General features: G+C 39.2%; 40 protein-coding genes (1 of these 40 running past the window's edge). 20 read left to right on the top strand and 20 right to left on the bottom strand.

The window, feature by feature from the left end:
- The 3 genes from G9H60_RS10385 to G9H60_RS10375 form a co-directional block, all read right to left on the bottom strand.
- Positions 1–3461 (bottom strand): beta strand repeat-containing protein (locus G9H60_RS10385; protein WP_223143991.1); only part of this gene is annotated, 3461 nt, incomplete at its 3' end.
- A gap of 179 nt (positions 3462–3640) precedes the next feature.
- The gene (locus G9H60_RS10380; RefSeq protein ID WP_223143990.1) at positions 3641–4846 is read right to left on the bottom strand and encodes a helix-turn-helix domain-containing protein; all 1206 of its coding nucleotides are present in this window, start codon (positions 4844–4846) and stop codon (positions 3641–3643) included.
- Between the two features lie 586 nt (positions 4847–5432).
- Positions 5433–6806, bottom strand: coding sequence for a 3-oxoacid CoA-transferase (locus G9H60_RS10375; RefSeq protein WP_223143989.1), 1374 nt, complete (start codon positions 6804–6806; stop codon positions 5433–5435).
- Between the two features lie 318 nt (positions 6807–7124).
- Here G9H60_RS10375 and eat point away from each other — a divergent pair, with 318 nt between their 5' ends.
- From eat to G9H60_RS10325, 10 genes are all read left to right on the top strand, one after another.
- Entirely contained in the window at positions 7125–8450 is a 1326-nt protein-coding gene (gene eat, locus G9H60_RS10370) for an ethanolamine permease (RefSeq protein WP_223143988.1), read from the top strand.
- 15 nt (positions 8451–8465) lie between these two features.
- Positions 8466–9821, top strand: a complete 1356-nt coding sequence (locus G9H60_RS10365) for a glutamine synthetase family protein (protein WP_223143987.1) — start codon at positions 8466–8468, stop codon at positions 9819–9821.
- A 21-nt stretch (positions 9822–9842) separates the two neighbouring features.
- Positions 9843–10988, top strand: coding sequence for an iron-containing alcohol dehydrogenase (locus G9H60_RS10360; protein ID WP_223143986.1), 1146 nt, complete (start codon positions 9843–9845; stop codon positions 10986–10988).
- A gap of 3 nt (positions 10989–10991) precedes the next feature.
- Entirely contained in the window at positions 10992–11705 is a 714-nt protein-coding gene (locus G9H60_RS10355; protein ID WP_223143985.1) for a gamma-glutamyl-gamma-aminobutyrate hydrolase family protein, read from the top strand.
- 3 nt (positions 11706–11708) lie between these two features.
- Positions 11709–13076 (top strand): aldehyde dehydrogenase family protein, encoded by a 1368-nt coding sequence (locus G9H60_RS10350; RefSeq protein ID WP_223143984.1) that lies wholly within the window; start codon positions 11709–11711, stop codon positions 13074–13076.
- 30 nt (positions 13077–13106) lie between these two features.
- On the top strand, positions 13107–15119 hold the full coding sequence (locus tag G9H60_RS10345) for a beta-L-arabinofuranosidase domain-containing protein (RefSeq protein WP_223143983.1): 2013 nt from the start codon (positions 13107–13109) through the stop codon (positions 15117–15119).
- A 184-nt stretch (positions 15120–15303) separates the two neighbouring features.
- Positions 15304–16347, top strand: a complete 1044-nt coding sequence (locus tag G9H60_RS10340; RefSeq protein WP_223143982.1) for an NAD(P)-dependent alcohol dehydrogenase — start codon at positions 15304–15306, stop codon at positions 16345–16347.
- A 91-nt stretch (positions 16348–16438) separates the two neighbouring features.
- A complete protein-coding gene (locus tag G9H60_RS10335; RefSeq protein WP_223143981.1) occupies positions 16439–17518 on the top strand; it encodes an efflux RND transporter periplasmic adaptor subunit in 1080 nt (359 codons plus the stop codon).
- The gene (locus tag G9H60_RS10330) at positions 17515–18774 is read left to right on the top strand and encodes an ABC transporter permease (protein WP_223143980.1); all 1260 of its coding nucleotides are present in this window, start codon (positions 17515–17517) and stop codon (positions 18772–18774) included. The genes G9H60_RS10335 and G9H60_RS10330 overlap by 4 nt, the downstream gene beginning before the upstream one ends.
- A gap of 1 nt (position 18775) precedes the next feature.
- Positions 18776–19456 (top strand): ABC transporter ATP-binding protein, encoded by a 681-nt coding sequence (locus tag G9H60_RS10325; RefSeq protein WP_223143979.1) that lies wholly within the window; start codon positions 18776–18778, stop codon positions 19454–19456.
- Here G9H60_RS10325 and G9H60_RS10320 read toward each other — a convergent pair whose 3' ends face one another.
- The 13 genes from G9H60_RS10320 to G9H60_RS10260 form a co-directional block, all read right to left on the bottom strand.
- The gene (locus tag G9H60_RS10320) at positions 19457–20506 is read right to left on the bottom strand and encodes an acyltransferase (protein WP_223143978.1); all 1050 of its coding nucleotides are present in this window, start codon (positions 20504–20506) and stop codon (positions 19457–19459) included.
- A complete protein-coding gene (locus G9H60_RS10315; protein WP_223143977.1) occupies positions 20493–22622 on the bottom strand; it encodes a xanthine dehydrogenase family protein molybdopterin-binding subunit in 2130 nt (709 codons plus the stop codon). Before G9H60_RS10315 ends, G9H60_RS10320 begins: the two co-directional genes overlap by 14 nt.
- Before the next feature lie 2 nt (positions 22623–22624).
- Positions 22625–23110, bottom strand: a complete 486-nt coding sequence (locus tag G9H60_RS10310; protein WP_223143976.1) for a (2Fe-2S)-binding protein — start codon at positions 23108–23110, stop codon at positions 22625–22627.
- A gap of 30 nt (positions 23111–23140) precedes the next feature.
- Positions 23141–26224 carry a 3-keto-disaccharide hydrolase gene (locus G9H60_RS10305; RefSeq protein WP_223143975.1) on the bottom strand — a complete coding sequence of 1028 codons (3084 nt, stop codon included), beginning with the start codon at positions 26222–26224 and terminating at the stop codon, positions 23141–23143.
- Positions 26225–26229: 5 nt separating this feature from the next.
- Entirely contained in the window at positions 26230–27486 is a 1257-nt protein-coding gene (locus tag G9H60_RS10300) for a Gfo/Idh/MocA family oxidoreductase (protein ID WP_223143974.1), read from the bottom strand.
- A 293-nt stretch (positions 27487–27779) separates the two neighbouring features.
- Positions 27780–28331 carry a LutC/YkgG family protein gene (locus G9H60_RS10295; RefSeq protein ID WP_223143973.1) on the bottom strand — a complete coding sequence of 184 codons (552 nt, stop codon included), beginning with the start codon at positions 28329–28331 and terminating at the stop codon, positions 27780–27782.
- On the bottom strand, positions 28328–29695 hold the full coding sequence (locus G9H60_RS10290; protein ID WP_223143972.1) for a lactate utilization protein B: 1368 nt from the start codon (positions 29693–29695) through the stop codon (positions 28328–28330). The genes G9H60_RS10295 and G9H60_RS10290 overlap by 4 nt, the downstream gene beginning before the upstream one ends.
- Complete coding sequence (locus G9H60_RS10285) at positions 29682–30398, bottom strand: (Fe-S)-binding protein (RefSeq protein ID WP_223143971.1); 717 nt, start codon at positions 30396–30398, stop codon at positions 29682–29684. The genes G9H60_RS10290 and G9H60_RS10285 overlap by 14 nt, the downstream gene beginning before the upstream one ends.
- Positions 30389–31768 (bottom strand): FGGY-family carbohydrate kinase, encoded by a 1380-nt coding sequence (locus G9H60_RS10280; protein ID WP_276343313.1) that lies wholly within the window; start codon positions 31766–31768, stop codon positions 30389–30391. The genes G9H60_RS10285 and G9H60_RS10280 overlap by 10 nt, the downstream gene beginning before the upstream one ends.
- A gap of 10 nt (positions 31769–31778) precedes the next feature.
- Positions 31779–33050, bottom strand: coding sequence for a TIM barrel protein (locus G9H60_RS10275; RefSeq protein WP_223143969.1), 1272 nt, complete (start codon positions 33048–33050; stop codon positions 31779–31781).
- Between the two features lie 15 nt (positions 33051–33065).
- Complete coding sequence (locus tag G9H60_RS10270) at positions 33066–35189, bottom strand: bifunctional aldolase/short-chain dehydrogenase (protein ID WP_223143968.1); 2124 nt, start codon at positions 35187–35189, stop codon at positions 33066–33068.
- 75 nt (positions 35190–35264) lie between these two features.
- Positions 35265–36599, bottom strand: a complete 1335-nt coding sequence (locus G9H60_RS10265) for an amidohydrolase (protein ID WP_223143967.1) — start codon at positions 36597–36599, stop codon at positions 35265–35267.
- A 130-nt stretch (positions 36600–36729) separates the two neighbouring features.
- Positions 36730–37653 (bottom strand): sugar phosphate isomerase/epimerase family protein, encoded by a 924-nt coding sequence (locus G9H60_RS10260; RefSeq protein ID WP_223143966.1) that lies wholly within the window; start codon positions 37651–37653, stop codon positions 36730–36732.
- Between the two features lie 130 nt (positions 37654–37783).
- On the opposite strand from G9H60_RS10260, the gene G9H60_RS10255 reads away from it, so the two are divergent.
- The gene (locus G9H60_RS10255) at positions 37784–39040 is read left to right on the top strand and encodes a replication-associated recombination protein A (RefSeq protein WP_223143965.1); all 1257 of its coding nucleotides are present in this window, start codon (positions 37784–37786) and stop codon (positions 39038–39040) included.
- On the opposite strand, the gene G9H60_RS10250 is transcribed toward G9H60_RS10255, so the two are convergent.
- Together G9H60_RS10250 and moaC are read right to left on the bottom strand one after the other, a co-directional pair.
- Complete coding sequence (locus tag G9H60_RS10250; RefSeq protein WP_223143964.1) at positions 39037–39696, bottom strand: thiamine diphosphokinase; 660 nt, start codon at positions 39694–39696, stop codon at positions 39037–39039. The genes G9H60_RS10255 and G9H60_RS10250 overlap by 4 nt on opposite strands.
- 1 nt (position 39697) lies before the next feature.
- Complete coding sequence (gene moaC / locus G9H60_RS10245) at positions 39698–40171, bottom strand: cyclic pyranopterin monophosphate synthase MoaC (RefSeq protein WP_223143963.1); 474 nt, start codon at positions 40169–40171, stop codon at positions 39698–39700.
- Positions 40172–40259: 88 nt separating this feature from the next.
- Here moaC and G9H60_RS10240 point away from each other — a divergent pair, with 88 nt between their 5' ends.
- From G9H60_RS10240 to G9H60_RS10230, 3 genes are read left to right on the top strand one after another with little or no spacing between them, the layout of a single operon-like run.
- Entirely contained in the window at positions 40260–41417 is a 1158-nt protein-coding gene (locus G9H60_RS10240) for a molybdopterin molybdotransferase MoeA (RefSeq protein WP_223143962.1), read from the top strand.
- A 2-nt stretch (positions 41418–41419) separates the two neighbouring features.
- Positions 41420–42442 (top strand): dipeptide epimerase, encoded by a 1023-nt coding sequence (locus tag G9H60_RS10235; protein ID WP_223143961.1) that lies wholly within the window; start codon positions 41420–41422, stop codon positions 42440–42442.
- Positions 42435–43442, top strand: coding sequence for an aminotransferase class I/II-fold pyridoxal phosphate-dependent enzyme (locus G9H60_RS10230; protein WP_223143960.1), 1008 nt, complete (start codon positions 42435–42437; stop codon positions 43440–43442). The genes G9H60_RS10235 and G9H60_RS10230 overlap by 8 nt, the downstream gene beginning before the upstream one ends.
- 9 nt (positions 43443–43451) lie before the next feature.
- Here the strand turns inward: G9H60_RS10230 and lgt are convergent, their stop codons facing one another.
- Complete coding sequence (lgt, locus tag G9H60_RS10225; RefSeq protein WP_262900011.1) at positions 43452–44285, bottom strand: prolipoprotein diacylglyceryl transferase; 834 nt, start codon at positions 44283–44285, stop codon at positions 43452–43454.
- 78 nt (positions 44286–44363) lie between these two features.
- A complete protein-coding gene (locus G9H60_RS10220; protein ID WP_223143959.1) occupies positions 44364–44507 on the bottom strand; it encodes a hypothetical protein in 144 nt (47 codons plus the stop codon).
- A gap of 205 nt (positions 44508–44712) precedes the next feature.
- Between G9H60_RS10220 and G9H60_RS10215 the strand changes: the two genes are divergently transcribed.
- The 6 genes from G9H60_RS10215 to G9H60_RS10190 all read left to right on the top strand — a co-directional run.
- Positions 44713–45885 carry a PepSY-like domain-containing protein gene (locus G9H60_RS10215; protein ID WP_223143958.1) on the top strand — a complete coding sequence of 391 codons (1173 nt, stop codon included), beginning with the start codon at positions 44713–44715 and terminating at the stop codon, positions 45883–45885.
- A gap of 63 nt (positions 45886–45948) precedes the next feature.
- Positions 45949–46521 carry a hypothetical protein gene (locus G9H60_RS10210; RefSeq protein ID WP_223143957.1) on the top strand — a complete coding sequence of 191 codons (573 nt, stop codon included), beginning with the start codon at positions 45949–45951 and terminating at the stop codon, positions 46519–46521.
- Between the two features lie 348 nt (positions 46522–46869).
- The gene (locus tag G9H60_RS10205) at positions 46870–47616 is read left to right on the top strand and encodes an NIPSNAP family protein (protein WP_223143956.1); all 747 of its coding nucleotides are present in this window, start codon (positions 46870–46872) and stop codon (positions 47614–47616) included.
- 49 nt (positions 47617–47665) lie between these two features.
- Positions 47666–48610, top strand: coding sequence for a glycoside hydrolase family protein (locus tag G9H60_RS10200; protein ID WP_223143955.1), 945 nt, complete (start codon positions 47666–47668; stop codon positions 48608–48610).
- Complete coding sequence (locus G9H60_RS10195; RefSeq protein ID WP_223143954.1) at positions 48610–49647, top strand: glycosyltransferase family 2 protein; 1038 nt, start codon at positions 48610–48612, stop codon at positions 49645–49647. Before G9H60_RS10200 ends, G9H60_RS10195 begins: the two co-directional genes overlap by 1 nt.
- 75 nt (positions 49648–49722) lie before the next feature.
- Positions 49723–49786, top strand: the beginning of a protein-coding gene (locus G9H60_RS10190; protein WP_223143953.1) for a PVC-type heme-binding CxxCH protein. Its footprint extends 2990 nt past the window's final position; 64 of the gene's 3054 nt are visible here — the first part of the coding sequence; it begins with the start codon at positions 49723–49725; its stop codon lies off the right edge, out of view.

Here is a 49786-nt window from a genome sequence, read left to right as displayed (position 1 = left end):
GTAATACCATCCGTGGTTAAATTAGCCACTCCACTCGTAAAATCACCAGCTTGATTCAATATATTACTTGCTCCCGATCCTAAACCTGTCACCGTTCCTCCCAAGGAATTCGTCACCGTTACATTGTTCGTTGAGGCATCAAATCCTGTTACTGTATTTCCATAGGCATCCTGTGCCGTCAGGGTATTTGTTCCTGTGAAGGCGGTCCCGTTTATCTGTGGACTGGTTAAACTTACTGCCAATTTACTGAACGCTGCTTCTGTGACTGTGGCATTCAATGTTCCACCGGTATTCGAGTTGATAGTTCCATCACTGGCATTGATAGCGGCAACTTCTGCTTTATATAAAACCATAGTAGCAGCAGCGGAACCCGAAATAAATGTGATATTATGAGGTGAGCCAAAATTGGTTCCTCCAAAAGTTGGACTAGTAGAAGGACTAGATGAGTTAGCTGCCCCCGATAAAGTAATATTTTTTGCCCCAGTATATGATGAAGCTATATTTCCACTGGCATCTTGTGCAATAATGGCAACCGTTTGACCAGCACCTGCGGTAAAACTAGTAGAACCATCGATAGACAATTTGGTGGCAGCACCCGGATTGACCGTAATACTGGAACTAACAGCTGCTGTACCAGAAGTTGGAGTAAAAGTAAAAGTCCCTGCTCCTGATGTCCCCGTAAATTTCATACCCAAACTTGTCAAATTCGCTACACCACTAGTAAAATCACCAGCTTGGTTTAAAATATGATTAAGTCCTGATCCTAAGCCTGATACCGTTCCTGTCAAACTACTCGTTACGGTAACATTATTTGAATTAGCCGCAAAAGTGGTCACCGTATTACCATAAGCATCTTGAGCTGTCAAAGTATTGGTTCCCGTGAATGCTGTGCCATTGGTTTGTGGACTCGCCAAGCTAACCACCAATTTATTGAAAGCCGCGGTACTCACCGTAACACTCAAATTATCTCCGCCAGTAGAACTTATAGAACCATCTGTTACCGATATGGTAGCTGATTCTGTTTTATATAAGGACATTGGCACTGAAGAGGCAACCCCATTCGTAAAAGTAATTACAGTTCCTGTTCCAAAATTGATGGCAGCGGCATTTTTATCCGTTACTGTAGGATTCGTGGCGGGATTGCTCGAAATATTTGCCCCAGAAAATGTTAATGTTTTGTCGCCTGTGTAGGAAGTAGCCACATTACCACTTACATCATAGGCAGTTAGAGTAATATTTTGACTATTACCCGCAGTTTGAGTTCCGGTTCCTGTAATCACCAATTTAATAGCCGCACCTGGATTCACAACAACAGACCCACTGGTTATAGCCGTTCCAGAAGCAGGAGTAAACGTAAATGTTCCAGTTCCACTAGTTCCAGTATAAATCATCCCTAGAGCCGTTAAATCAGCAACTCCACTTGTAAAATCTCCCGCTTGATTCAGCACGTTATTGGCACCTGAACCTAAACCACTTACTGTACCCCCTAAAGAATTGCTTACCGTAATATTATTGGTGGAAGCATTGAAACTGGTGGCCGTATTTCCATAGGCATCCAAAGCTGTTAACGTATTCGTACCTGTAAAAGCTATTCCATTCGTTTGAGGTGTCGCAATACTGGTGGACAACTTAGTCATGGTTGAAGGACTAACCACAATGGATAGATTATCTGCACCCGTTGAAGATAGAGTACCATCTGTTACGGCAATATCAGCCGTTTCTGCATTATATAATTTTAAGAGTGAAGTAGCAACACCAGATGTAAAAGTCTCAGCGGTAGTTGAGCCAAAATCAATATCAACCGCCGAACTATTTTGTGCCGTCGGTCCAGTAACTGGACCTGGAGAACTATTGGCTCCTGAAAAGGTTAAACTTTTAGCACCCGTATAGGTCGTTGCCGTATTGCCATAGGTATCATGAGCAGTAATCGTAATTGTTTGACTTGTTCCTGCAGTTTGGGTCCCAGTACCTGTAATATTTAACTTAGATGCTGTTCCTGGAGTTACTGTTAATGAAGCCGTTTCAACCACATACCAACCCACTGCATTTTTCAATTCACAATTAAACACAGTTGTTCCAGATTTGGTATCAGAAACAGTCACAGCAGCTTTACCAGTGTTACCACCAGATCCTGCAGTAGTACCTGGATTTGTTCCAGTTATAGAAGCTGTTCCTGATGTTGAACTGAATGTCGCGGTAATTCCGTTGACATTCGTTCCTCCTGTATTTTTAGATTGCGCTGTTAAAGTTGTTGTTACTCCTGCCCCTCTAGAGGTATTTGATAAGATTAAAGTAGAACCAGTACCAATGGCAGCTGAAAATGTTTGAACTGTTGTACCTTCGGAACCATTTGCGAAGGTATAGCCTGTACTTGCGGCTAAAGTGGTAGTAGAATTGGGCAATTCCAACAAATAACCTGCGGTACCTGATCCACCCGTTAAAAAACCCAAAACTGAGTTGGCAGGAGTAGCTCCAGTCATTTGATAATTAACTGTACCTGATATGGAAGTACCTCCATTCCAAAATATGGCAGAAATAGACCCTGTAGCTACATTCCATGCACTAGAGATTGTTGAGGTTTCTAATCGTAAAGGTGTATTGGTAGATTTAGCCGACCCAGTGGTCCAAGTAGTTCCTCCTCCAGAAGCCGTAGTAGCAGGCCAAGCCTCTAATAAATATACCCCAGCATCTTCTACAAAGATATCTTTCCCTTCAACCTTGATTTTATTATGGTCATTACGTACCAAAACAGTTTCGACGTACCTTTCGGTTACGTCTAATTTCAATACCCGCACAGCAAACAAATCCCCTTCATCACCAGGTGAGTCATCTAAACCATTTAAATAATCATCTATTGCGTGCCCATATTCTTGAAATAACAAGGAAATCAACTGCGTATCCGTGGCATCAGGGTATAAAAAATTACCTTGACCTTCCGAATATTCTTTATTCATGTAAATACGTGGCCGACCATCTGGACCAATGGAACTATAACTTGCCATAGCACCATGCATGTTTTCCCATTTCACAAATTGAATGGGTACATACAAACCATTACCTAAAACCAAATTTTTCAAAGCAATGGCCTTCTCGTCAAAAGAAGCGTCCATTTGCTTCCGCTTTCCAGGAAAGAATTTAAATAATTGCTCGCGGTAATTAGCTTGATTAAAAAATGATCTTAAATGAAAATCAACACCATTTTTGGCTTTCAACACCCTTTTTCTGGCAAAAGAGTAATCTAAACTGTCCGCCTGCTCAACAAACACCTGTTGAGAAAATGGTAAAATGGCAGCAGAAGATGAATAAGATGCCGCAACAGGAGAAAAGCTACGCTGGGCAATTAAGTCAAATGAACTTGAAAATAAAAATAGGCCCAAAAAGGCCACTAAGGTAGATTTACCTTTTAATGAAGTTTTTTCAGAACAAAGTAGAAAAAGAATTTTAATAATTCTTTGAAGCATAAGTTTAATAATAGAACACAAACACACTAGATGAAGACTTTCCTATATTCTTAATCTAATGTAATTCGGTATAGGCTTGATGAATAAAACACTTTATTAATAACCGCAATAATACTTTTTAAAGTTACTGATAATTTTTGAGCAGAATGTAAAAAACAGCACTGAAGATGTTCTCAATTTTAAATTCCGCTCTTCATATCTTTCAAATACTCTGATGGGGTTTTACCTGTATTGTACTTGAATGCTTTCACGAAATTTGATCTTGACAAAAAACCAGAAGAATGCGCTAGGGCCTCCAATGTATTCTGTTGCGCCTTACCCGATTGAATCAGGGTAATAATATGCTTCACGCGTAACTCATTTTTCCAATCATTGAAACTAACTCCCAAATGATTATTAAAGTAATAAGACAATTGATAATAAGGGATTTTTGTATCCTCAGCAATCATAGATAAAGAAAATCTACTTCTCAAATAAGGCTCATCCACACAATATTTAGCTATTTGATGACCAATTTCCTCTAAACGAAAAAATGGAACTTCATAGGCTGTTGAAACAACTGCTCGTTTCACTGGCGGAGCAAAAGTAGACATCACTAATTCACCCTGTGAGCGTCCTGTGCTGTGTTTTTTCTTTTTGTATTGTGGACTAAACAATACATAAGGAATGAATAAAATAGACAAATTCTGCAAGGAATAAACCCAATATTTAATATCATAGCAAACTTGCAACATCATAGGGCTCATCCAATTATGCTGCGATTTTTGAAGCTCTATATTATTCATGAATACCAAAAAGGAGGCAGTATTCAATAAGATGTACAAAATAATGATCAGGGCAATCCAAAGAATACTGACTTTGTGAGTTACAAAGTAATTTTTGATGCGACAGCGACGATATAAATAATATCCTGTGTAAAGAAAATACCCAATAGTAAACAGTGGGCGAATCATGGACTGTATAAAAGTAGGTATAAACAGATATTTGGCATCATACAGAGCCTCAGAATGTTCAGCAATTTTATGTGCTAAAATCAGCTTCTCATCAAATGAAGAGAATAAATGCGGCAAAATGTTCACAAAAAACAGAGCAGCTACAACTACATGCAACCAGTCCTTTTGAACCAAACGCTCTCGACCAATAATTACTTTGACAAATAAAAAGAACACAGGACCCATTAAGAAATACAATGGGCTAAAATTGACAGCAAACAGGGAAATCATGAACTCAGAACGTGGTGTGCTGGTCACATCATGAACAATACCAAAAACACTCGTTAAGAAATAGAAAATAGCTAAAAGAATTTTAGCATAAGCTCTTCCCTCTCGATAAATGTAGAGAAGAAGAGCAACGACCAATCCTAAAAAAGAGAGATTTAGTATCATGAAAAATTATAGAACACGGAACGGATTAAATATTTTTTTTAGAACACGGAACAGTCTGTCAATAAGACCTATGACAAAAGTAGAGCGAAAAATTTTAAATACAAGAACTTTTAAACTAATTTTTGTTCTCAATTTCAAATTAACTACTTTTAATTATAACTATTTCACTAAAAAATATAATTATAATTGATTATTTAATTGTTCTTAAAAAATTGTAGCTAAAATAATTTGAACTTTATTTTACATAATTTAAAATAAACTACTTCTCTTCTAAGACGATAAAATCAAAAATAAGAAGAATTAAGCTTAGGTAAAAAAACGATGATGTCTGTATGGACCAACATACGATCATCCTTTAAAATTCCATGAATGAGTATCCCTATCTGATACGAAATTCCAAAGCCGCGAGAATCGAGTATTTGAATTTAACCTGAACCATCCATCAGAATATTGAAATCTCAGGCGCATCATTTTGAAGAGGAAATATTCGACATTCTCATATATCAGAAAAGAATTATATTATAGTATTTATTTAATTAAATAATTATTTAAATAAATAATCGACTAAATTAAGGCATGGTGTTTACTAAATATCCATCTCTTTTACTTCCCCACGAATGACTAAGTCGGCTTCAGTAGCTGATATAATTTGCTCTACGCTAACTCCTGGCGCTCGTTCAACCAACAAGAAACCGCCCTCAGGTAAAATATCAACAACAGCTAAATCGGTTACAATACGCTTCACACAAGACTTACCTGTCAAAGGCAAATCGCAGGCTTTCAAAAGTTTAGATCGCCCATTCTTGTTTTGATGTAGCATAGCAACAATGATATTAGGGGCAGAAGCTACTAGATCCATAGCGCCACCCATTCCTTTAACCTGTTTACCAGGGATCTTCCAATTGGCCAGATCACCCTTTTCAGAAACTTCCATCCCTCCCAAAATGGTTACATCAATATGTGCTCCTCGAATCATGGCAAAACTATCTACCGAACTAAAGAAAGATGCCCCTGGAATCATGGATATGGTTTGTTTACCAGCATTTATAATTTCTGGGTCCACATGGTTCTCTTCAGGAAATGGGCCAATACCTAAGAGTCCATTTTCAGATTGTAAAATTACGCGCATACCATGAGGGATATAATTAGCCACCATAGTAGGAATTCCAATACCTAAATTGACATAATCTCCATCTTTGATTTCTAATGCCAATCGTTTGGCTATAATTTCTTTTTGAGTGTCTAAAGCTGATAAATGAGCTAAATCCTTCGTTGTTGTACGATGCTCAATTCTCTTTTGATAAGCAAGTCCTTGAAAAATTCGTTGTACATAAATACCCGACACATGTATCTCATCTGGATTCAATGCTCCCATTGGCACTAATTCTTCGACCTCTGCAATGGTGATTTTTCCAGCTTGTGCCATCATGGGATTAAAGTTTCTAGCTGTGCCATGAAAAATTAAATTCCCCTCTGTATCCCCTCTCCAAGCTTTCACCAAAGCAAAATCTGCTGATAAGGCCTCTTCCATCAAATATTCTTTCCCATGAAAAGTTCGTACCTCTTTACCCCGAGCTACTTCTGTCCCAACTCCCGCAGGAGTAAAAAATGCCGGAATACCCGCCCCTGCTGCACGAATGCGTTCCGCTAAGGTTCCTTGCGGGACTAATTTTACTTCTAATTCCCCCGATAAATGTTGCTCTTCAAACAGCTCATTTTCCCCAATAAAAGAGGAAATCATGCATTTTATTTGTTTGTTCTTCAACAAAATCCCCAAACCAAAATCATCTACACCTGCCTCATTCGAAATGCAAGTCAAGCCCTTCACTCCCTTTCTACTTAATTCTGAAATGGCGTTTTCTGGAATTCCGGCAAGTCCAAATCCTCCAAACATCAATGTTGCACCATTCGAAACATCAAACAATGCAGCTTGCGCATCGGTAAAAACTTTATTCTTCATACGGACTGAGTTCAAGCTACAATACTAAAGAATTAAGCTTATGATAAAAATGAAAAACCGAGGATTTGACCCCCATTTTCTAAGACATTGATCAGGTTTTCAGGAAATAAATGGCTTCACGCTGCCAACGCTGTCAAGGTTTGGAACCTTGCCAGCGTTAAACGTTTCTGCGTGAAACGATTTTCCTTCCAGATAAATTGTCCAAGAAATTGATAATGAATAAATCGACATCCCCACAAGTAGTAAATTGCATTTTGAGCTTTAGACATATTTTTCTAACTTAAAGTCTGATTACCTATTGCCTCTAAAACCTATCAAATGAACCCAGAAAAGGAACCTGGATTAAAAAGAACCTTAAGCCCGCTAATGCTGTGGGGACTTGGTGTCGGATACGTCATTTCCGGCATGTATTTTGGATGGAATCTTGGGCTAGAAAAAGGTGGCACCCTAGGTCTTGGCTTGGCGACTCTACTCATTATCCTATTATATACCACATTTACCTTTTCTTATACCGAACTAGCTTGTGCGATACCCAAAGCAGGTGGAGGGTTTGACTACGCAGGAAGAGCATTAGGACCTACCTGGGGATTTGTTGCTGGAATGGCTCAAACCATTGAATTCATCTTCGCTCCTCCAGCCATCGCCTTTGCTATTGGGGCCTATTTTAATCTATTTTTCCCTCAAATACCCATCTTAAGTATAGCCATTGCCTCCTATTTATTATTTACTGCACTCAATGCCTACGGTGTCAAAGCGGCAGCCATTTTTGAATTAACCATCACCATTCTTGCCGTAGGAGAATTATTGCTTTTTGCTGGGATTACTTTACCTGAATTTGAATTAAAACATCTTCAAAATAACCCCTTGCCACATGGTTGGTCAGGATTTTTTGCGGCCATTCCCTTTGCCATTTGGTTTTTCCTGGGCATTGAAGGGGTTGCCAATGTGGCTGAAGAGGCTATCAATCCTCAAAAAACCATATTAATCGGATTTGGTTCTGCTATTTTGACCCTGGTGATTCTTTGTATGTTAACCTTTTTTAGTTCCATAGGAGTCAACGGTTGGGAATCCATCGTCTATCAAGCAGATGGCTCTCTTTCAGACTCGCCCCTTCCTTTGGCATTAAAACATGTGGTGGGTGACAGCAACCTCTTGTATCACCTATTGATTTCTGTGGGCTTATTCGGCCTCATAGCTTCTTTTAATGGCATCATATTAGCCGCAGGGCGCTCCACCTATGAATTGGGCAAAGTTAAAGCAGCCCCTCCTTTTCTAGGTCGAGTTCATTCCAAATTCCAAACGCCTGCCAATGCTTTACTCGTTAATATGTCGCTAGGAATCCTTGCTCTAATAACGGGTAAAACTGCTGAAATCATCACGATTTCCGTGTTTGGCGCCTTGACACTTTACCTCATTTCCATGGTATCCATTTTAGCGCTAAGACGGAATGAACCGGGACTTGAAAGGCCATTCAAAACACCCTTTTTCCCTTACTTCCCCTGGATTGCGCTGATCATTGCAGCCATATCCATGATCTCTATGATGTATTACAATCCCATTCAAGCGGGCATATATTTCCTGATTTTACTAGGCACTAGTATCATATATCGATTTTTTGGCCCTAAATTGACCCATAAACCCTAATTTTCAATTTAGAAAATGACCTCTACCGAATTAAAAAACTTTTTATCTGCCCATCCAACCTCAAAAGTTAAAATTGCTTTCACGGATATCGATGGGATTTTGCGAGGAAAATACATTTCCACTGAAAAATTCTTATCCATACTCGATAAAGGAACTACTTTCTGTGATGTGGTTTTTGGCTGGGATGCGGCCGATGTATTGTACAGCGAAGGTAAAAAAACCGGCTGGCATACGGGTTTTCCAGATACTCCAGCTCAACTAGATTTAAGTACTTTCCGACAAATACCTTGGGAAAATAACCTGCCCTTTGTTTTAGGAGATTTTCTTGAACAAGATGGAACTCCTTCTTCAGTTTGTCCTCGACAATTACTTAAAAAAATCATTTCTGAGGCCCAGGAATTAAATTTCACTCCCATTTTTGCTCAAGAATTTGAGTGGTTTAATTTCGCAGAAACACCTGATTCTGCCCAAGAAAAACAATATAAAAACCTAAAACCATTAAGTCCGGGAATGTTTGGTTATTCGGTGTTGAGAACAACGCTGAACAATCCTTTTTTCGATGATTTATTTGAACATCTGAAAGCTTTCCATGTTCCTATTGAGGGTTTACACACGGAAACTGGTCCAGGTACCTATGAAGCAGCCATTGCCCATTCGGGTGCATTAGAAGCTGCTGACAGAGCTGTTTTATTTAAAACTGCCGTTAAGGAAATTGCTTATAAACATCAAATTATGGCCACTTTCATGGCTAAAATTGATGAAAATTTACCAGGATGTGGTGGTCACGTTCATCAAAGTCTTTGGGACAAAGATGGCAAGACCAATTTATTTTACGATGCCAACGATCCATATCATTTAAGTAAAACGGCCAAACACTATTTGGCAGGTATCCTACATTGTTTACCACATATTTTACCCATGTTTGCCCCAACCATCAATAGCTATAAAAGGCTTGTAGAAGGCGCTTGGGCACCAACCACGCTAACGTGGGGACTTGATAACAGAACTGTAGCTTTACGTGTATTAAGTGCTGGAGCCAGCTCGGCCCGCATAGAAACGCGTGTCATTGGAGCTGATGTCAATCCTTATTTAGCGATTGCGGCATGTTTAGGTGCTGGACTTTATGGCATTAAACATGAATTAAATCTACAAGAACCCACTAAAGGAAATGGTTATTTAGATTATACTCATGGCAGTATTCCTCATACATTAATTGATGCCACTAAAAATATGCAACAATCCGATGTGGCTAAAGAGATTTTTGGACAGGAATTTGTGGAGCACTTTACCATGACAAGAACCTGGGAATGGCAACAGCACTTAAAATCTGTGACCGACTGGGAATACAAACGATATTTTGAAATCATTTAATCAAGCCTATATTTTAAACACATGTCTTCATCCATTTTACAATACAATTTCCCAACGACCATCCGTTTTGGAGCGGGTGCTATCAACGAAGTAGCCGATTATTTACTAAAAAATGATCTCAAAAAGCCATTAGTGGTTACTGACCCCGTAGTGGCTAATTTGGATTTCTTCAAATCCTTCATTCAATCGCTTGAAAAGAAAAATATCTCGGTCGAGGTCTTTTCTCAAATTCATAAAAATCCAGTAAAATCCGACGTTTACTTAGGTGTAGATTCCTATGATGCTAACCAAAGAGATTCCATCATAGGTATCGGCGGTGGAGCGGCCATGGACGTGGCTAGAGCGATGGTATTGCGGGTCAATCACCGAGAAGATTTATTCAAATACGATGATTTAATTGGTGGAGATATCTATGTTACCAACGAAGTCCCTCATTTCATTACGATTCCTACCACAGCTGGTACTGGTTCTGAGGTTGGTCGTAGTGCCATCATTGCAGATGATGTAACCCATCAAAAAAAGATATTATTTTCACCCAAATTGTTAGCCAAAACCATCTTTGCAGACCCCATGTTGACCATGGATTTGCCACCTGCAGTAACTGCTGCCACAGGCATGGATGCTTTAACGCATAATTTGGAAGCTTATGTGGCAAAAATGTCGCACCCACTTTGTGAGGGAATTGCCCTAGAAGGTATTTCCTTGATTGCTAAATCCATGGAAAAAGCAGTCAAAAATCCAGATATCGAGTCCAAAAGCAATATGCTCATTGCCTCTCTAATGGGGGCTGTAGCCTTCCAAAAAGGTCTAGGTGTGGTTCACTCCTTGGCACATCCCATGTCTTCTTTATTGGATACTCACCATGGTTTGGCCAATGCTGTCAACCTGCCGTATGGCATGAAATTTAATGTAGCAGGATTTGAAGAAAAATTCCGTCGCATTGCTCGTACCTTGGAAATCAAAGATGAAAATGGCGAAGGTGTTGTGAATTACTTATTTGATCTTAATAATCGCATCGGTATCCCACATAAATTGCGGGAAGTAGGCGTTAAAGAAGAACATGTAGAGACTTTAGCTGATTTGGCTATTGCTGACTTCGCTCATCCCAATAACCCAAAACCAGTCAGTCGAGAAGATTTCAAAAACCTGTATTTAGAAGCTTTATAAGCCATGAAAATCCGCTTGGGCATCAGTTTTAGTGCAACCAATTTCCAAAATTACCTTAGGTGGTTTGACCCAGAGGTTCATGCAGGAAAGGTGGAACTAGTAGAACTGAAAGCTAACTTTAGTACCCTTTCTGATTTTGAATCTTGTGATGGATTTGTCCTTAGTGGTGGTTGTGATATCGATACCGCACTATACCATGGTACTCCCGAGTATCCACATAAACCAGAAGAATTCGAAACGGAAAGAGATCATTTTGAAGCTTCCATCTATTTACATGCCAAAAACCATCAAAAACCTTTGTTGGGGATTTGTCGGGGTATGCAATTAGTACAAGTAGTTGAAGGAGGAAAACTCATTCAAGACTTAGGAGAAACTGCCAATTTGATTCATAAAAAAGCAGGTAATACCGACAGAAAACACCAAATTCAAGTAAGCGAAGGAAGTCTTTTAGCTGCTATTAGTCAGAAAAGCACTGGTGAAGTTAATTCCGCCCATCATCAGGCTATAGATCCTAAACAACTAGGCGAGAATCTATTTATTTCAGCTTGGTCAACAGATAGCCAAAGCCCCGAGGCCTTGGAATACCAAAATAAAGAAAATCAAGCTTTTATGCTCTGTGTGCAATGGCATCCCGAGCGTATGGAAGAAAAAGAACAAAATCCTTTTTCCGAAAACATCAAACAATCATTTTTAGCCTCGAATATACATTCAAGATAAATTATGCAAGTTATTAACCCCGCCACCGAGCAAGTAATTCAAGAATTAACAGAAGATAATGCAACTACTTTAGGGCAAAAGTTATCCCTTTTGCAACAAGGTCAAATTGGCTGGTCAGCTAAACCATTAGCTGAACGAATTGAAATTCTTATGAAATTTGCTGCCCTTTTAGAGGAAAATCGAGAAGAATTAGCCGCTATTTTAAGTTCTGAAGTGGGCAAACCTTTGCAACAGTCGCGAAATGAAATTAATGGTGCCAGAGGAAGAATACAATGGCTTTGTGACCATGCTTCTACTTATTTAAAAGAAGAGATTATGTCTGATGGCTCAGGCATGCAAGAAAAAATAGTTTATGAACCATTAGGTGTTATTTGCAATATATCGGCTTGGAATTACCCTTATTTGGTAGGCACCAATGTTTTTGTTCCAGCTCTATTAGCTGGTAATGCCGTGATGTATAAACCTTCTGAATATGCAAGTTTAACTGGTTTATCGATTGAGAAATATTTCCATCAAGCTGGTGTTCCTAAAAATGTATTCCAAATCGCCCTTGGAGCCGCTTCGGTAGGTGCTCATTTATTAGATATGCCATTTAACGGTTACTATTTCACTGGTTCGTATCAAACTGGCCAAAAAATATATACGCAGGTGGCCCCTAAAATGGTCCCTGTACAATGCGAATTAGGTGGTAAAGATCCATTGTATGTTACCGATGACGTTCAAGACATCGCTGGAATTGCTGCAGGAACCGCCGATGGTGCTTTTTATAATAATGGACAAAGTTGCTGTTCGGTAGAACGGATTTATGTACATGAAAAAGTCTATGATGCTTACGTGGCGGAATTTGTCAAAGAAGTGAAATCTTGGAAAATGGGTGCACCTACGGAAGATGGCGTATATCTGGGGCCTCTTTCTAGAAAAGCACAAATATCCGTACTGGAACAACAAGTAAAGCAGGCTGTCGATTTAGGAGCAAGCATTTTAACAGGAGGGAAAGCCGTGGCAGGCACAGGTTATTATTTTGAACCAACCGTGTTAGTGAATGTCAATCACCAGATGGATGTGATGAAAGAGGAATCATTTGGCCCTATAATTGGTATACAAAAAGTAAAAGATGATGCAGAAGCGATAGCTCTGATGAAAGATACAGCCTATGGACTTACCTCGTCGGTCTACAGTGCCAATGAAAGTAGAGCTAATCAGATTTTAGCTCAAATGGATTCCGGAACGGCATATTGGAATTGCTGCGACCGAGTAAGTGCAGCTTTACCTTGGAGTGGCCGCAAACATTCGGGCTTTGGTGCAACCCTTTCACACCAAGGTATTCGTGCATTTACCAAGACTAAAAGTTATCATTTGCGACAGCCCTAATATGGCATTGACCTACAAAACCTTTGAACGATGAAAACCTTCCTGTTATTCGCTAGTCTACTGGCATTAAGTGGATTTCCAAATTCCATAATGGCTCAGAAATCACGTCTTAGTCCTTTGGCCTATGAAGAGGTTCCTTTGGGACAAATTCAACCGACGGGATGGCTGAAACAACAAGTGGATGTCATGGTTAAAAATTCCACAGGTCATTTGGATGAAAATCACAAGAAGATTAAAACAGATAATGGCTGGTTAGGAGGCAAAGGCGATGATTGGGAAGAAACACCTTATTGGTTGGATGGTGCCTTACCAGCAGCCTATTTGAGTGGTGATTCGGTTTTGATTAAAAAAGTATTGAACTATGTCAATTGGACCTTGTCTCAGCAGCGTCCGTCTGGCTTCTTTGGTCCTTACAGTAAATACGAGAAAGAAACCGGCAAAATGGCCGAAACTGGTGAGCAAGCCGCGGATTGGTGGCCGCGTATGATCATGCTGAAAATATTGCAACAGTATTATCAAGTCAGTCAGGACCCACGTGTTATTCCATTCATGACGAAGTATTTTCAATTCCAATGGAAGAATTTAAAAAATACTCCCCTTGTCAAATACACCGAATGGGCACAGTCCAGAGGTGGAGATAATCTCATGGTGGTTTATTGGCTATACCGACAAACCAAAGATCCATTTTTATTGGAATTAGGTGATTTAATCTATTCTCAAACCACCAATTGGACTGATTTATTGGGGAAAAGAGATTGGGCTATTCAAGCTGCATACCAACAAAATGATCAGCGCTGGATGGACCGCCATGCTGTTAATGTAGGTATGGGAATCAAACTGCCAGCCATTTATTCTCAGTCGAAAAAAGATCCTTACTATTTACAATCCTTAAAAACGGGCTTTCGAGATTTAATGACCTTGCATGGCTTGCCACATGGTATGTTTTCAGGAGATGAAGATTTGCATGGAAACGACCCCATACAAGGAACTGAATTATGTGCGACTACGGAAACAATGTTTTCTCTGGAACAAATCATTTCTATTACGGGTGATACAGAATACATGGATGCCCTAGAACGTATGACATTCAATGCCTTACCAGCCCAAATTACAGAAGATTTCAATGGTAAACAGTACTTTGGAATGGCCAATCAAGTAGAAGTAAAAAAAGGAGTTTATAGTTTTTCTTTACCTTTCTGGAGGGGCATGAACAATGTCTACGGCCCATATAGTGGATATACCTGTTGTACAGCTAACATGCACCAAGCATGGCCAAAATACATGTCGCACCTCTGGTACAAAACTCCCGAAGGTGGTTTTGCGGCATTGGTATATGGACCCAATAAACTGATAACAACCTTGTCTTCAGGAATCAAAGTTCAGATTGAAGAAAAGACCAATTATCCCTTTGAGAATCAAATCCAGTTCAATATTAATCCCGAAAAAAAGCAATCATTCCCATTGGAATTTAGAATTCCAACTTGGTGTGAAGAAGCAGTAATTTGGCTTAATGGACAGGAATTGCAAAGAGAAAAAGGAGGGAAAATAGCTAAAATCAATCGTGTATGGAATCCTGGAGATCAAATCACCTTGCAATTTCCTGCTAAAATACGAACTCAAAACTGGGGTAAAAATTCCAGATCAGTAGAATACGGAGCACTCATCTTTGCCCTTAAAATTCAAGAAGACTTCCAAAAAAATGTTCATCCGCAAGAAGGAGAGTATTTTGAAATTTTACCCAAAAGCGATTGGAATTATGCGGTTTTGAAAAAGTTTGTGGAAAAGCCCACGGAACATGCATCCCTAATCACGAAGTCATTCCCGAAGGATTTCCTTTGGAATCAAGCAAGCGCCCCAATGGAAATCGTGTTGGAAGGCAAAAAACTACCTGATTGGAAAAGCAATGCCGGGGTAGCACACCAACCCGTAACCACACGAAATGGGGATTACCTTGGACCAGCAGAAGAAAAATCAGAAAAAATCACTTTAATACCTTTTGGATTTACAAGATTAAGAATTGTGGCTTTTCCTGTAGTAAAATAGAAGGATACTATCCTAAAATGATGTAAAAAATCAGGATAAACATGCTATTTTTTTCATCTAGTTTTGTGGACCTTTAAGTTGTCGTGATTATCAAAAGCTTTCATTTATTTTCTGAATGAAAACATTTATTCTCGAAGCAGGTTAAACAAACACACCTAAATTCCCCTTTAAAACATACATTCCCATGAATCCAGTAAAAAGTTACGGAGCAATCAATAAAGATTCAGCCATTGCTCCTATGCAAATTGAACGTAGAGATTTAGGCGCACACGACGTTTCTATTGACATTTTATATTGTGGTGTTTGTCACTCCGATATACATATGGCACGCTCAGAATGGGGGCCTTCCGTTTATCCGATTGTCCCTGGCCACGAAATTGTTGGTATCGTTAAAGCCGTAGGTTCGGCTGTGACTCAATTTAAAGTGGGCCAAACAGCTGGTGTGGGCGTATTTGTGGACTCTTGCCGCACTTGCCCATCTTGTCAAGGTGGTCAAGAACAATATTGTGATAACAATTTCACTCCTACCTACAATGGATTTGAAAGAGATGGAAAAACACCGACTTTCGGGGGTTATTCTTCCAACATTGTAGTCGATGAAAAATACACTTTACATATTCCATTTACTGATCATTTAGATCAAGTGGCTCCTTTACTTTGTGCGGGAATCACGACCTATTCTCCGCTTAAATTTGCAGGGGTTGGTAAGGGTCATAAAGTAGCCGTTTTAGGATTAGGAGGACTTGGTCACATGGGCGTAAAATTTGCCGTTGCCATGGGTGCCGAGGTAACCATGCTAAGCACCTCCCCTTCCAAAGAGGCCGATGCCAAAAGACTAGGAGCTCATCATTTTGTTTTATCTACCGATAAAGAACAAATGAAAAAACTTAGTAATCATTTTGACTTTATACTTAACACAGTAGCTGCGCATCATGACATGAACGCATTTCTTCATTTATTAAAATTGGAGGGTAAAATGCTGATTGTTGGAATTCCTCCTGAAGACCACCGTATTGCAGCGGCTAGCTTAATTTCCAAAAGAAGAAGTATCATTGGTTCTAACATCGGAGGAATAGCCGAGACACAAGAAATGTTGAATTACTGCGCCGAGCATAATATATTGTCCGACATAGAATTGATTCCCATGAATCAAATCAATGAAGCTTATGAACGAATTATCAAATCCGACGTCAAGTACCGATTTGTGATTGATATGAGGACGATTTAATCTTCCAAAAACGAAAAGAGCTTAGTCATCTAAGCTCTTTTTTTATGATGAATCTCATGTATTTGCCCCAAACTATTTTGTAAATTGTAGTATGAAATGGATATATCTATCAGTTTTCATTCTTAGCCTTATTGCTTGTAAGGATAAAAGCGAAACTACACATCCGAGTGAAGGGCCAATTTCCGAATCGGTATATGCCTCTGGATTATTAAAAAGCCAAGATCAATATCAGGCCTTTGCGCCAGTGAGTGGTATTGTTGAGCGCATATTTGTACAGGAAGGTGACAGCGTCAAAATTGGAGATCCCATCTTATCCATTTCCCATGTAGCTCAGCAATTAAATCAAGAAAATGCCGCTTTAGCAGCGAATTTTGCTGATGCATCAAAGAACCAAAGCAAAATCAATGATGCCCAGTTATTTGTTGATTTAGCGAAGAATAAATGGAGAACCGACTCTACCTTATTGCTTCGTCAAAGAAACTTGTGGAAACAGCAAATTGGAACTCAAGTAGAATTGGAGCAAAGGGAATTAGCTTACGAAAATTCTAAAACAGCTTATTTGTCCTCTATTTTAAAGCTGAAAGACCTGAAGCGTCAAATTCAATTCTCTGCCGACCAATCCAAAAAAAATCTATCTATTTCTAAGCAATTAAGTGCTGATTATACCTTGAGAAGTCAAGTCAATGGTATCGTATATGATTTATTAAAACTGAAGGGCGAGATTGTCAGTCCTCAAACCCCCTTAGCCATCCTAGGTAATCCATCCCAATTCATCTTGGAGATGCAAGTGGATGAAGATGATATTTTCAAAGTAAAAAAAGGTTTACCGGTATTATTAACGCTGGATGCCTATAAAGGACAAGTTTTTGAAGCTACAGTTAGCAAGATTTACCCCATTATGAATGAAAGGAGCAAGACTTTTTTAGTCGAAGCTAACTTCACTCAAAAGCCAACAAATTTGTTTCCTAATGTCACTTTTGAAGCTAATATCATCCTGTTCAAAAAAGAAAAAGCCTTATTAATTCCGAGAAATTACCTGATTAAAGACAGCATGGTTATTAAAGCCACAGGTGATACCCTAGTGGTAAAAACAGGTTTAAAAGATTTCAAAAAAGTGGAAATCATTCAGGGTTTAAGTACTCAGGATGAGATCAAAATGCCTGGCAAATGAATTTTAAACTGATTCAAAATATTGCCGTTTCTCTTCTTTTAGCCCGTTGGAGACAAACTTTGGTGGCCGCCATTGGCGTAACTTTCAGTATCACCATGTTCATTACACTTTTAAGCTTTATGTCAGGCTTAAATGACTTATTGGATGGACTTATACTGAACCGAACACCTCATGTGAGACTGTACAAGGAAATTAAAGCCTCTGATTTTCAACCCATTGACATACAATCAAAAAAGACCAAACAGTACAATTTCATTCGGTCTATCAAACCTAAATCAGAAAGGCTTGAGATTCAAAACAGTGCCGCTATCATTAAAAATTTAAAGTCGGACTCACGGGTTCTTGGAGTGGCACCCAAAGTAACTGCTCAAGTATTTTACAATGTGGGGGTAATTGAAATTACGGGAGTTATCAATGGCATCGATCCAGAAGCAGAAAATAAATTATTTTTCTTCAATGATTACGTGACTGAAGGTAATTTCATGGACCTTAAAAACATTCCCAATAGCATTATTTTAGGCAAAGGGGCAGCCGAAAAAATGTTAGCCCAAGTGGGAGATGTAGTTCAAATCACCTCCAGCAAAGGGGAACGTCTATCTTTAAAAGTGGTTGGTTTTTTTCAATCGGGTTTGCAAGATATTGATAATGTACAAAGTTATGCTTCGATTTCCACTACCCAAAAACTATTGGGAGAATCCAATAATTACATTACTGACTTACAAGTCAAATTAAATGATATCCTCATGGCTCCTGATGTGGCCAAAGAATATCAAAGGATATATGAAATTCAGGCTATTGATATACAAACGGCCAACTCCCAATTTGAAACAGGTAGTTCTGTCAGAAGTTTGATTTCCTATGCTGTAGGAGTTACTTTACTGATTGTAGCTGGCTTTGGAATTTACAACATTCTGAACATGATGATATATGAAAAAATGGATTCCATTGCTATCCTAAAAGCCATTGGATTTTCAGGAAAAGATGTGAATCGTATTTTCATTTTAATAGCCTTAAGCATTGGCGTTTTTGGTGGATTTTTAGGCCTACTAGGCGGATTTGGTTTATCTGCTATCATTGATCAAATTCCATTTAATACCAATTCCCTGCCTACCGTTAAAACCTATCCCATCAATTACAATCCCAAATACTATATGATTGGGACTGTTTTTGCTATCATTACGACTTACCTAGCTGGCTATTTCCCTTCGAGGAAAGCTAGTAAAATAGACCCTGTTATCATCATTAGAGGAAAGTAGCATGAGCCAAATCATTTTAGAAGCGCAGGGTATTAGTAAAAGCTTTCATGATCCGGTGACTATACCGGTGCTAAAGAATATTTCATTTAGTCTGAACAAAGGGGAATTCGTCTCGGTGATAGGTAAATCAGGATGTGGTAAATCTACTTTATTGTACATTCTTTCCACCATGGATACCGATTACGAGGGTAATCTCATCATAGATGACGTATCTATGCAAGGAAAAGATGAAGGGGAATTAGCCATTGTTCGAAATGAAAAGATTGGCTTTGTATTTCAATTTCATTATTTGCTCAATGAATTTTCTGTACTTGAAAATGTCATGCTGCCTGGTCAAAAATTAGGCAAATATTCTCCCAAAGAAATCCAAGAAAGAGCCTATCAAAAATTGAAAATTTTAGGGATTGAGAAGGAGGCCCTAAAAAAGCCTAATCAATTATCTGGAGGACAAAAACAACGCGTGGCAATTGCTAGAGCGCTGATCAATGACCCATTAATCATTATGGGTGATGAGCCTACAGGGAATTTGGACAAAAAAAACAGTGAAATCGTATTTGATATTTTCAAAGAATTGGCAGAAAACTATGGTCAATCTTTGTTAATTGTTACACACGACAATGAATTTGCATCCCGCACCCAACGCATCATTGAAATGCAAGACGGATCCATCATTCGTATGTAATTAACCCGAAACCTTGGCACCACCTGGGATTTTTCTTAATAGCCAGACTATCGCTCCTGATATAAATAAGCAGCTGAAGGCTGTCACGGGAATACCTAAACTTGGATGAACCAATTTATAGTGTATTCCAATTTTAGCGATATAAAATAAAACCAAAATATGGACTAAATAAATGCCATAACTATGGGAGCTAATCCATTCTCTCAAAGGAATTAAGACACGAATCTCAAATGGATAATACTTACAAAGCAAGAATAATCCAGCTGTAGAAAGCATCACAGAAGGAGAAAAATTGGCATACAGCAATCCATAAAACTTACCATCCCGCAGTGATAATTGATATGTTCCTATCAATGTCCATGCTGTTCCGATAAGGAATAAAGCAATGGCCCAAAATCGTATTTGCTTGAGATTTTTGAATTCTTGGTGCCTCAAATAATAACCCAAAACTAAATAGCCCAAATATCCCGTAAAATATGGCAATGGAACAGGAGAATCAAGCACTGGAAAATGGGAATTATTAAACAGTATAGTCAACAACCAAATTCCCAAAAAATACTGTATCTGCCTTTCAGAAGCCTGTCGAATCCAAGTACTGATGATGGGAATGAATAAATAAAGTCCAATAACCATGTACACATACCAAAAATGGTAAGAGCCACCTGTAAAATATTGCTGTCCTATCCAGCGAATCAATTCTTCTACCGATTGGAAAGCTTTTCCCCTTAATCTTACGGCCCAATTGAAATACACAAAAAAGATATTCCAAAATAAGAAGGGCACAACGATTCGTTGAAAAGACTTGGAAACAAATGCGCCATAAGGCTCTTCTTTCCCAAGAACCAAAGCACCCGTTAGCATCACAAAAATGGGCACAGCAAAACGCATGCAGCCATTATAGACATTGGCATTCCACCATAAAATATCAGGAACACGATGAAAACTCAGCAGCAAATTAGCTGCTGAGTGTATCAAAATCACTGCGAGAGTCGCAATGACACGTAAATTAGTTAACCAAATAATCGGGCCATTGGCCTTAGAGATTTGCATTATCAGGTCCTGCAAAAGGTTGACGATACAATCGTTTCTTGTTTGCCGCAAAAAGCGCATTAGCAACGGCTCCTCCGGTTGGCGGTAAAGCAGGTTCACCTAAACCAGTGGGAGCTATGCCGTTATTTACAAAATGAGCCTCTACCGTAGGAATTTCATTTCCTCGAATCAATTTATATGTATCAAAATTCTTTTGCTGAGGAACTCCTTTATCAAAACTCAACTTACTGAACATAGCGTGACCATATCCATCAATAATACCTCCAATCACTTGATTTTCAGCACCCGAACGGTTAATTACTTCTCCACAATCAGTAACTGCAGTGACATGCGTGACCTTGGCCTCCCCATCCACTATTTTGGCTTCCGCTACTTGAGCTACATAAGATAAATGAGAGAAATAAACACTAAATCCTTGATGAACATTAGCACCCTTCTTACCCCATTTAGCCTTCTCAGCCACTTGCTTAATCACTTCAATGAAACGATCTGGTTCGTAAGTAATCTTTCCAACTGGGTTTGTTTTTACTTTTTGTAACCAGTCTAAACGCATTTGAATTGGGTCTTTTCCTGCAGCCACAGCCACTTCATCTAAGAACGACTGTTCAGCTGATGCCAAGAAGTTGGTAATTGGCGCACGCCAAGGTCCCGTGGTAATTGCTGAATTATAATTGAATGATTCAATCAACACATGATCAATGGCACCCACTGGGAAGTTATCCTGACGAGTACTATTACCCGCATTCAAACCTACCCCACGTAAGTAGTAGGCAATCATCTCCCCTTTCTCATTTAAACCCGCTTTAAAGTGATATCTAACTGCCGGACGATAAATACCTCCAGTCATATCATCTTCGCGCGTCCACATCACTTTAACAGGCATTTTAATGATACTGGAAAGTTCTGCGGCTTCTAAAGCATAATCATTGTTTAATCGACGGCCAAAACCACCGCCCATTTTGGTCAATTCCACTTGAACCGTATTTTCAGGAACGCCCAATAAAGTCGCCACAGCTTTTTGAGCAGATTGTGGAACTTGTGTTGGACCAGCTAGTAATACAGAACCTGGTTTAACATCCGCAAAGAAGTTCATCGGCTCCATTGGGGTATGCGACAAGAATGGACATTCGTAAGTGGCTTCAATCACCTTAGCCGCTTTGGCTATGGCGGCATGAAAATCACCATCTTTACGCTCGACCTTAGCTTTGTCGGTCTTCATCCCCTCATCAAACCATTTCTGGTGTGTGCTATCACTTTCTAAATTACTGGTGTCTGAATATGAGCAAACAAGCTTTTTTCTAGCTTGCATGACCTCCCAGGTAGATTTTCCTACGACAGCCACTTTATTTTTGAAAGAAACCACATCAATGATTCCTGGCATCTTTTTTACCTCAGCAGCATCAAAAGACACTAAGGTTGAACCAAATGCCGGTGGGCGAACAATTTGAGCTACCACCATGCCCGACTTCTGGGTATCTAAACCATATTGTGGTTTTCCAGTCAGGACTTTATAATTATCTACTCCTTTAACAAAACTACCTATCAATTGATAATCAGCCCGACTTTTATAGGTCACCTCGGTTGGAACTGCCAGCTTAGAAGCTGCATCTACCAAAGCACCATAAGCTAATTTTTGACCTTTATTAGGACCAATAACAAAACCTTTAGAAGTTTTACAGCTACTAGCATCAACACCCCATTGCTGGGCTGCCGCTTGAAGTAGCATTTGTCTAGCCGTAGCTCCTGCCTTACGCAAACGCTCCCATGAATGTTTCAGAGCCCCACTACCTCCTGTCAATTGACGTTCGAATAATTGGGTATCTAAATTCGCTTGACGCACTTCTACTTGTTTCCAATCGACATCGAGCTCTTCGGCTACGACAATCGGAAAAGCCGTTTTAATACCTTGTCCAATTTCTGGGTTGGGTGAATACAAAATAACTTTACCTGTATTTTCAATGGATAAAAAAGCATTGAATCGATTGGCATCCAAAACAGGATTCATCTGTTCGATGATGCCCGAATTAGCTTTAGAATCAAACCAATCAAATCCTAATGAAAATACTCCACTAAGTAGGGCTGTTTTCTGAATAAATGATCTTCTCGTCGTTTTCATCTTTATTTCTTTTTAGAAGAGTTGGATGCAGAAGCTATTTCAGAGGCACGTTTCACGGCATTGTGAATACGGTGGTAGGTACCACATCGACAAATATTTTCCGACATACCTGCCACGATATCATCATGGCTAGGTTTCGGGTTTTTCTTCAATAAAGCGGCGGCTGTCATAATTTGACCAGCTTGGCAATAGCCGCATTGAGGTACATCTAATTCATCCCAAGCTACTTGAACTGGGTGCTCCGCTTTTTCATTTAAACCTTCAATGGTGGTTACTGCTGATTTACCTACCGCAGAAACAGGTAAAACACAAGAACGCATCGGTTCTCCATCAATCCATACAGTACAAGCACCACATTGGGCAATACCGCAACCATACTTGGTTCCTACTAGAGATAAATGATCCCTCAGAACCCATAGCAAAGGTGTATTGGAATCTACTTCCACTTTCACCTTTTTTCGATTAATCAGTAATTCGATCGACTCCATTGTTGATTGGTTTAAAATATAAACGAATTTCTATTTACGTTTTTTTGATTTTGTTTCTACAGGAACAAGCTCTTTTACTCGAATGTTTCGGAATTTTAATTCATTACCGTGACCTAAAAATCCAATATGTCCTTTTGGATTAAACAAGCCTGGATGTTCTTTATGGTCGGGAGTTCCACCTTTAGTAGCCTCCGCAATATCCCCATCCAAAATCACTTCTCCATTCAAAATCACTTTGATGTGATTTCCTTCAGCAATAACTTCCTGCTGATTCCACTCGCCCACAGGCTTTAAGAATCCTTTCTTGGCAGGAATGATTCCATACACAGAACCATGGTATTGGTAAGGTTGTAAGTTGGCATAAACAGGCGCCGTATTATCCAAAATTTGCAATTCCATGCCTACATAAGCAGCATCTCCTGTCAATGGAGCACGAATACCCAAGCCATTGTTGGCACCAGGAGTTAATTGGAAATCAAACTTAAAGTGGAAGTTGGCATATTCATTCTTTGTGAACAAATTACCTTTTCCTCCACGCTTTGGATAAATCACCAAATTGCCGTTTTCAGGCACATAATCCGTGGTATTTCCAGTCCATTTGAACAAAGATGAACCATCAAATAATAAGTCAAAACCTTGCGCTTTCTCTTCTTCTGAAAGTGTTTGCAATGGCTGAGGTTCCAATTCTTTGACATAGATATTACGGTAAACAATGTGATTACCATGAGCTTGCAATTCAATAGCATCTTTTACAAAGATTGGAATTTTACGATCCCAATAGTTTTCTAAAATAGTATTGTCTACCACTAATTCTCCATTCAAATACACGGTTACACGCTCTCCCACCATTTTGATGTAAAATGTATTCCATTCTTCTACCGGATTATCCGCTAATTTCAATGGATTTTTTGCATTGATTTGGTTGTTATACAATCCTCCTGAACCTACATTAGCTCCTACATTGACACGAGCAATATCCCAGATTTGAACTTGAGGAGCACCACGTAAATAAATACCCGCATCACCATCTTTTTCGATTTTCCAATCTACATACATTTCAAAATCTTGGTAATCCTTTACTGAGCATAAATTATCGCCATGGCCTGTAAAATGCAATTCATCATCTTTGGCATACCATCCCTTACGCATGTTCTCATCTGCTTTCACTTGCTTAATGGCTAAGCTGTCCGCCGACATAGCACGACGTTTCACAGGATTATCAACAAGTCCTTTCCAACCAGAAAGATCTTTACCATTGAACATGGAATAAAATCCTACTTTATTTCCTAAAGCATCAATAGCTTTCTGAGCGGAAGCACGTAAATCAGCTGAAGAGACAAAAGGCATCGCTTCCAAGACCCAAGCCTTCGTCATCTGACTTTGTAATTCTGGATTTCCTACAAATAAATTGGCTAAACCATCAGCGGCTACTGAACGAGCATTGGCTTCTTGTAATCCGATTTGCAAAGTTCTCATTGCTGATAAACTTGGGCAACGACCTAAACCTCGAAACACCAAAGCACGGGTATCCATATCTTGGGTTAAATCCAAGGCATTACGGTAACGTAAGATTTGTTGAGTAACATTTTGTGTAGCCTTACCATTACTTTTTACATAGGCTTTAATGGCTTCCAAATTCTTGGATTTTTTCACTAAATCGCCCAACCATACCAAGGATTCTGCCTCTGAAACGAATGGAATCCAGTTTAATTGATTTTTCGCTTTCACGGCATAGCCATTCACTTTACTAGCTACACTTGGATCCATTTTTTGGATCTGGGTAACACAGCTTTGTAAGTGCTTAACTTCACTCTCTGAACTTGCATTAGAAAGCTTTTGAGCTATAATATCAAAATCAGCAGGACTAACCCATCTGAATAATACTTGATAAGCTGCAGCACGAGTAGCGTCATTGGACTGTACCGCATTCCAAACATGTGATTTGATCGCTGGCCATTGACGGTAAGAAGCATAAATCAACAAAATGGTTTGTTGAGATGCGCTCAACTGCGAATACGAAGCCAAGTTTTTCTCAAAAAAGCTATTTGCCGCTAAATTGCTGGCAACTTCCCCTATGGCAATACCATCTACATCGCCATTAGCAGCTGTAGCCCAAACTTTGGCTAAGCCTGCATTAGCTTGAATTTTCAAACGAGCTATAGAAGCAGCTGTTCTTAAACCTACATTTTTAGAAGTTTCAGCGGCAGTCACTTGAGGTAATGCCCAAGCTACTTTGGCATTTCCTGATGCCTGAACAAAAGAAGTTTTCTTTGCATCAGACCACTTGGAGAATGCTGCTGCTATTTGAGCAGCATCACTAGCTTTGGCATACTTTATTAAATTTTTAACCAAATATGCTTCCACTTCAAAATTGGCAGTTTTCACAAATGCCCCTAATAAATAAGCAACAGGGGTTTTTGACTTGGATAAAAGTACATCACTGACCTTAATTTGAGATCCTGCAGGCCAAGATGCAACATTCAAGACACTAAGTCCATTGGCATCTTTAGCTGCTTTAACAAAAGCTAAATAGGATTCCAAAGCTTGGGTAGGTTCATAAGCACCATTGGCCTTAGCCGCTTGTTCTTTTAAAATTTTACTCGCATTGGGAGAACCTAATGCAGCAATCGATTTTAAAATCAATTGATTGGTACGTTGATCCGCTGAAGGATATAAAGATTCGATAGCAGCACCTGCAGCTTTATACTGAATGTCGGTCAAAGCTTGAATCATATCTTTTTGATAGGCCGCATTCCCATTTTGCAAAGCGCCTAACAAAGCTTTTCCCACTTGATCTTGACCATATGGAGCCAATTTGACCAATAAACGAGCTGCAGGACCAGCCAAATGGTTTTTTTGCAAGAATGGGATAATCACCGAAATGGATTCACCACGAGCAATGGGCTGTAATGCCAACATGGCGATGGCCTGAGTATTTACATCATTGGACTCTTGGATGATTTTCAAATTCGCTTGTACACGAGCCGCACGATCCGCTTCATTGGTTCCCGTCTTCACGGAAATAGGTGACGACTGCTTTTGTGCCAGGACTGTCCCTTGCGAAAGGGCAGCCAACAGCAATAAATTAAGTATTGAAGTAGTATATTTTTTCATTGTTATTACATAGTAAATGGTGCACGCATTGGTTGATCAATCAAACGATTGGCCTCTTCATCTCCGACAAACTCTTGTTTAACTGGATCAAATTTTAGGTTTCTATTCAAACGCATAGCGATTAAACCCATATTGACAATGGTACAAGAACGGTGACCATTTTGATCATTTAAAGCAAATGTTTTTCTTCCTTTTACGGCATCCACAAAATCTGTTTGCTGTGCAGGAGGTTCAGGAAATTCAGCCAATTTGCGCTCTAAATCTGGAATGTCTGTTTTAAATCCACGGAAAACTTTCCCTTTTGGACCTTCAATGTAGGCGACATTTTCATCTCTTCCTTCTCCATCCAAAACGATTTGACATCCATCTGCAAAAGTATAGGTAATTCTACGGAAGGTCCCTACAGCATCTGCATCCTGTACAGGAGCATCCACTTCTACGTAAATAGGGCTAGTATCATCTTTGCCCAATAAATATTGAACAGGATCAATGTAATGCTGACCCATATCACCTAATGCACCACCATCATAATCCCAATAACCACGGAAAGTTTGGTGCGTACGATGTACATTGTAAGGCTTGTAAGGAGCTGGTCCTAACCACATATCATAATCCAATTCTGCCGGTACAGGTTGTTGAGTCAAACCTGTTTTTCCTACCCAATAGAATTTCCAATCAAAGCCCGTATGTCTAGAAATGGTCACTTTTAATGGCCATCCCAATAAACCTGAATCAACTAATTTCTTGATTGGTTTGATGGTGGTATTCATTCCATAAAAGTTGCCTTCAAAACGGAACCAGGTATTTAAACGGAAGATTCGGCCATGTTGTTGAACCGCCTCTGTCAATCTTTTACCTTCTCCAATGGTACGTGTCATTGGCTTTTCACACCAAACATCTTTACCAGCTTTGGCTGCATCGGCAGCAATAATTCCATGCCAATGAGGGGGTGTAGCCACGTGAACAATATCCACTTCAGGCAATTGAATTAATTCGCGGTAATCACTGAAGGATTTAACTCCTTTCTCTACCTCATTTAAACCTAATTGCAAATTCTTTTTGTCCACATCACATAACGCAACTACTCTAGTGCCAGCATAAGGAATATGTCCGCGACCCATTCCACCAGTACCTACAATGGCCTTGGTCAATTGATCACTTGGGGCTAAATAACCCTTACCTAATACATGGCGAGGAACAATACTAAATGCGGCAAATCCTAGTGCGGACTGCCCAATAAATTTTCTCCGAGAGACTTTCATATGATAAATAAGCTTATTGGGACAAGATAGAAAAAAAAAAGCTTTTTGTTGGACTTTACTGTCATGGATTTATCTATTGGATGCAATATTTATTCTTGTCCTTTGACCCATAGAAATGAAGGCAGAAATTTATCAATTTCTTGAAAAGGAGTTTTGAGATTCCTAAACCTGGAAACTTGTCATTATCAAAATACTGATCAAATAATGTAGAAATAAAATCGTTGACCGAAGGACCTTTACTTCGAATGTCCGTCTTAACCCAACGCTGTCAAGGTTCGGAACCTTGCCAGCGTTTAGCATTCGGTCAACACCACCACCAAACTCCTAGCGCCATGAGCTCCAATCACCAATGATTGCTCGATGTCTGCTGTTTTAGATGGGCCCGATAAAAAGACTCCAAAGCCGGTTTGTTTGTCGCCCAAGCGGATATATGCTTCTTGTAAAGTGGGCAAAAGATTCTTTTGAGATAAGTAAATCACTAAATGCTGGCAAATAAAAGGCGCCACCCGATGAGGCAAGTTAGAATCATCCAACCAAATAGCCCCATTTTCAGCCACACCAAAATCCCCATCTATTTCCAGGACATCAACATCCGCTAAGCTCAATCCATCAGCCAATGGATCTAAACGAACTCGTTGCATGTTAGGAAAATGTTTATCCAAAGCTGGACTGGCATCTGCTCCTTCTTTCACTTGAATAACCGTAGTACTAACTACTACCATAGAATGTAGAAAGTCCGCCAATGTATCATCACCCTTTACCTGAGCTGTGAATACCCCCGGATATGCCTTTGCAGGTACTTTTACTTCTTGCAAAGCCTTGATTATTTCTTCCCGACTGCTCATGATCGATTCGATTTATACCATTCCTGAAAACTTTGTTTAGGCGGTTCAGGCATTTCCCTCTGCTTATACCAAGGATTCATTCCATTATTCACTAAAAATGGGAACCAAGTCATGACTTTTCTTCCTATTCCCCCTGCCAATTTAAAAACCTTAGGACTGGACATCATCCAGGCCATGAATTTCATTCCTAACACCTTACCTGCCGGAGCCAATCCCTCCTTCATTAAATCTTGTCGCCAAAACCACAATTGCTCATGGATATTGATTTTAACTGGACAAACATTGGAACAACTTCCACATAAAGTACTAGCAAATGGTAAATCGACATTTGCTTTTTTATCAAAATTGGGGGCTAAAATAGAGCCAATTGGTCCCGCCACTGGCTGGTGATAACTATGTCCGCCGCTTCTACGATATACAGGACAAGTATTAAAACACGCCGCACAACGAATGCACTTTAGGGAATTCCTAAACTCATTACGTGCTAATTGCCTAGATCGACCATTATCGACCAATACAATATGCATTTCTTGGCCAGCTCTTGGTTTTGCAAAATGACTGGAATAGGTGGTAATCAATTGTCCTGTGGCGCTTCTTGCCAACAATCGAAGAAATACGCCTAAGTCTTGTCGCTTCGGAATAATTTTTTCAATCCCCATACAGGCAATGTGTACATCAGACAAATGTGCTCCCATGTCGGCATTCCCCTCATTGGTACATACCACAAATTCCCCTGTTTCAGCTACAGCAAAATTGACACCCGTAATGGCTACTTTAGCACCTAAAAACTTCTCTCTCAAGTGAATTCTGGCAGCTTCTGTCAAAAATTGAGGATCCTTGTTGCCTTTAGGTGTTCCTAAATGCTGATGAAATGTCTCACCTACATCTTCCTTTTTTAAGTGAATGGCAGGTAAAACGATATGGCTAGGTACTTCTTTTCTAAACTGAACAATGCGCTCACCCAAATCTGTATCGACAACATCGATTCCTTTTTGTTCCAAATAAGCATTCAAATGACATTCCTCTGTCAACATCGACTTGCTCTTTACCAGAGCTTTATCTCCGTGTTTTTGAATGATGGAATAGACTATCTCATTGTGTTCATGTGCATCTTTGGCCCAATGAACCTGAACGCCATTGGCTTGTGCATTTGCTTCAAACTCCAACAAATACTGAGGTAAATTACTCAGCATATGTTCCTTTATTTGCGATGCTTGCTCGCGCAATGCCTCCCATTCAGGCAATAATTTACTGGCCTTATCACGTTTGGATCTGACAAACCACAAGGTATCATCATGCCAATCAGTTCTTTCTTGATTGGCGATGAATTTTTCAGAAGCTTCCGCGTGACTAAGCATGTGCATTCAATATTTCTACAATATGTTTCACTCCTACTGGGGACACTGAGCGTTTCAGAATCCCTTCCATGTGCATTAAACAAGACGTATCGGCACCAACAATGTACTCCACTTCATTGGCTTGATGTTCCAGTATTCGATCTTGACCCATTTTTACCGAAACAGCTTCTTCGGTCACACAAAATGTTCCGCCGAAACCACAACATTCATCTTGTCGCTCTGGATATTTCCACTCACAACCCTCTACTAAATCCAATAGATATGTTAACTTAGAAAAGGGCTTTTCGTTTAATTCTGTCATGGATGAAATTCGCAAACCTCGTTGACCATGGCAACTTTGATGCAAACCAACTTTGTGTGGAAAATAGGAAGGAAGAGATTTTACTTTCAAAACGTCCACTAAAAATTCACAAATTTCAAATACAGATGAACGGATTTTAGCATCAGGGTGATGCTCTTTCAAATGCAATACACATGAACCCGAGGGCCCTACGATATAGTCAAAACCAGAAAAATTGGTGGCAAAATTACTATCACAGCCTGAAGTTATATGGGCAAAACCCGAATTAGCCATAGGTTGACCACAGCAAGTTTGATTCGCTGGTACACTAACCTCACAACCCAATTTCTCCAATAATTCTAAACTAGCAACGGCTACTTGTGGATAAAATTGATCAATGTAACAAGGAACAAATAAGGCTACTCGCATGCTTCATATCTTTTTAGGCTCACCAAATTAATGGGTATTTCTTGATCATTCCAGGTTGAATGTATAGCAAGCGCAGCTCCCAAGGAACTAGCTTGCGCTACTTCTGCTCCATAAATGGCCACAGCAGGGAAAGCAAAGGCCAATAAGTGCATATAAATATCATTTTTACTAAACCCTCCATCGACCAAAATTCGATCTACTGGAGAAGAATCCAACAAAAGACGTAAGGAATATATTTGCTGAACAACCAAATCTACCATAAACTGTTGGTAGGCTTGATCAAAATTATCAAAATCACCCAAATCACGAGCATCAAAACCAGAATTAGCTAAAAAATCAGCATTAGCCTCTTTCAAGGAAGGCATTTTATTCTCTATTTGATTACTCAATATTGCATTCAAATAGGTGGAATAAGGTACCGTTAAATGAGCTTTTTTATCTACTCCAAAATGAGCTTGCAATCTTTTTAATTGAATTTCATGCTCATTCCCTGCAAATAATCGGGCAGCCTTAACGGGCTTTCCATTGTATTGTAAAAAGGACAAAACATCGTTTTTCAACTCCACTGGCGTCAATGGTTGAGCATTAAAAGGATGCATAGAAATACACCAAGTACCCGTAGAAAGCAACAAAAACGGTTCCTTAAACTGCATCAAATACGGAATCAACGCCGAGGATGAATCGTGTAAACCCACACCAACAGGTAAATTTGATGAGCTCATCGGAAAGGTTTGATTGGCTAAAACCGCTTCAGGCAACAAAGGCCTTAATCCTTCTTTTTCAACCCAATCATGATAACGCTGATGATCAAAGTCCCACAAATGGGTATGACATCCCACTGAGGTTAACTCGGTATAAAATTGATGAGTAAATAAACTGGACAAATAATTCGGCCAATGTAATACCCATCGTATTTCTTTTGTTTGATTTTTGGATTTAGCCATCCAATAAGCCATCATGCCAGAATTCAAACTCCCCAAAATGGGAGATGCGGTTGCACGCGCAACTTCTGATTCTCCTCCATAGCGAGCATAAAATGCTTTCGCTAAATCAGCTGGAAATGGCTTTAGATAATTATATAATGGCAAAACAGCTTTTCCTTCGGCATTGACAAATACGACAGTAGCTCCATACCCTGAAAAATTTAAGGCTAAAATATCGAATCGAGCATCTTGTTGGACTTCAGCAAATGAGGCTAAAACCCAGGATTGTACCGCGGCCAAATCTTCCCCCATGAATCCATCTTCATCAGGAATCTCAGCAAAATTTTGACTTTGCTCGAATACAATCTGGTAGTTTTTATTCCAAAGGAATAGCTTCTTATTGGTTTTGCCAATATCAAAAATCGCAATAACGGGAAGTTTCTCCACCACTGACATCTTATAATCCCGTAGCTTGGGTTTTGGCTCCTCTTTGTTGAATCAATTGATTTCTAATACCTAATTCACGGAATAAAGCCAAGGGATCCAAGGCTCCTCCCAATTCCAATCGTGCTTGAGCCACCAATGAACGAACATCAGTACGGAAAGCCGTCTGTAAAATCTCTTGACATGCCACCACATCATTCGCATTTCGTGCAGCTTCTAAGGCGGCGCGATCTACCAACAATGCTTGAGCATAAGCCATTTGAATGGCTTCTACTGATTGCAATAAATCTTCTAAAGGATCTTTAACATTGTGAGAGGCATCAATCATCCATCCCAAATCTTGGGCATGATTCATTCCTTTCGCATCCATCCCATCCACTAATTCATTGAAAATCAGAAACAACTGGTATGGCTTAATCGAACCAGCAGTTAAATCATCATCCCCATATTTGGAATCATTGAAATGGAAACCACCCAATTTACCTTCCATCAACAATAATGAAACAATTTGCTCGATATTAGCATTGGGCAAATGATGACCTAAATCCACCAAAGTATATGCTTTTTCTCCCAATTTATTCACCATAGAATAAGATTGGCCCCAATCTCCTACCGTAGTGGAATAGAAATTAGGTTCGTAGGCTTTATATTCTAAAAACAACTTCCAATCGCTTGGCAAAGCTGCATAGATTTCTTTCAAACTATCAACAGTACGTTCATAGGCCTTTCTGAAATTCAATTGGCCAGGGAAGCAAGAACCATCGGATAACCAAACAGTCAAAGATTTAGAGCCTAATTCAATGCCTTGTTGGATTACCTCAATATTATGCTGAACGGCTTGTTTTCTTACCGCAGCATCCACATGTTGCAATGAACCAAATTTATAGCTTAAGGCTTGATTCGCTTGATCTTGAAATGTATTGGAATTAACTGCGTCAAAGGCTAAACCATGCTGAGCTGCTAAGGCCTTAATCGCTGCAGGATTGGTAGTACTATCCCATGGAATATGCAAGGAAATGGCTCCCGAAGTCTGGTTCAATGCATGCAATAAACCTACATCAGCAATTTTTTCTTCTAAATTCCTTGGCTCTCCCCCTCCTGAAAAACGACCAAATCGCGTCCCACCTGTGCCCAAAGCCCAAGATGGAATCGCGATCTGAAAATCTTTCAATTTGGTAATTAAATCAGATGGAATGGCTACCTCCGATTGAATAAAAGCATATCTTCTTTCGTGCGCAGCTAAACGAAGCGCATTGTGGTCATGTAATTTTTCTCCAACAAACATGTAATTCTCTGCGATTTAACGTAAAAATCCTGCTGCTACCCCTCCGTCTACATTCAATGCATTTCCGGTAGATTTATGCAACAATCCGCCAACAAATGCATAACATGCATTGGCAATATCTTCTGGTAAAATAGATTGATTCAATAAAGTACGCTTCGCATAGAAAGCAGGTAGTTCTTCTACCTTAATTCCATATGCCTTAGCACGTCCTTCTGCCCAACCTCCGGCCCAAATATTAGAATCCGCAATCACTGCATCTGGATTCACGGTATTTACTCGAATGCGATCTGGTCCTAATTCAGCAGCCAATAAACGTGTCATATGTGCCTGAGCTGCTTTAGCTGAACCATAACCTGCGTTATTTGGTCCTGCAACAAATGCATTTTTAGAAACGATATTCACAATATCTCCTCCTAAATTTTGCTTGCGCATGATAGCCACAGCTGCTTGACTAACCAAGAATTGGCCTTTTACTAAAATATCAAATAAGCGATCCCAATCTTGTTGAGTATGCTCCAAAATACCTTTTGAAATACTGATACCCGCATTGTTCACAATCACATCCACTCCACCAAAGGCTAAACAAGCTTCTCCCATGGCATTTTCGATGGATTCTTGACTAGTAACATCCGCTAATACCGTAGAAACGGAATCTTTACCAAATAAAGAAGTAAATTCCTTTTTGGCCTCCTCCATGCGCTCAGCATTCACATCGTTAATAACTACGCAAGCACCTTCTTGAGCCATTTTCTTCGCAATAGCCTTACCAATTCCTCCTGCTGAACCTGTCACAAATGCAACACGGCCCGACATGCTCTTTGGTTTTGGCATACGCTGTAATTTTGCTTCTTCCAATAACCAATACTCAATATCAAATGCCTCTTGGCGAGGTAATGAGGTGTATTTGGAAATAGCCTCTGCACCACGCATCACATTGATGGCATTGGTATAGAATTCTGCTGCTACACGTGCTGTTTGCTTATCTTTTGCAAAAGTGAACATACCTACACCTGGGTATAAAATAACGACCGGGTTAGGATCACGCATGGCTGGGCTGTTAGGACGAGCGCAAGTAGCGTGGTATTCGGCATACATAACACGATATGCCTCAAACAATGGTTGAATTTGTGCCTTAATTCCATCCACATCCGATAAATCTTGATCTGGTTTCAAGTTCAAAACCAGTGGAGAAATTTTGGTACGAAGGAAATGGTCTGGACAAGAGGTTCCTAATGGAGCCAATACATCCAAATCATTTGAATTGATAAACTGAAGCACTCGCTCATCGTCCGAGAAATGTCCAATCATCTGAACATAAGAGGAACAAAATCCTCTCAAGACAGGAGCAATGGCCTTCGCTTGAGAAATACGCTTAGCCGTTTCTAATGAAGCTATTTTAGGACCTCCAAATACTGGTCTTGTTTTTCCTTCATTTTGTTTAATATATTCAGCACACTTTTCTATGACATCCAGCGTGTTCAAATAACAATCATACGATGTATCAGCCCAAGTAAATAATCCATGGGAACCTAACATGATACCACGCAATTGAATTCCTTTAGCCGCTGCCTCTTGCAAGCAAGCACGCAATTGTAAACCTAAATCAAATCCCGGACGCTGCCAGCCAACCCAACCTATCTGCCCTCCGAATAATTCCTCGGTGATTTTCTTTCCGTCCTTAGCTGCTGCTATCGCAATAGCCGCATCTGGATGCAAGTGATCAATATGTTTAAATGGTAAAAAACCATGTAAGGGCGTGTCAATAGAAGGAGCTTTTGAAGCTAGATCAAAAATGCAATGGTTAAACAATTCCACCATTTCATCTTCATGCTCTAAACCACGATAGACATTCTCTAAACTCAATAAACGATCCAAATACAAGGCCGCGCATCCTGATTTTTTTAAAGTACCAATGTCTCCACCAGAACCTTTAATCCACATCACTTCTGTCTCCTGTCCTGTTAAAGGATCTTTATCTTTTATTTTCACCGAGGTATTACCACCTCCGTAGTTTGTAATTCTTAAATCTGCTCCAAGAATATTGGATCTGTAAATAAATAAATCTACCTCGTTTCCAGATAAAGACGCTGCTTTTGAATCCTCCCATAGGTAGGATACATGCTGATAATTTTGGGACATATCTCCTTTTTTTTCAGTAAAATTAAATCTTGTCAAGTTAAAACCGTCCTAGTCTTTATAAGGACAGTCCTATTTTTATTTCTTACTCTTTTTTGCCACTGGCATGGCTTGTTCAAAATAATCAACAACTAAATGGCTCAATGCTTTCACTCCAAGCTGAAATCCAGACTCATCTATCTGAAAATCAGGGGTATGGTGACTTGCCACAGGGACGTTCAATTTATCTAAAGGCCTTCCTCCCAAAAAGAAAAAGAATCCCGGGATTTTTTCTTGAAAAAAACTAAAATCTTCTGCACCCGTGTGAGCTGGTTTTAAAAGCACTTTATCACGCCCATTCAACTCTATAAGGGAAGGAAGCATTTTATCTACTAAATTGACATCATTGATGGTAGCTGGATAGCCTGTTCCAATGTGTACATCTGCCACCGCGCCTCCACTCTTAGCAATGTTAGTGGCTATGTCCGTAATTCGTTGGTGAACTAATTTTCTTTGCTCTGTTCCAAACGTGCGAATCGTTCCAATCATACTCGCGCTTTCTGGAATAATATTATAGCGAATACCACTATGAATAGCTCCCACTGTTACAATGGCTGGATCTTCTGGCAAATTCACATTCCGACTTACAATGGTTTGTAAACCCATGATGATTTGAGATGAGATGACAATCGGATCAATTCCTTGCCATGGATAAGCTCCGTGAGCTTGCTTTCCTTTCACTTGAATATCCAATTCATCAACCGCTGCCATGGTGGCACCCGGACGGTATTGTATCGTTCCAGCTGCTGCTTCCGCCATAATATGCAAGCCAAAAATAGCATCCACTTTTGGATTTTCTAAAACGCCTTCTTGAACCATTAATTCTGCCCCTGAAACAATTTTTTCTCCTCTAGCTCCATAAACTCCCTCCTCTGCCGGTTGAAATATAAATTTCACTGTTCCGGCTAAATTGGCTTTTTCTGAAGCTAAAATTTCGGCTACAGACATCAAAATAGCCATGTGACTATCATGTCCACAGGCATGCATGATACCTGTCTTCTGGCCATTGTATTCAGTAGTGACCGTCGACTTAAAAGGTAAATCACCTCGTTCCGTCACCGGTAGACCATCCATGTCAGCACGTAATGCCACGACAGGTCCAGGCTTAGCTCCTTTCAAAATACCCACTACTCCTGTTTTAGCCACCTTTTCTTGTACCTCTATCCCCAAGGATCTCAAATGTGCGGCGATGATTCCCGCAGTACGTATCTCATTATTTCCCAATTCTGGGTGCTCATGAAAATCCCTTCTCCAGGAAATCGTTTTCGATTCAATCGCTTTTGCTTTTTGATTGATAATAGGCTTCAGTGAAGCTTGTGAAAAAGCCAATGGACCTAGGAGTAATAAGGCAGGTAAAGTAACAAATGCTTTCATATCTGGGTTATTTTATAGCAAACAAAAGGAAAGAGCTGAGCTCTTTCCTTGATAATTTAGTGGGTGCAATATACAAAAAATCAAATCGTATGATAGCAACAAGAATTCTAATCCTTTTAGCCTTAGCTATCTAAGAAACGTAACCCCATTTCTTCATGATTTCCAAATCTTCTCTTACGCAATCAATTGGCTTTTTACCTTGATAGGATTCTTGCTCAATGATGAAATGCTTGGTTCCACCTTTCTTTTCTCCCAATTTTACCATATCCAACACAGAAATAATTCCCGTACCTAAAATGGTACTTTCATATTTCTCCCCATGTCCTGGAGCAGCAGCAATCTCATCTTTCACATGCATGGAGACAAAACGACCTGGATATTTCTTCAAAATTTCCGCAGGAACTCCCCCTCCGTTAATCATATTACCTATGTCTAACTGTTGAGCTACTAATTTAGAATCCGTATTTTCCATGATTAAATCGAACAAGGTTACCCCATCCAATTTCTCAGAAAATTCAAAATCATGGTTGTGGTATCCAAAGCGCATTCCCGATTTTTGGCATAACTCTCCCGACTTATTAAACACATCCATGTATGTTTTGAATAAACTAGATGAAGTACGGATTGACTTATCCAATGAAGGACTAATTACAATCTCTTGACCACAAACAGCAGCATCTTCTACCGTGTATTTCCACAAATCAGTAAATTCTTTTTTCGACTCATCCCAATGTTGTTTACCCATCACGGTATGACCACTAGGCATTTTTAAGCCTAAACCATCCAATCTTTTTCTAAATTCTTGTGCCGACCAGCCGTAAAACTTACGGTTAACATAATTAGCATGCTCTACATATTTGTAGCCCATTTCAGCCAATTTTGTTAAAGTGCCCATAGGGTCAACTTTCATATCTTCCCGAATGGAGTACAATTGAACCCCAACTATTTTTTTGGCTTTGGCATTGGCTAGGGCCTCCCATGTCGATGAAGTGAAGGCTGCTGCTCCTAAAGCAATAGCTCCTTTCTGTAAAAATGATCTACGCGATGAATTCATAATTATTTAGATTTATTTATCTTTCAAAATTAGAATTCTAAATGAAATATTTATCCTTTTCTGAGATTATTTATCCTGATTCACCAAAAGCCCTTCTCTGGATTTTTTAAAAAGTGTAACTTCGAATTCTATGCAACCCCTCGCCGAACGAATGCGTCCTTCTTTGTTGGAGGACTATATTGGACAAGAACATTTGATGGGCCCTCAAGGTCCACTTCGAAGGGCTATTGATGCTGGGCATTTACCATCATGTATCTTATGGGGGCCTCCGGGTGTTGGCAAAACTACTTTAGCTGTATTATTAGCTACAGCTTTAAAAAGAACGATATATACGCTTTCTGCGGTATCTTCTGGTGTTAAAGAGGTCCGCGAAACTTTAGATCTGGCGAAAAAAAATAGGATGTTTGAAGCCAATTCTCCCATTCTTTTCATTGATGAAATTCACCGTTTCTCTAAATCCCAACAAGATTCTTTATTGGGTGCCGTAGAAAAAGGTATCGTAACGCTCGTAGGCGCCACGACCGAAAATCCTTCCTTCGAAGTAATATCCGCTTTACTTTCTCGCTGCCAAGTATATGTCCTTCAGCCTCTACTTGAAAGCCATATGGTTCACATGTTGGAAAAAGCGATTCAAGTGGACCCTCTTTTCAAAGGCAAAAAAATTACACTTCAAGAAAGCGATGCACTTTACCATTTTTCAGGAGGCGATGGAAGAAAGCTGTATAATTTATTTGAATTATTGGTTAGTTCGGCTAATTCCAATGAATTGACCATCACCAATGCCTTAGTGACAGAAAGATTACAGAAAAATCTGGCTTTATATGATAAAGATGGGGAGCAGCATTACGACATCATATCAGCCTTCATTAAATCCATTCGTGGTTCAGATGCCAATGCCGCTATATACTGGTTAGCTAGAATGCTTCAAGGAGGAGAATCTTTGGAATTTATTGGCCGAAGGTTACTTATTTTAGCCTCGGAGGACATTGGATTAGCTAATCCGAATGCGCTTTTATTAGCCCAAGCTTGCTTTGACTCCATTCGTGTCATCGGAAATCCAGAATCACGCATTATCCTTTCGCAAACCGTTATTTATTTAGCTAATTCTCCCAAAAGTAATTCAGCCTATTTGGCCATTAATGAAGCCTTAGCATTTGTAGAAAAAACTGGAAATTTACCCGTTCCCTTACATTTAAGAAATGCCCCAACCAAACTCATGAAAGAGCTAAATTATGGGGCTGATTATAAATATCCACACAATTACCCAGGACATTGGGTGGCTCAAAACTACATGCCAGATTGGAATGAAATCCCAACTTTTTATCAACCTGCCAACAATCCTGCGGAAGATAAAATGCGCCCAAAAAATGCGAATAAGGAAGATTAGTCGTGACACTCCATCAAAAGCAATTGACCACTTTCATAGCTGATTTTAACCATACCATCCGCTTTAGTCACATTGCTAGAACCCGTTCTTTGTCCTATACATAGGTCCAAACGGTCTAATTCATATAATAATCCTGAACTGGAAATTTGTTTAGCCTCCGCCAACGGCATCAAAGAAATAGAAGTTCCTTCGGGATACCATTTTTCGAAAACAGGGGGCAATAAATAACTCACCGAATAATCGTCAATCATCACGATTTTTAATTCTCGACCATATTTAGCCATGGAATGAAAATTATTGAGCGTATGATCCATACGTTTACCAGTAGCCCAAACTACATTAACACTGGGGTAGCCTTCCTCCAATAAATAATCAAAGGCCTTTTCTAAATCCGTCTTATTTTGATCCGGCGTGTGGATTTTCTTCAAAGGATAGTCATCGTAATTATTTCCTGAAATAAAAGACCGGTCAAAATCTCCAAGCCAAACATCCACTTTGATACCTAATTCAACCACCCGCTCCAAAGCACCATCTAAGACAATGACCGTAGGAGACCATTCAAGTAGCTGCTCCAACAATTCTAAAGAACATGCCTCACCATTCGCAATGATTAATGCGGGTTCCTGTTTATCTCGAATGATGTGGTGCGAAGACATACTAGGCTTGAAAGTCTGATTTACCGCCTGACTTCGACAATAATTTTGTTTCTCGAATGACCAAACCTTTGGATACTGATTTACACATATCGTAAATGGTTAAAGCGGCGACACTGGCTCCAACCATTGCCTCCATTTCTACGCCAGTTTTGGCATGCAGTCGACAAGTACAGGTTATAATAATTTCTTCTGATTGAACATCCATCTCAAAAGAACAAGCATCCAAGCCCAATGGATGACAAAGTGGAATTAAATCACCCGTTCTTTTGGCAGCCATGGTTCCAGCGATGATGGCTGTTTGCAAGATGCTTCCTTTTTTATTTTGCCAACCAGCCGCTTCAAAATGTTGGATGATCTCTGCTCCTAAATAAACGACAGATTGGGCTTTTGCTTCTCTAGTCGTACTATTTTTAGCCCCTACATCCACCATTCCAGGTTGATTTTGAGCGTCTAAATGTGAAAATTCGATGGCCATAATGATGCTTATTGAAAACAAAAATACATCTATTGAGTCATTTCATCGATTTTTTTAGAAATTTATAGATTGAGCCCACAAAAAAGATATGTTGACACCCCTAGAAGCTTTTCAAATATTACAAGAAATCCCTGTTCCAAAGCAAAAAGCCTATGTACCTCTGATTGATTGTTTAGGAGGTATTTTAATGGAAGATTTATTGGCCGATCGCGACTTCCCTCCTTTTGATCGTGTCATGATGGATGGCATAGCTATTGGAAATGTGAACATTCAAGAATGGAAATGGGAAGGAATTGCCTTTGCAGGTGAAGTTCAAAAAAAACTAGAAAACCCAAATGGTGCTTGGGAAATCATGACGGGTTCACCACTTCCCATCAATGCGGTAGCAGTCATTAAAGTAGAAGACCTCGATTTTTTTGAAAAAGAAGGAGAAAAATGGGTTTCTACTAAAAACCAAAATATAGAAATTGGGAATTTCATTCATCATAGAGGGAGCGACATTCTTCAGGGACAAGTCATTTTAAAAAAAGGTACACGATTAAAAGCCAACCATATAGCCATAGCAGCCAGCGTTGGTTATTCCAAATTATGGGTTGAAACTCTGGGCGAAATACATGTATTTTCAACAGGAGATGAATTGGTTTCCATTGAAGAAACACCTTTAGACCATCAAATTAGAAGTTCTAATTCCATCATGATGCAATCGGCATTGCAGCAGTTGGGTATATCATCTAAACACCATCATTTACCGGATGATCCTACTTTAATTCATCAAGCATTAAAGAACAGCTTGTTAACAAGCGATATCCTATTGCTATCTGGCGGCGTTTCCGCAGGTAAGAAAGATTATATTCCTGGTATCTTAAAGGATTTAGGATTTGAAGCCAAATTCCATAAAATAGCCCAAAAGCCAGGCAAACCACTCTGGGTAGGTAGTCGAGAAGATGGAAAAGTAATTTTTGCCTTTCCAGGAAATCCCATCTCAACCTTGGTGTGTTTTTCCATTTATTTTTTATCTTGGTTACAAGATCAAACAACTCCTTTTCCTCAAGTTAAAATTACTGGTCTTCCAGCCCCATTAGCCAATTTGGATCATTGGATTCCTATACAATGGACAAATAAGCAACAAGCTCAGGTCTTGAAACATAATGGTTCTGGCGACTTAGTCCATTGGCAGCATGCTGATGCTCTAGCTTGGCAAAAAGCGAATGATACGAGTGAAGAATTAATCTATTTTCCTTTGTAGCCATGGAATTGCACATACATACCTTTGACCTGCCCTTGAAGCACACCTTCACCATCACGCATGAATCTAGGGATGTGCAACCTACGCTCATTGTTGAGCTAACATGGCATGGAAAAAGTGGGTATGGAGAAGCTACAGAAACGCCCTATTATGGCGTCACCATGGAGAAAATGATTTCCCAATTGGAAAGCATTCGAAATTTATTACCGAGTGATATACTTCCTCATCCCAATGATTTCTGGAAAATGATGTCCAAAACTTTGCTGGACGATCACCCTTTTGCTTTATGCGCTTTGGATGTGGCCTATTGGGATTTATGGGGAAAAACTCATGATAAAGCTTTATACCAATTATGGGGTTTGGACATTTCTCACAATCCCATTACCGATTATACAATAGGAATGGATACCATTGAAGTTATGGTGTCCAAAATGAAGGAAATGCCTTTTCCTTTGTATAAAATCAAACTCGGTACTAATCAGGATATTGAAATAATAAAAGCCTTAAGAAAGGAAACAGATGCTGTATTTCGAGTGGATGCTAATACGGCTTGGACGGTGGAACAGACCTTGGAATTTGCCCCAAAGCTACAAGCATTGGGGGTGGAATTCATTGAGCAGCCCCTAAAAGCAGATCAATGGGAAGGGATGAAACGCTTAAAAAAAGAGTCTGCTTTACCGATTATTGCCGATGAAAGCTGCATAACTGAATCTGATGTGGCCCAATGTGCTGAATATTTTCATGGTATTAATATCAAACTGATGAAATGCGGAGGTATTACTCCTGCTTTGCGCATGATACAACAAGGTCGGAATATGGGTTTAAAAATCATGGTGGGTTGCATGACAGAATCTACCATAGGTTGCTCAGCCATTGCACAATTACTTCCACTGTTGGACTATGTCGATATGGATGGTTGTTTATTGGTTGAGGATAAAATTTCACAAGGAATTCGCATTGATTTTGGGCATGTCATCTATGCCAAAGAAGGAGGAACAGGAGCAAAATTAATTCAGCATGGCTAATTTTACTCATTTTGCCGATTCCATTCCTGGCAGAATCATATATATGGATGGAAAGCCATTTCGATGGTTAGGGGGAACCAATTATTTGGGAATTGGAGAACATCCTTTATTTAATGAAAAACTAAAAAAAGGAATTGAATTATTCCCTCAAAACTGGGGAAGTTCCCGAAAAAACAATATCCAATTTACGGTTTGGGATGAATTAGAAAATGCTTTGGCGAAAAAATTCAAGCATGAAGCAGCGGCACTTTGCTCATCGGGATTTGCTGCAGGACAAATTGCCTTGCAATTTTTACTTAAACAATTCCCTCAAGCTGGTTACACCCTTGCACCACATAGCCATCCTGCTATCACAACTTTTTTACATGCTCCATTTGATGGAAGCAGAGAAGCTTGGATTCAAGCGGCATTATCGGAACAAGTTAAGATCTTAGGAACGGACGGCATCAGAACTCCCATCGTTGAATTGTTCGATTTTGAATGGACGAAAAACCTACTTCCTTATCAATATTTATTAGTCGATGAATCACATCGAATCGGGGTTCAGGATATTCAAATAAATAGTTCGGCCACGATTATACAAACAGCCTCCTTGTCCAAAGCCTATGGAATTCCAGCAGGAATCATATTGGGGCCTAAAGAACAGATTGAAGAAATAAAAAAAGACCCTTTGTGGATTGGTAGCTCTCCTCCCAATTTAGCATTTTGTTATGCTTGTTTACATGCCCATGAAGCATATAAAGAGCAAAAAGAAAAGCTAGATGAAAATGTGAACTTTTTTCAATCTCAATTAGCTGAGACTTCGATCAACTGGGCCAAAGGTCACCCTTCCTTTTGTACAGATAATGAGAAAACCATTCAAATCTTAGTTGATCATGGATTTAAAATGAATCAATTTTCATATCCAAAATGGAATGATCCGGCCATTGGCAGAGCCTCGATACATGCTACATTAAAAAAAGCTGACTTAGTGGAATTAAGTCAGCTTCTACAGGAATAAAGAACTATTTTACTTTTGATGCTGATTTTTTTTGGCATATAGTAAAACGGCTACACCAAAAAGCATGGCTGGAATCGAAAGGATTTGACCCATGTTTAGGGTCATGTAATTTTCAAATTCACTCTGATTTTCTTTCAAAAATTCATATAAAAAACGAAGGGCAAACAAGGTAATCATGAACCAACCGGTGATGAGGCCTTCTTGAGTTTTCTCCTTTTTCTTGGACCAAAACCAAATGATGATGAAAAACAATATCAAACACGAAAGTGCCTCGTATAATTGGGATGGATGCCTCGCTAAAACTTCCGCATTACCCATGGAATTAAACTCGGTGTCTCGGTAAAACTTGAATCCCCAGGGTAATTCAGTGGGTTTTCCAACAATCTCTGAATTCATCAAATTACCCATTCGAATAAAAAATCCACCCAAAGCTACAGTAGGTACAACACGGTCAGTCACGTACAAATAAGATTGACCTGGATATTTTTTGGTATACAAATAAAATGCGGTAAAAAGACCAATCCCTGCACCGTGAGAAGCCAAACCAGAATAGGGAGGAATTATCATTTGAGTGAAAAATCGAATCGGATCAGCTTGTAACAAAGGGAATTCATAAAAGAAATAATGCCCTACTCTGGCTCCAATCACAGTAGCCACCATGGCATAAATCAATAATTGATCGGCTTGCTCCGTGGGTCTACCCTCTTTCTTGAAAATATAACTTAGAACTTGGAATCCGGCTAAAAAAGCCATGGCAAAACATAGTCCGTACCAACGAACTGGAAATCCAAATAGTTCAAAAATCGTTGGATCTGGATTCCAATCAATAAACGATAAAATCATGGGGATTGACGTTAAATATAGCAATCCAAATTTAAGATAAAATTTAGGATAATTGCCAAACGTCAAAGATGCAACAAATTATTTTTGAACCTTAGGAATCACTAAACTTACTGCCTTCTTTAAAACTTTGGCAGGAAATAAACGGTGGGGAAATCCCAAAGCAAAGGAATCTGAGGCAAAAAGTACAGCAAGTATTAATAGAACAACAACCTTCTTTTTCATATGTTTATTGATTGATGGACAAATGTAGTAAACATATAGTACTTTGCAATACAAGGTACTATAATTATTTAATTTAAATGTGATGATTGGTAGTCAAGATGCGCCCATTGGTCGATTGGTTGCATGAGCGTACCGAATCATCTTATATTTTTGATACGAAAACGAAATCAGAATCCGTTTAACTCTCAAAATAAAATTTAATCGTATGAAAAATCCATTGCTTACATTCGCCCTAGTAGCTAGCGTTGGTCTAGCGAGTTGTTCAAAAGAAGATGCCTTGAATCCTACATCGGATGCCACTGGCTTTGTTAGTCAGAATTTAATTCCAGCTGCAGTTAAAACAACCGTTACAAACACGTATCCATCTGCCCAAGTAGATTATTATGTATTACAAAGTAATTCATTGTATGGTGCCAACATTGTGGTAAGTAATACGGAATCACAAGTAGTATTAGATAAAACGGGAGAAATTAAAGAATCATTCACACGCATTACTGAAACTGAATTACCTGCGGCTATAACCACTTATTTGAAAGATAAATATGCGGGTTATACATTTATCCATGCTGGCAAAAAGACGACTGGCACTCCTGTCACATATCGCGTAGAGATTAAGGTTGCAGACAAAGTTTATTCCATTTTATTTGATGAAACGGGAGCTATGATCTCAACCATTGAAGGTAAGAAAGGAGAAAAAGGCGGAAAAGGAATGGGGGCAGCTGTTAGCAAATTGGCTTTAACAGAACTTCCAGTTGCAGTGCAGGCAGCCATTACAGGGTATACATTCAAAAATGCTGTCCTTCGTTTGGATGCCAATGGTGTAGCTACCTACCATGTACATGCTGAAAAAGATGGTAAAGTTTGGGATTTAAAAATTGATACCACTGGAAAAATTCTTTCTAGTGAGGAAGAAAGCAAAGATGATATCAAAATCACCAAAACAGAAATTACTACCTTGCCCCAAGCTATCACTGATTATTTAAATAAAAATGCGGCTGGCTGGACATTAAAAAATGCAGTTTCAGTACAAAAAGATAATGTAACTATTCACTATCATGTAGTTGTAAGCGTTGGAGGAACTACTCAGACTTACATGTTTGATAAGGATTATAATTATATAGCCAATGCGGGTAAAGGGCCTAAGGACAATCCAAACCCTGCCAACTTTGTCATTACTGAAATTACAAAAGATCAAATCCCTGCCACAGCTATTTCTTATTTAGATAAAACTTATGCTGGCTGGGCATTAACTAAAGCTGTTTCCGTTAGCAAAGATGGTGCTGCATATGAAATTGAAGTTATCATTACGTTGGCAGATAAAAAGTATAAAGTTGAATTTGACCTCTCTGGAAATTTCAAGAGTGCACGAAAACTTTAATTATTAGGTTGATTGTTTAAAAAGGCTTGCTCTCGCAAGCCTTTTTTTGTTATTTCGAGTGATATGCAAGAAATTGAACCTTCCTATCAATGGGAATCTTTATACAATGCTTCCCATGACCCGAAGTCTCCATTTTATGGGAGAACATATTCCAACACGGAATACACCCATACGATTTACAGCTATTATATTCATCCACTTTGGGATGAAATCGATTCAGAAACGCTGTATTGCAAAATACTATTCACCGATTACAAATCACAATTTACCATTATTGAATTGATGGGAGAATGGAACGATACCCTACACAACGATATCATGTTGTTAAAACGTGGAGTCATAGACCATTTACTAGCTGCAGGTATTAAATATTTTATACTTGTCGGCGAGAATGTATTTAATTTTCATGGTTCTTGGGAGGATGATTACTATGCAGAATGGTTTGAGGAAGTGGAGGATGGATGGATTGCCGGCCTTTGTTTCCCTGAATTCATAGAGAAAGAATGGAATAAATATAAAATTGATTATTACATCAATTTTGGAGGTACTTTACAAATCCCTAATTGGCGAACGGCTAAACCTGACATGCTTTTTATGGTCATTCACAAGATACTTTCGAACCGACTAGGAAACTAAAAATCAAGGACTTGATTAAAATAATCAGAAAGCAGGATAAAAAACTTGATTCAAATCATACCTTTGCCAAAGGATTTACAAGTTTTGTAGGATTTGCAGAATTTAGATTTGTCAACTCTTGAAGAGTTGACAAATCTGAGTAACAAATCAGAGTTACAAATCAGAATTACAAATCTAAGTGACAAACAAGAATGCCAGAGTGCCTGAGTTCCTGAGTGCCATGGAATACTCATACATGCAACTGAGTGATAACGAATATTAATAATTATTCGTTAGTGCTAATGAGTAAAAACAAGACCTCTAACAAAATTACCAACGCATTACAACCATTTTACCCCATAATTACCTATGAAAAAATTATTTACTCTCCTATTCTTATTCATCTCTCTTCAGATGATTGCTAAAAAACCAGACAGCCGTTATTATGAAATGCGCGTTTACTATTGCCATCCAGGTAGATTAGATGCATTAATCCAACGCTTTACAAACCATACCACTAAAATTTTCGAAAAACATGGTATGACAAACGTAGGTTATTGGATTCCCAACAACAACGAGAAAAATGCACTTTACTACATTTTGTCCTACCCTAACCAAGTAGAACGTGACAGCTCTTGGAAACGTTTTAATCGTGATCCCGAGTGGAAAGAAGTAGCTAGAAAATCCGAAGAATCTGGTAAAATTGTAGCTAAAGTGGAAAGTACTTTCATGATGGCCACTGATTTTAGCCCGAAAATTAAGCCTTCTCACAAGAGTGTCGATCGTGCCATTGAATTGAGAACTTATACTGCTACGCCGAATAATATCGACAATATTTTAGCTCGCTTTAGAAATCATACCACCAAATTGTTCAAGAAACATGGTATGACAAACATTGCCTATTTTAAGACCATCGAAAAAGACCCTACTGTTCAGCCTCGTTTGGTCTATCTATTAGCTCATGATAGTGAAGCAGCAGGTAAAGCTTCTTTTGACGAATTTAGAAAAGATCCTAATTGGATTAAAGTACGTGATGAATCAGAAAAGAATGGAAAAATTGTGGACAAAGTAGAATCTATCTACATGCACCCTACGACTTTTTCAACTATCCGATAAAGCTTTGTATCTTTGTTGTCCCGAAAATTCGGGACAACAAAGAAAAATTATGCGGTGGAATAAACAAGGTTTACTCTTTTGTCCAGACGGACTTTCCGAATGGAATCAAAAAAAATACGCACACGTTGTATGTGCTGACACCAATTACCCTGATCGAATCCGTTTATATTACTCGGCACGTGATTCCAAAGGACGCTGTCAAGCTTCCTTCATTGACTTAGATTCCAATAATTTATCCAACATCTTGTATGTTCACCCTGAGCCCATTTTAACTTTAGGTGCTCCTGGAACCTTTGATGATTGTGGCATTATGCCCACATGGTTCCTTCAAAACGGAGAAGAAAAATGGCTTTATTACATTGGTTGGACCGTTAGAAATACCATTCCATACCATAATGCACTAGGTTTGGCAAGCTCTACGGATGGCATTCATTATACCAAAAAATTTCAAGGCCCCATTATAAGTACAACGGCCACCGAACCATTTTTCAATGGCTCTGCCTGTTTTCTATATGACCAAGGCAAATACAAAGTTTGGTATTTAAACTGTACTCATTGGCTTCCAGATGGTAATTTAATGGAGCCTTGTTACCACATTAAATACGCAGAATCTACCGATGGGATTAACTGGGACAGAAAAGGGCAAGTGGCTATCGATTACCGGGATGAAGTAGAAGGTGGTATTTCTCGCCCTACGGTCCTAATTGAAAATGGCATTTACAAAATGTGGTTTTCTGCACGCGCTTGTACAGACTATCGCACTAATCGTTCTCGCTCATACCGAATCTATTATGCAGAATCAACGGATGGAATTCATTGGAAAAGACAAGATGACTTAGCCGGTATAGATGTTAGTGATAATGAGCAAGATTGGGATTACGAAATGATTGAATATCCTTTAGTAATTCGTCATCAAGAAAAGACCATTTTATTTTATAATGGTAATCATTTTGGTCAAAGCGGTGTAGGATATGCCATTTTAGAAGAAAAATAATGGATTTTAGCTACTTGAATCATCATCTTTATGGTAATCCTCAAACGGCCAAACAACCCAAGGTTTCCGTTTGTCTGATTACTTATAAACATGAACCTTATATACAGACTTGTTTAGACAACATCCTCCAACAAAAAACGGATTTTGACTTTGAAATCATCATCGGAGAAGATCATTCCCCAGATAATACGGCTTCCATTATTCAGTCCTATGCAGACCGTTATCCTGAAAAAATAAAAGCCTATGTCCGACCTGAAAATGTCGGCGCTAAAGTGAATTTTTTACATTGTTTTTTTGATTGCCAAGGAGAATACATCGTTCACATAGAAGGAGATGATTATTGGACTTCTCCCGATAAACTCCAAAAACAAGTAGATTTTTTGGATAGCCATCCACAAGCCTCTGCTTGTTTCCATAATGCCCAAATCATTTATGAAGATGGCACAGGAAGAGAACCTTCACTAATCAATTCCGCAGATCAGGCACCTTGGATTAAATCTACGGATTTGTTAAAAGAACGAGAAGCTTGGTTCATGGCCACAGCCAGCGTCATGATGAGAAAAAAACTTGTCAAAACACTTCCAGAATGGTTTTTTCATTCAAAAAGTGGCGATATCCCATTATATGTCATTTTAGCAGAAGAAGGTCCTATCGCTTATTTACCCGAAATCATGTCTATTTATCGGAAAAACGAAGGCGGGATGAGTTATACGGACAGCAATAAATCCGCTGCGTTTATATACAACCGTATATTCATGTATTCCAAAATCAATGAATATACTCAGGGTAAATATCAAGATTTAATCCAACCCATCCTTTTTGAATACCATTTATTATTAACCAGGATTACAGAGAATGAAAAATCATTCCTGAAAAGATCTTATTATTTATGGAAAGCATCGGCACATTCCCCCAAAAAACTAGGCATAGCAGATTGGAAAAGACTATTTAAGGAACACGTATTTACAGCGGATTCCTTTTTGGCCTATCTAGCATTCCGAAAAAAAATGAATCGTTTTTTAGGAATACAGTCATAAATCAGGATAAGTCCATTAGGATTTTACAGGGTTTTAATTGAAATTTATAGGTATTCTACGGAAAAACACATACTTATGAATTGGACTCCTTCTAAAAAACCTATTTTTCTGACGGCATTATCTCTTTTTGCCCTCTTAT

The organism is Aquirufa aurantiipilula (genome assembly GCF_019923745.1).
Lineage (GTDB): Bacteria > Bacteroidota > Bacteroidia > Cytophagales > Spirosomataceae > Aquirufa > Aquirufa aurantiipilula.
The sequence above is the reverse complement of the archived record's forward strand: the minus strand, read 5'-3'. Positions and strand labels throughout refer to the sequence as shown.

Coding starts and splice junctions, on each gene's coding strand:
- G9H60_RS10255 (WP_223143965.1), top strand. CDS start 37,784: ATGCAACCCCTCGCCGAACGAATGCGTCCTTCTTTGTTGGAGGACTAT.
- G9H60_RS10285 (WP_223143971.1), bottom strand. CDS start 30,398: ATGCGAGTAGCCTTATTTGTTCCTTGTTACATTGATCAATTTTATCCA.
- G9H60_RS10330 (WP_223143980.1), top strand. CDS start 17,515: ATGAATTTTAAACTGATTCAAAATATTGCCGTTTCTCTTCTTTTAGCC.
- G9H60_RS10230 (WP_223143960.1), top strand. CDS start 42,435: ATGGCTAATTTTACTCATTTTGCCGATTCCATTCCTGGCAGAATCATA.
- G9H60_RS10335 (WP_223143981.1), top strand. CDS start 16,439: ATGAAATGGATATATCTATCAGTTTTCATTCTTAGCCTTATTGCTTGT.
- G9H60_RS10235 (WP_223143961.1), top strand. CDS start 41,420: ATGGAATTGCACATACATACCTTTGACCTGCCCTTGAAGCACACCTTC.
- G9H60_RS10375 (WP_223143989.1), bottom strand. CDS start 6,806: ATGAAGAATAAAGTTTTTACCGATGCGCAAGCTGCATTGTTTGATGTT.
- G9H60_RS10275 (WP_223143969.1), bottom strand. CDS start 33,050: ATGTTTGTTGGAGAAAAATTACATGACCACAATGCGCTTCGTTTAGCT.
- G9H60_RS10240 (WP_223143962.1), top strand. CDS start 40,260: ATGTTGACACCCCTAGAAGCTTTTCAAATATTACAAGAAATCCCTGTT.
- G9H60_RS10205 (WP_223143956.1), top strand. CDS start 46,870: ATGAAAAAATTATTTACTCTCCTATTCTTATTCATCTCTCTTCAGATG.
- G9H60_RS10250 (WP_223143964.1), bottom strand. CDS start 39,696: ATGTCTTCGCACCACATCATTCGAGATAAACAGGAACCCGCATTAATC.
- G9H60_RS10300 (WP_223143974.1), bottom strand. CDS start 27,486: ATGAAAGTCTCTCGGAGAAAATTTATTGGGCAGTCCGCACTAGGATTT.
- G9H60_RS10290 (WP_223143972.1), bottom strand. CDS start 29,695: ATGCACATGCTTAGTCACGCGGAAGCTTCTGAAAAATTCATCGCCAAT.
- G9H60_RS10365 (WP_223143987.1), top strand. CDS start 8,466: ATGACCTCTACCGAATTAAAAAACTTTTTATCTGCCCATCCAACCTCA.
- G9H60_RS10305 (WP_223143975.1), bottom strand. CDS start 26,224: ATGAAAAAATATACTACTTCAATACTTAATTTATTGCTGTTGGCTGCC.
- G9H60_RS10380 (WP_223143990.1), bottom strand. CDS start 4,846: ATGATACTAAATCTCTCTTTTTTAGGATTGGTCGTTGCTCTTCTTCTC.
- moaC (WP_223143963.1), bottom strand. CDS start 40,171: ATGGCCATCGAATTTTCACATTTAGACGCTCAAAATCAACCTGGAATG.
- G9H60_RS10310 (WP_223143976.1), bottom strand. CDS start 23,110: ATGGAGTCGATCGAATTACTGATTAATCGAAAAAAGGTGAAAGTGGAA.
- G9H60_RS10320 (WP_223143978.1), bottom strand. CDS start 20,506: ATGCAAATCTCTAAGGCCAATGGCCCGATTATTTGGTTAACTAATTTA.
- G9H60_RS10360 (WP_223143986.1), top strand. CDS start 9,843: ATGTCTTCATCCATTTTACAATACAATTTCCCAACGACCATCCGTTTT.
- eat (WP_223143988.1), top strand. CDS start 7,125: ATGAACCCAGAAAAGGAACCTGGATTAAAAAGAACCTTAAGCCCGCTA.
- G9H60_RS10295 (WP_223143973.1), bottom strand. CDS start 28,331: ATGAGCAGTCGGGAAGAAATAATCAAGGCTTTGCAAGAAGTAAAAGTA.
- G9H60_RS10315 (WP_223143977.1), bottom strand. CDS start 22,622: ATGAAAACGACGAGAAGATCATTTATTCAGAAAACAGCCCTACTTAGT.
- G9H60_RS10270 (WP_223143968.1), bottom strand. CDS start 35,189: ATGTCCCAAAATTATCAGCATGTATCCTACCTATGGGAGGATTCAAAA.
- G9H60_RS10210 (WP_223143957.1), top strand. CDS start 45,949: ATGCAAGAAATTGAACCTTCCTATCAATGGGAATCTTTATACAATGCT.
- G9H60_RS10265 (WP_223143967.1), bottom strand. CDS start 36,599: ATGAAAGCATTTGTTACTTTACCTGCCTTATTACTCCTAGGTCCATTG.
- G9H60_RS10350 (WP_223143984.1), top strand. CDS start 11,709: ATGCAAGTTATTAACCCCGCCACCGAGCAAGTAATTCAAGAATTAACA.
- G9H60_RS10340 (WP_223143982.1), top strand. CDS start 15,304: ATGAATCCAGTAAAAAGTTACGGAGCAATCAATAAAGATTCAGCCATT.
- G9H60_RS10195 (WP_223143954.1), top strand. CDS start 48,610: ATGGATTTTAGCTACTTGAATCATCATCTTTATGGTAATCCTCAAACG.
- G9H60_RS10345 (WP_223143983.1), top strand. CDS start 13,107: ATGAAAACCTTCCTGTTATTCGCTAGTCTACTGGCATTAAGTGGATTT.
- G9H60_RS10215 (WP_223143958.1), top strand. CDS start 44,713: ATGAAAAATCCATTGCTTACATTCGCCCTAGTAGCTAGCGTTGGTCTA.
- G9H60_RS10260 (WP_223143966.1), bottom strand. CDS start 37,653: ATGAATTCATCGCGTAGATCATTTTTACAGAAAGGAGCTATTGCTTTA.
- G9H60_RS10200 (WP_223143955.1), top strand. CDS start 47,666: ATGCGGTGGAATAAACAAGGTTTACTCTTTTGTCCAGACGGACTTTCC.
- lgt (WP_262900011.1), bottom strand. CDS start 44,285: ATGATTTTATCGTTTATTGATTGGAATCCAGATCCAACGATTTTTGAA.
- G9H60_RS10325 (WP_223143979.1), top strand. CDS start 18,776: ATGAGCCAAATCATTTTAGAAGCGCAGGGTATTAGTAAAAGCTTTCAT.
- G9H60_RS10220 (WP_223143959.1), bottom strand. CDS start 44,507: ATGAAAAAGAAGGTTGTTGTTCTATTAATACTTGCTGTACTTTTTGCC.
- G9H60_RS10355 (WP_223143985.1), top strand. CDS start 10,992: ATGAAAATCCGCTTGGGCATCAGTTTTAGTGCAACCAATTTCCAAAAT.